This is a genomic window from Parafilimonas sp. (genome assembly GCF_047606085.1).
In the GTDB taxonomy this organism is placed as follows: domain Bacteria; phylum Bacteroidota; class Bacteroidia; order Chitinophagales; family Chitinophagaceae; genus Parafilimonas.
Map to the genome: position 1 here is coordinate 1 of NZ_JASGEX010000229.1, position 57,671 is coordinate 57,671.

Sequence of the window (57,671 nt, forward strand, 5' to 3'; positions counted from 1 at the left end):
CGTCGGGAGGATGACGTCCCGGTGGTTATGTTTTATGCTTGTCTTGCTTAATGTAAAGCCAGCAACAAAAATAGGTTTGCACTTTTATCAATGATTGCACATTTTTATCCAACGAGGAGTATAATATTCAAAGCCTTTCCGCCGCACGCAGCCATCGTTCGGGAATATCATTGTTCAAAGCAGTGGCATAATCTTTTCCGCTGCAGGCTACAAAGCTTCTGTCAGGCAATTGCATCCACCAGCGCTGCGTTTTTTTGCTTTGCAAAAACATGGTTTCAAAATCAGCAAACATCAGTTTAAATTCATTGAAATATTCCCGTTGTTCAAGCGGCGCTTCGTTCTTACCCTTCTGAATGCCATCCATCAAATACCAAAGAATATGGCTTATTTGTTTTGCCGTAAGGTCACTTATGTCCTGCTGAAAATTATAGCCATACATACCAATACTGCCGGCAAGGCTGCTCATGCCGGCATATTGCATCAGCATGCAGGCTTCTTCGCCATTAAACCCGTTAGGCGTTATGCGATTGGCAGGCGCATGGCTGTTCTGGATGGCAGTTATGTCAAATCCAACAATATTGGCATTGCGCACTACAGGTTCCATGGTTTCTATATGCTCTTTTACAATGCCGGCGCGGTAACAGTCAAACCGCAGCTTGTCAATTGTTTCCAGCATTGACGGGTGTACAAAATAGCTTTGAAATCCTATGTGGTTATAATGTTTTAAATAATTAGGCTCTTTGGTAAACATCTGCATAAGAAAATTTTCAGCAGGCATGCGGCTGTCCATATTCATATCCAGGAAAGCATCTATACACACAGCCTCAATAAGCTTTTGCTGCGCGGCAAAAACATTATACTGCGCCATCATAATATCGTGTGAGCCGCCGATGATCACTGCTTTTTTATTAAGCGCCGACAACTCACTTAATATTTGTTGAAGGGCAGCATACGTATCTTCAAGTGTTGCCCCGGATTTTACATTACCTATATCGGCAATTTTTACATCAGTATGCCAGTAGTATAAATTATAAAAATGAGCCCGCACAGCATTAATGCCGTTATCATCCCTTTTGGGCACACCGGCGCCACGGGCCTCGCTGCAGCCAATGATAACGAGATCAGCCGCATCCACGTCAGGAAAACTATTTATATAAATATCCGCAGCGCTGCCTAATTGTTTTGGGTTATAATCTTCATCGTTGTTCAGCAAGCCCGGGTTTACAGGTTCCAGAAAATCAATAATCGTATCTATTGCAGAAAATGGCATATTGTGATTTTACTGCAACAAACATAATTAAAATAGAGCTATGGCAACAAGGCTTCGTTTTTAATTTTAAATTGTTTAACCCGTACTGAACTATTTACAGAATATCTGTATATACTTTTGTTGAATGTTTACGTATGCTAAATATATACTGACCTGCCTGATGATTGCAGGGAGCATACAAACTTCATTTCTTCAGCCTGCATCGCAACATATTCCTTCTTTAATCAACAATAAAACAAGCGGCAATCAAAATGATGATACGGGCATAGAAGCTTTGCTTAAACAAAAAATGCTTGTAAGGGTTTTTACCAACAAGAATAAAGTTTTTATAGGCGAACCACTTATGGCCACTTATAAATTCTATGTAGCCAGCAGTATTAACGACAGGCCTTCTGTAACGAAACAGCCGGAATTTTCGGGTTGCAGTGTGAAAGAATTAAATTTTGACCAGGGCCCTGAATTTGAAGATATCAATAATGAAGCTTATTCGGTTTATACCATCAGAAGAGTGCAGTTAACGCCCTTGCAGGAAGGAAGCCTGTGGCTGGGCAGGGCTTATGTAAATAACTATGTACAGGTATTTAATCCGGATAACGCTTTTACCACCAGGAAATATAATATTACCGTGAGCAACAGTGATGAAGCAGTGGATGTAATAAACCTTCCGGAAAACAATAAGCCAAAGGATTTTTATGGCATTACTGGCACTTTCAGCATAGCGGCATCAGCAGAAAATGATACAATCCCGGTGGGCGAAAACGGGAATTTAATCGTAACCATAAAAGGCGCCGGCAATCTTGATGCTATTGTTCAGCCTGAAATTGAGTGGCCGCAAAATATACAGCATTTTGACGGCAAGGACTCACAGCATGTAAGCCAAAATGATTTTCCGGTAACAGGCGACCGCATTTTTAATATACCGTTTATTGGAAGCAGGGAAGCAAATATTATCATACCGCCGATAAAGTTTAGCTATTTTAATACAGCGTCAAAAAAATATGAAACCGTACAAACAGATAGTATTCCTGTTAGTTTTACCAAAGCGCTTACTAAAAAAGGTGCAACAGGCGAAATTGTAAACTACGATATAAGCAACCGAAAATATTTATGGATTGTACCTGCCATTGCTTTTATTGTTGCCCTGGCCGGACTTATTTCATACAAACGCAGTAAACATTATAAACCGCGGGCCGATACTGCAGTGAATGCAACTATTCCGCCGGCATCTGAAACCACAAAGCCGGCATATACAATAATATACAGAACTGATTTTTCAAGGCATTTTGAAGAGTTGCAAGCCATTACAAATAATAAAGCCTTCTTTGAAAAAGCGAAAAATATCCTTACAAAAGCAGTTGCCGAAAAACTTGATTCCACGCAATATTCCGAACAGGTTTTAATGAAAGAATTAATTCAAAAAACGGGCGATGCTCCGGTTTGCAATAAAGCGGCAGCCTTGTACGAAACCATTAACCTGCATTTGTATGCGCCGTTTGAAACAACGGCTGACCTGGATTTCTGCTTTAAAGAAATAAAAAATGTGGTGGACGAACTGCGGCGGCAGAGCTAATCAACATATTTATAGCCTACACCTCTTACAGAATGAAAATGTTTGGGATTGCGGCTGTCTGTTTCAAAATATTTCCTGAAATTAAGAATGAAATTATCTATCGTTCTTGTATTGGGATAAACTTTATAGCCCCAAACAGACTGCAATATTTTTTCCCTTGTTACAACCTGGTTCTTATTTTCAATAAGCAGCTTCAGCAGCATGGTTTCCTTCTTGCTTAACTCCACTTTGTCTCCATTATTTAAGCTGGCTTCCTGCGCTTTAAAATCTATGGTATTGCCATCGAAACTGTACGTATCAAAAGCAAAATCTTTATCAGATATTTTTTTGTTTTTAATAATAAGCTTATCTATTCTCAATAACAGCTCTTCAAGGTTAAAAGGCTTGGTCAAATAATCATCAGCGCCTTTCTTCAATCCCAAAACCCTGTCGTGCCCTGCGTTTTTTGCGCTTAATATTAAAACCGGCACATCATTATTATCAAGCCTGATATTTTCAGTAACGGTTATGCCATCCATTTCGGGCAGCATAATATCCATTATAATAAGATCGAAATATTCTTCAGAAACTATTTTCATTGCCTGCGTTCCGCTAAAAGCAGATGTAACCGAATACCCTTCCATTTCAAGATTAAGCTTTAATGTTTCATGAAGGTTTTCTTCATCCTCCACCAATAATATATTTGCTTTTTCTTCTTTCATTATACTTTAAATTCAACATTAAAAATACTTCCTGCAGGCTTGTTATCCTGAATAGCTATTTTACCATTATGGTTTTCTGTAATGCGCTTGCAAAGATATAAACCCAGTCCCGTACCTTTTGTATTGCGCACTGCTTCGTCGCCGCTGCGGTAAAATTTGGCAAATACCTTTTTCTTTTCTTCCTCGCTTATGCCGGCGCCTTCATCCATAACGCGCAAAAGAATATTGCCATTATGGTTGCTTAAACTTACCTGAACAGGTTTTTCCTTTGGCGAATATTTTAAAGCATTGCTTATTAAATTATTTACCAGCAATTGCAACAACAAACTTTCCCCATTGATAAAAATATTCTCCCTGATATTTTTTGTGATCGCTCTTGATGGAAAGCGCGAAGCAAAATCGGTAACACATTTGTAAACCAGTTCAGAAAAATTAATGCTTTCTTTATCATTTATATAATTGCCGCTCTCCAGTTGCGATGTTATAAGAATATTCGAAACAAGGTCGTTAAGCCTTTCGGTTTCCTGCAGGCTTGTTTTAATAAAATGCTGTTGCTTGCCTTCATCCAGTTTTCTTTTTAATAAAGTTTCCAGGCTGAGATTTATTACAGCAATCGGCGTTTTTAATTCATGTGTTACGGCCATCATAAAATTCTGTTGTTGCCTGTTCAGCATAAATTGTTTCCGTACAGAGCGGTAAACAAATAAAGCGCCTATCAATGTTACAATTACAAAACTTATTCCTTCACTAATATATTGCGCCGTTTTTCGCCTGTGCTCATCATTAATGAAAAACAGTTTTTGTTCATACGCCGGGTCATCTTTATTTAGTTGCAGCAGTTTATAAAAGCGCATCTGGCTGTTTTGGCTTTCCAGCGAAATAAACCACCAGATCCATGCTGCCACAATAAACAACAACAGGAACCAGTAAACAACAGTTATAAATGCAAGCTTGCGCCGTTTATAAGCGGAAATCATTACTGCAAAATAAAAAGATTATATGTTGCAAAATTGATTGCGATATGCTACACTTGTAAAACGGCTTAGCCATATTTAGCATAAAAGAGGCTGCAACAAGTAAATGATTGCCGGTTTAACTCAAAAAAATTACAATGGAAAACGGCCAGGCAGAATATGATGATATTCAAAACTTTCCTTCAGGGAAAGGAGGCAAAATTTTATGTATAGGCGAAGCGCTGATTGATATGATTTGTACTGATACAGACAAATCGCTTAGTGAAGGCCAGCATTTTCTAAAGAAGCCAGGCGGTGCGCCCACCAACGTTGCCGCTGCTATTGCAGCGCTTGGCGGAAATGTGGAATTAGCCGCCAAAGTGGGCAATGACCCTTTTGGCAAACAACTGATTGAAGTAATGCAAGGCTTTAAAGTCTCCACCAAATGGATGCTGCAGGACAGCCATTATTTTACCACGTTTGCATTTGTTTCTTTAATGGAAGATGGGGAACGTGATTTTGTGTTTAACCGGGGCGCAGACGGCGAATTAAGCAGGGCAGATATAGAAGCTATCAATCTTGATAAGTTTTCCATCGTTCACTTTGGTTCTGCCACCGGCTTTCTGCCCGGCCCTTTGCAATTTGCTTACCAGGGATTAATGCAGAAAGCGCTTCAGCGAAATTTATACATAAGCTTCGACCCCAATTACCGCCACCTGCTTTTTAAAAATAATGTGCAATCGTTTATTGACCAGTGCTGGAATTTTATGGAAAGCTGCAATTTCTTCAAAGTAAGCGATGAAGAAGCCTTGTTAATAACCGGTGCGGCAACAGTGGCTGACGCCATAAAGATTTTCAGGAGAAAAACAACTGCGGTTTTTGCCATAACAGTTGGCAAGGAAGGTACTATGCTTACTGTAAATGATGAAACGGTTACCGTGCCCAGCATTTATGTGAAAGCCGTGGATACTACCGGAGCCGGCGATGCTTTTGTGGGCGCCGTATTGTATCAGCTAAGCAAAATGCAAACCCCATTGGATGAAATATCTTTCGATAACTGGAAAAACATTATTCTTAATGCCAATAAAGCTGGCGCCAGAACCTGCGAATACATGGGCGCTATGGAAGCATTTAAACATTTAAGCAACGATATTTTTAACTAATGCATAAACAAAGCAAGAACCCGCTCTTATTACATCATGCTTAAACATTTCTGCTAAAATGGGTCTTCGCCTTCTCCAAAGGCATCGTCATTCATGCGGCTGCCTTTTTGTATAAAGAGACGGGCATTATTATCATCACCTGCCTGCGGAGGTTGCGGATCAAGCGGCCGCCAGTTACCGCCGGAAGGTAAAGCCGGCCCGCTATCACTGTCCCATTCCTCAAATTTTTGAATATGCAGCATAGCCCGCAGCTTTATTGTTTCCAGCGAACCGTTCCTGTGTTTTGCAATCCGCACGTGTGTTTCTCCCCGGGTGCTTTCGCCATGTTCATTTGTAAAGTTCTCATAATATTCAGGGCGGTAAATAAACATTACCATATCAGCATCCTGTTCAATAGCGCCGGATTCCCGCAGGTCGCTCAATTGCGGCATCTTGCTTTCTTTTCTTGTTTCAACAGCACGGCTTAGCTGGCTTAATGCAATAATAGGAATGTTCAGCTCTTTTGCCAGGGCTTTCAGGTTACGCGAAATAGTGCTTATTTCCTGTTCACGGTTAGTGCCGCGGTCGCTGTTGCCGCTCATCAATTGCAGGTAGTCAATAATGATTAAACCAACTTTATGTTTATTAACCAAGCGGCGCGCCTTTGCCCGAAACTCAAATATATTCAGGGCTGCTGTATCATCAATATAAATAGGCGCCTGTTCCAGGTTTTGAATGCCCTTTACATGAAGTTGTTTATATTCATAATCCTCCAGTTTGCCACGGGCAATTTTCTCCATGGCAATCTCGCTTTCGGCAGAAAGGATACGCTGCACCAATTGCGAAGCGCTCATTTCAAGTGAAAAAAATCCTATGGCTGTTCTTTTTTCTTTGTTTGCATGTAAGGCAGCGTTGCGGGCCAGGTTTAATGCAAATGCCGTTTTACCAACGGCAGGCCTTGCAGCAAGAATAATAAGATCGGTAGGTTGCCATCCGTAGGTTACACGGTCAAGCGTGGGAAAACCGCTGGGCACGCCGGAAATATCTTCTGTTTTGGTTCGCAGTTCATCAATGCGGTTTATGGTTTTGGCCAATGCATTGCCAATATCTTCATAATTATTTTTAAGGTAATTATTGGTAATGCTGAACATTTTTGTTTCACTGTCATCCAGCAAATCAAAAACGTCGGTGCTGTCTTCATAAGCATCGCTGATTATTTCACCGCTTATGCGTATCAGTTCACGCTGAATAAACTTTTGCAGAATAATTCTTGAATGCGCCTCAATATTGGCAGTAGATACTACCGCATTGGTAAGCTTGGTGATATAATACGGGCCGCCTACCGCTTCCAGTTCCTCAGAAGTTTTTAGTTGCTCAACAACCGTAAGCATATCTATGGGCATGCTTTGCTGGGCAAGGTTTTGAAATGCTTTAAATATGCGCTGGTGCACATCGGTATAAAAACATTCCGGTTTTAAAATTTCAACAACGGTGTCAAATGCGCTTTTTTCAAGCATAATAGCGCCAAGCACAGCTTCTTCCAGTTCCCTGGCCTGCGGCGGTAATTTTCCGTAAACAGTGGCGCTAAGATCTATTGCCGGTTTTCTTCTTGTCCTCCTGTCTTTATTTTGATTAATAATATCCATTTTTATGTAAAGAATTTAATCGGTTAGTATTTTAAGCCTGTCTCGTTAAGAAATTGTTACATCCGGGTTTCCTTAATGTTAATAGAAACGGGGCAACGAATTAAGCATTAAAAAAGCCCGCGAAAAAATTTTATTTTATGAAAAGTTATTAAGCCAATATGCACCGCTTACAAACAAAATAACGATGTTATCCCCTATAATCTTGCTACTTTTCAACAGAAATAAAAAGTTTTAAAAGAATTCCGCACAGCTATTCACATACCTTGGTGCAAAAACATTTTTATGAAAAAGGCGCTTATTTTTTTAAAAAAGCCGTATCGCCAGGCCTTAAAATTTCGCTTTCTCCTCTTATTTCAAACTATATTTTTGCATTAATTGATTTTTATGAAGATATCGTACAACTGGCTTAATAAATATTTACCCGAAACAATTGACCCGCAAAAACTATCTGAAATTTTAACTTCCGTGGGCCTGGAAGTAGAAGCGCTTGAACCTTACGAAAATTTTAAAGGTGGTTTAAAAGGACTTGTTACCGGTGAGGTTTTAACCTGTGAACAACACCCAAATGCAGATAAGCTTAAAGTAACAACAGTTGATATAAATAAAAGCGGTGCATTACAAATCGTGTGCGGTGCGCCAAACGTAACCGTGGGCCAAAAAGTGATAGTAGCACCTGTTGGCACCACCATCTATCCTCTGAATGGAGAAGCCATAACCATGAAGGTTGCCAAAATAAGAGGGGTTGAAAGTTTTGGGATGATCTGCGCTGAAGATGAAATTGGCCTGGGCAACAGCCATGAAGGCATTCTTGTTTTGCCTGCAGAAACTGAAACCGGCACACCCGTTGAAAAATTATTCGATGCCTATTCCGACTGGGTATATGAAATAGGCCTGACCCCAAACCGTATGGACGCCATGAGCCATATTGGCGTTGCCAAAGATGTGTGCGCATGGTTAACGCACCATAACCATAAAATGGTAACAGCCAAACTTCCATTCGGCAACCATATTACGGCCAGTAACACAGGCAGTGGATTTGAAGTTGTAATTGAAAATACAGATGCCTGTAAAAGATATTCCGGCATCTTAATAGAAAACATAAAAGTTACACCATCGCCGGCATGGCTTCAGCATTATTTAAAAGCCATTGGCCAGCGGCCAATTAATAATATAGTTGACATTACCAATTTTGTTTTACACGAAACCGGCCAGCCATTGCATGCTTTTGATGCAGATGCATTAAGCAGCAAAAAAGTAGTTGTCAGGAATTTACCCGAAGGCACTTTATTTAAAACGCTTGATGATGTGGAAAGAAAACTGAGCAATAAAGACTTAATGATCTGCAACGGCAATGAGCCCGTTTGCATAGCCGGCGTTTTTGGCGGCATTGGCAGTGGCGTTACAGAAAAAACAGCCAGCATTTTTTTGGAAAGCGCCTGGTTCAATCCGGCATCAATACGAACATCATCATTAAAACATAACCTGAGAACAGAAGCCGCAATCAGGTTTGAAAAAGGCGTTGATATTTCGGGTACAGTCCGTACACTTTTGCGTGCTGTGGATTTAATTAAGCAGGTTGCTGGTGGAGCAATAAACGGTGATGTAATTGATGTGTATGCCATAGCTGCCGAAAAGAAAATAGTAGTTTTAAAATATGACTACCTGAAAAAATTAAGCGGCAAAGCCTATTCATCTGAATCAATAAAAAATATTCTAACCGCCCTGGAATTTGATATCCTGGAAGAAAATGAACAATTTATTAAAGTAGCCGTTCCTTTAAGCAAGGCAGATATTGGTTTGCCTGCAGATATTGTAGAAGAAATTATAAGAATTGATGGCCTGAATAATATTGAGATTCCGGCTACCATTACCATAAACCCCTCCATAGATGATAACAGCATTGCAGAAAGGGTAAAAACAAAGCTGGCTCAGTTACTTGCTGGCTTAGGATTTAATGAAATTATTGCCAACTCTATTACAAACAGCAAAAATTACAGCGAAAACAAATTAAGCGCCGCCGTAAAATTGCTGAATAACCTAAGTGCCGAGCTTGATATTATGCGGCCTTCCATGCTCGAAACGGGCCTGGAAGTTTTAGCGTATAACATCAACAGGAAAAATACCAACCTGCGTATTTTTGAACTGGGCAAAATTTATAAACATGATGAAACCGGTTATGCTGAAACGGAGAAAATATGTTTTTGGATAACCGGCAAAAAACAGGTTTCCGGCTGGAAAAACCAAAATACGGAAGCTGATTTTTTTACAGCCAAGGGCATTGTTGCCTCATTGCTGGAAAATATCAATATCAAAAAAATAACATTTACAGAACCGCAGGTTTCAACGGAAGGCACCTTTCAGTCAATACAGAAAAATAAAACTGCATTGGGCAGCATTGTATTAACAGGCAATGGATTATTACAAAAATTTGGCATTAAGCAACCGGTAATTTTTGCCGAGCTTGACGTGAAAGGCGTGGTAAGCGAAGCTTCTGCTCAATCTATTTTATACAAAGAAATTCCCCAATTGCCACTCGCAGAAAGAGACCTTGCCCTGCTGCTGGATAAAAATGTTAACTATAGCAGCATTGTATCTTCCCTGGAAAAGATGAATGTAAAATATCTTGAAGGTTTTAAGTTGTTTGATATTTATGAAGGAGAAAAGATAAGCGCTGAAAAAAAATCGTTTGCCATTAACTTTAAATTCGTGAATGCAGAGAAAACGCTTACCGATGCGGAAGTAGAAAATGCTATGCAAAAGATCTCTGAAAAACTGATAAAAGAATTTGATGCAGAAATCCGGCATTAATTTGGCCTAATTTTTATTGTATGGAAGATTTGCATACCTCGCTTAAAGATTTGCAGTTTTCGTTGCAAACCTTGTTGAAGAAACTGGTTGATGTAAAAAAGGAAAATGAAGAATTGAAAAAAGAGAATGAAGGGTTGAAAAAGATTGTTTCAGAAAAAGAACGTATAATCAGCTCAAACGAAGAACAGATTTTTACAGCGAACATAAATAATTTATATAGCGATGAACAAAAACAAGCACTACAATCTAAGATTGACGCTTATTTAAAAGACATTGAAAAATGCCTTGCTTTACTCAATGCCTGATAATGGAAGAACTCATACCAGTAAATATTTTAGTAGGCGACAGAAACTACCGCGTTAAAATTAAACCAGCCGATGAAGAAAACCTGCGTAAAACTATAAAGCTTGTTAATACCAAATTAGTAGAATTTAAAACCAATTTTGCGGGCAAAGACATGCAGGATTACATTGCCATGGTTTTAATATGGCTGGCAACGGAACAACCCTCCACTGCGATAGCCAATGAAGATACAAAAGAGATTTCGGTAAAAATAAAAGCGCTTCAGCAACTAATTAAAGAATCCCTGTAAAAGAAAAAGCTCCGTTCAAAAATGAACAGAGCGTATTCTGAAAAAGCCCCGAAAAACAGTGTGCCTATAACAGGCTAATTTCTTTCAATTTTCTCTTAGTTTTCAAAAAAGGTACTTGCGTTCGAAAAATCACAATTCAGTTTGAGTTGCGACCCTTTATACTTTTAAAGTCTCACCATTAGTTAAAAACAGGTAAGTCTTCCAAAGGTTTTTCTTAAAGAACGAATTAAAAACGGGTATGCAGGATATTTTCAAATTAGATGCCAAGAGAAAAAATATAACTAATATGTTGTTTTTCAATAAATTATGATTTAATCTATTTCATAGAATTCCCAAAATGAAACAATACAGTTTCAAAGTGAACCAAAAAGGGTGTATTTCAAATTTTCGCAGGTGGTGGACACCCACCTGTAGAACCCGCTACCGGTCGGTGTCTCACCGACCGGAATGCCGCGTATGAAGCGAAAATTTGAAATACGCCCACCAAAAATCATTTTAAATATTTCTCTTACTGATAGTTAACTTCGCAGCCTGACATTTTATAAAAAATTTATTATTAATTTAATTTTTCATGGATATAACACTAATAATAACAGGAATAATCGCTTTGCTTGCCGGTATAGGATTAGGAAAGGCCTTATTTGCAAAAAATACCAGTAAAAAAATTAAAGAGGTTGAATTACAATCACAACAAATACTTGCAGAAGCACAGTTAAAGGCAGAAACATTAAAAAAAGAAAAAATTCTTGAAGCAAAAGAAAAATTTGTACAGCTTAAAGCCGAATATGACAAAGAGGTTTTGGAGCGCAACCGTAAAATGAATGACGGCGAAAACCGTATCAAGCAAAAAGAGATAAGCATAAACCAAAAAGAGGCTTCATTTGATAAACAAATGAAAGAAAATGAAGCCATTAAGGAGAACCTGAATCGCCAGCTTGAAGTGGTTGCGCAAAAACGGAACCAGCTGGAAAAACACCAGGAAGAGCATATTAAGCGGCTGGAGAAAATAGCAGGCTTAACCGCTGAAGAAGCAAAAAGCCAGCTTATTGAAAGTTTAAAGCAGGAAGCGCAAACCCAGGCTTTGCAGCTTCAGCAGGAAGTGATTGAAGAAGCGAAGCAAAAAGCAAATAAAGAAGCCAGAAAGATTATTATACAATCCATTCAGCGAACTGCCGCAGAACAAACGATTGAAAATACGGTAACAATATTCAACCTGGAAAGCGATGAGATAAAGGGACAGATCATAGGCCGCGAAGGCAGAAACATCCGTACAATAGAAGCCGCCACTGGTGTTGACCTTATTGTTGACGACACACCGGAAGCCATTGTGCTTTCGTCTTTCGATCCGCTGCGCCGCGAAATTGCCCGGTTAAGCCTGCAACGCCTTGTAGCGGATGGAAGAATTCATCCGGCACGCATTGAAGAAGTGGTGGAAAAGACCCGCAAACAACTGGAAGAGCAGGTAATGGAAATAGGCGAAAGAACGGTGATTGAACTGGGCATACATGGCCTGCACAAAGAGCTTGTTCGCATTGTGGGAAAAATGCGCTTCCGTTCTTCTTATGGCCAAAATTTATTAATGCACAGCCGCGAGGTGGCTAATTTATGTGCTACGATGGCGGCAGAACTTGGGCTAAGCCCCAAACTGGCAAAACGTGCCGGCTTATTGCATGATATTGGAAAAGTGCCGGATGAGGAAACAGAGCTAAGCCATGCTTTACTGGGAGCCAAACTTGCAGAAAAATATGGTGAAAACGCCGCTGTAGTGAATGCCATTGGCGCACACCACGATGAAATGGAAATGCAATATATCATCTCTCCTATTGTACAAAGCTGCGATGCTATAAGCGGTGCAAGGCCTGGTGCCAGGAGGGAAATCATGCAGCAGTACCTTCAGCGCATAAAAGATCTTGAAACGCTGGCTATGGGCTATACAGGTGTGGAAAAGGCTTATGCTATACAAGCAGGACGTGAATTGAGGGTTATTGTTGAATCAGAAAAAATTACAGATTCAGACAGCGATAAGCTAAGCTTTGAAATAGCACAGAAAATTCAGAATGAAATGACTTATCCTGGTCAGATTAAAATAACCGTAATAAGGGAGAAAAGAGCGATCAACATGGCACGGTAATCACTTCAAATTATAAAATACCACAACATGTTTGCAAGAATTAGTTTTTTATTATTTGGTATTTCCTGCAGATGCCTTTACCTTTGCAAACCTTTTTAAAATTATTGGTTATGAACTCAGCAACTCAATTTATACATGAACAGCTTACCGCAAAAAAGCAACACCCCAAGTTTAAAGCCGGCGATAATGTTACTGTAAACTATAAAATAATCGAAGGCGGCAAAGAACGCATACAGGGTTTTCGCGGAGATGTTGTAAAAATCCAGGGAACCGGGGCAACTGCCACTTTTACGGTGCGCAAGATTTCTGACGGAGTGGGCGTTGAAAGGGCATTTCCGTTTTTCTCACCTAATGTTGAGTCTATTATTTTGAATAAGGTTGGCAAAGTACGCCGCTCCAAATTATACTACCTGCGCAACCGCAGTGGCAAGAGCGCCAGGATTAAAGAAAAAAGAATGTAGTTTTTATATCTGTGGTAATACAGGGAAAAAGCGAAAGATGTTAAAAATTTTTCGCTTTTTTATTTTTTGCCGTCAGTTCTTTAGGCGGTCTCGTATATTAGTTACTATATTTGTTTTCACTTTAAATTTTTTCAAATGGGAAATCTTGGTTTTCAGGAAATATTACTGATAGCAGTAGTAGTCCTTGTGCTTTTTGGAGGCCGCAAAATACCTGAATTTATGAAGGGCTTGGGCCGTGGCGTCCGTGAATTTAACGATGCAAAAAACAGTGTTAGAAAAGAACTTGAAGAAGGGTTGAATGAAAAAGACAATCAACCGCCGGCCCCATCGACAAACGGTGTTCAGCAATCAGCTTCTACTACAACTCAGTCATAATTTCTTTTCCATACCATTAAAAACTTTGTAGCCTTTGTTTAGCTTTCATTCTATCAAAGACTATCAATCTTTATTATTAAACGGCAAAGCAACATGCGCTGATGCCGTTTCTTATTATATAAAGAATATAGAACAAAACCGGCATCTTAATGCTTTTCTTGAGGTTTACAAAGAAGAAGCATTGGAACGTGCTGCACAGCTTGATGCAAAGCGTAAAGCCGGAGATGCATTGGGCAAACTGCATGGTGTGATTATTGGCCTTAAGGATGTGGTCAGCTACAGGAATCACAAGCTCTCTGCCGGTTCGCGCATACTTGAAAATTTTCAGGCGGTTTATAATGCCACGGCAGTCAACAGGCTGCTGGAAGAAGACGCCGTCATTATCGGCAGGCAAAACTGCGATGAGTTTGCCATGGGCAGCAGTAACGAAAACTCTGCCTACGGTAATGTATTGAACGCCGCAGATAACGCACGGGTTCCGGGAGGATCTTCCGGCGGTTCGGCTGTAGGTGTGCAGGCTAAGCTTTGCATGATAAGCCTGGGAAGCGATACCGGCGGCTCTGTGCGCCAGCCCGCAGATTTTTGCGGCGTTGTTGGTTTAAAACCTTCTTATGGGCGTGTTTCCCGCTATGGGCTTATTGCTTATGCTTCGTCATTTGACCAGATCGGTATTTTCGCAAATTCCGTGGAAGATGCGGGCATAGTGCTTGAAGTTATTTCCGGAAAGGATGAATTTGACAGCACCGCAACAGGCAATGCTTTTCAATTCCATTATTCACCGGTAAAATCAGGTTTTAAAATTGGTTATTTCCCGGTAACATTCAACCACCCCGGCCTTGATCCTGAAATAGCAGCCACGCAAAAAAAATTTATTGCCAGTTTACGGGAAGAAGGACTTGAAGTTTCCCAAATTGAATTTGACCTGCTTGATTATATTGTGCCAGCCTATTACATTTTAACAACGGCTGAAGCTTCGAGCAACCTAGCGAGGTATGATGGTTTAAAATATGGAGCACAACAGCCTGCCACAGATTTGAATGAGCAGATACACCTTACCCGCAGCAGGTTTTTTGGCAAGGAAGTGCAGCGGCGCATCATGCTTGGAACATTTGTTTTAAGCGAAGGTTATTACGAAGCTTATATAATGCAGGCGCAAAAAGTAAGGCGTATTCTCCTGGAAAAAATTAAAAAAATATTTACAGAAGTTGATGCCATTATTCTGCCTGTTTCGCCAACAACAGCTTTCAGGATAGGGGAAAAAAGCAATGATCCCATCGCCATGTTCCTGGCAGATATTTATACGGTCTTTGCTAATTTAACCGGCATTCCGGCTATCTCCATCCCACTGTTTAAACATTCTAACGGTATGCCTTTTGGGTTGCAGGTAATGGCGTCTCATTCAAATGAGTTAGCTTTGCTTTCCATCGCAGAATATCTGATGGAGATTAACAAAACAGCTAACCAACCGGTTAGTGTTTAAAAAATAGTATGAACAGGTTTTTCAGGCATTGTTTTAATTCTTTCCTGCAAACTTTTTCACAAGAAAAAGCGGCCTGCTTCTTTCTTGCCTTAAATGTTACAGCAAGTTTATGTTCTTATGCAAAGAGCACACCGGTTCAACAGCTTAAAGACAACGCTCGCGCAGATTCAATTCCCCAAACAAATACAACTGTATTTATTGCAGACAGCTCTAAAATGTTTGCCAGCCTCCTGGAAAATCCTGCCGGCAGTAATAATCCAATGGATTTTTTAATGAATGCAGAGGCTAAATATTTTGCAGATGGTTATATAAAAAAGCATACGGCTTATTTCAACAATATGAAGGTTTGGGGCAAACCTTATTTTGACCTGTACGACCGCATTTTATCTTCTTATGGCATCCCTGTTCAGTTAAAATATCTTTCTGTTATTGAAAGCAGTTTAAACTGCACGGCAGTTTCATGGGCAGGTGCTGTTGGCCCCTGGCAAATTATGGAAGCCACCGCACGTGAAAACGGTTTAAGAACCGGTTATTTTGACGACAGGGCCGATTATATAAAAAGCACCAATGCTGCCTGCAGGATCTTAAAAGATTTATACAATACTTATGGAGACTGGCTGCTGGTGGTGGCCGCTTATAATACAGGAGCAGGAAATGTGAACCGCGCTATTGCAAAAGCGCACAGCAAAGACTTTTGGAAAATTCAATACTACCTTCCGCTTGAAACCCGTAATCATGTAAAAAAATTTATAGCCACACATTATTTTTTTGAAGGCAACGGAAGCTTTGCAACAGGTAATAATGCAGCTAATGTTTTACAGAATAAGGAGGCCAGTTTAGATGTAGCCGGAAATTCTTCAGCAGTTAGTATTTACGGTAAATATAATTCGGTTGTAATTGCCAATAACCTCATGATGGATTTATCGCTGTTTAACCAGCTTAACCCCGATATTGATAACGTGCTTGCAAAAGGCGATATCTATTCCATGCGCCTGCCTGCAGACAAAGCCCAGCTATTCCAGGATAAAAAAAGCGATATACTTAAACAAAGCGTTGAATGGCTGCTGAATGGTTACAAACCTAATGCAGCAACCGTTGTTGCCGGCAAATAATTTACTGAAGCGCATCAACTATCGCTTTTGCTTTTAACAGGCACTCTTCATATTCCGTCTCCGCATCAGCATAAAAAGTGATGGCGCTGCCCACCAGGTAGTTCAAAAATCTATTTTCTGCATTATAAAAAATACTTCTTATCACTACATTAAAATCAAAATCCCTTCCGGGAGATACATAGCCTACACTGCCTGAAAACAATTGCCTCTTTGTTCTTTCATATTGTTCAATCAATTGCATGGCACGGTGTTTTGGCGCCCCTGTCATGGAGCCCATTGGAAAACTAGCTCTGATAATTTCGGCAAACGTTATATCTTCCTTTATTTCACCTTGTATGGTTGAAATCATTTGATGCACCTGCGGAAAAGAATAAATGCCAAACAATTCTTCGGCTATAACAGAACCTTCTTTACAAATTTTGCTCAGGTCGTTTCTTACGAGGTCAACAATCATTACATTTTCGCTTCGCTCCTTTTTGTTTGCCTGCAATTTTTCTTTTTCCATTTCATCCAGTACGCTATCTGGATTTCTTGGAGATGTGCCCTTTACAGGCTGAGAAAAAATGGCATTGCCTTTTTTTGATAAAAACCGCTCAGGGCTTGCGCACAGGAGATACTTATTTTCAATCTTGTAAAAACATGAAAACGGTGTGGGTGAAATTTCAACCAGCTTTGCATAAGTTGATAACGGGCTTATAGCAACATCTTCTGCAAAAAACTCCTGGCAGTAATTTAATTCATAACAATCGCCCCATAATATGCGCTGCTGAATTGTTTGAATGGTGTCAATATATTCCTGTTTGGTTAAGGAAGATTGAAGCCGGACCTGATTTGACGATGAAATTTCATTAATATTGAAACCTTCAGTTTTTATCTCGTCCAGTATTAACTGCGGCTGCTTGTTAACCGAATGAACAGTAGCAATATTCTTTTCAAGGCTTATTACTATTGATGGTATGAAAAAGAATACATCTTCAAAGCCTGCCTTGTTTATATGGGATGATTGCAACTCCTCAATCTCATTTTTCAGGTCATATCCCAAATGCCCGAAAATCCAGTCGGGGTTTTCATGATAAAACTTATCCAGCCCCGATAAAATATTTTGGGAAGGGGAAAAAACCTTAATGGCATCAACAGCAATAAGGCAATCGTAATTATGGTATTTATCAATATAATGATGGCTATCCATAAAACAACAAATGCCAAACCGGCTGGCCCAGTTCAGCATTTGCTTTTTAAACAACAGAATATCATCAATAGGAAAAGATGCAATTACCCTCTTCACTATATGAATTTAGAAATCATCATCGTCATCACCAAAGTCGTCAGAATCGTTAAAGAGGTCAAACTCTTTTAAATCATCATCAAATTTAAAATCATCCTCTTCATCGCCTTTTTTACTGGTGCCGGATGATTTTTTACCTTTCGATTTTGGAATATCAAATTCGTCAAAATCGGGATCCCATTCTTCTTCCTCCTCTGGTTTATCCCAATCATCTACAATATCTTCTTCATCGTCATCATCATCGTCGTCTTCATCGGCCTGCTTTTTAGTTTTAGGGCCCGATTTTGCAGCTTTTGAAGGCTTCACATCTTCATCATCTTCAAAATCATCGTCCAATGCTTCATCATCTTCCCCTTGTTTTTTTGCTTTGGAAGCACTTGCTTTACCAGCTTTATCTCCGGACGATTTCGGAGTAGTTTTTTTTATTTTGTCAGATTTAGATGCCATACAGTTTGGATTAGCCGTTGTAAAATTTCAACGAGTTTTTTAATCGGCAAAAAAAATTTTCAATTTAATATTTTAATTATTTGTTCGCGTTGCGGGCCATTGGATACATGGCTTACCGGCGCACCAATATATTGATTGATAAAAGAAATATAACGCTGCATCGCATCCGGCAAATTATCTCCCGTTTTTAAGCAGGTGGAATCACAATCCCATCCTTCAAATGTTTGATATTCAGGTTTAATCTCTGCATGCGTTAACTGAAAAGGCACCTGCCCGCTCTTATTGCCATTTATTAAATATTCCGTGCACACATTAAGCGCTTTAAACGAATCCAGTACATCAGCCTTTGTCATTACCACATTTGTTACGCCATTCAGCATGCAGGTATATTTCAAAGCCACCAGGTCAATCCAGCCGCAGCGGCGCGGCCTGCCGGTTGTTGCCCCAAATTCATTGCCAATTTTGCGCAGTTCCTCTCCTGTTTCGTCATATAGCTCGGTTGGAAAAGGCCCGCTGCCCACCCTGGTACAGTAAGCCTTGGTAACGCCAAATACCTTATTTATTTTTTGCGGCGCTATGCCAAGCCCCGTACACACGCCGGCAGAAATGGTATTGGATGATGTTACAAAAGGAAATGTTCCAAAGTCAACATCGAGCATAGAGCCCTGCGCGCCTTCTGCCAGTACTTTTTGGCCACTGCTTATTTTGTCATTAATAAAATATTCACCGTTTACAATATTTAATGTGCGCAGGAATTCAACAGCTTCAAAAAACTCTTCCTCCCATACAGAAATATCCTCGGTAAAGTGGAAATTATCAAGCAGGCGCTGGTGTTTTAAACGAAGCTTTATGTATTGCGTAATGAATGATTTATCCGTTATATCGCCCACACGCAAAGCATTGCGGCCGGTTTTGTCCATATACGAAGGGCCGATGCCTTTAAGCGTAGAGCCGATCTTGCTTTCGCCTTTTGATATTTCGGAAGCTGTATCCAAAGCCCTGTGCGTGGGCACAATAAGATTGGTGCGCTGGGATATGAATAAATTCTTTTTTACATCAATGCCAAACGCGGCAACAGTATCGCATTCTCTTTTTAAAGTAACCGGGTCGAGCACAACACCGTTACCGATAATATTTGTTGTGTTTTGATGAAATATGCCTGAAGGTATTTGATGCAGTACTATTTTTTTATCGCCCACATATAAAGTATGCCCTGCATTAGGGCCGCCCTGAAACCGTGCTATTATATCATATTTAGGTGCAAAATAATCCACTATTTTTCCCTTGCCTTCATCGCCCCACTGCAAACCAAGAATTACATCAACCATTAGATTTTATTTGTTTGTTCGCGCAAAAATAAAGGTTAGTATATCGCGGTTAAAAGTTTATACAGGAAATTTTTCAACCATGTTTTGTTAATATTCATAACCAGCCGGCTTATTAAAAATTGCTGTTCAGCGTTCGCAATGCACGTTATTATTTATGGTGAATTTTAATGATTAATTTTACGCCAACAGGTAAATTATGAGCGGGAAAACAGCATCGGCATTTATAGCAAAAAGTACCATAAAAGCAGGCAGCCTCGACCATCGCAGAAAAATTAATTTCAACATCAGCAAATACAATGCTGCCGTGCCATTGGGCAAGGCGCAGTTTAATAATTTAATCGCGGCCCGCGAACATGCAAAAAACATAAAATGGCGCGCTATTGAAAACCTGGATGTAATGTTAGAAACATTTGAAAAAAACATTTCGGCACGCGGCGCTACAGTTATCTGGGCCGAAACGGCCGGGGACGCTTTAAAAGAAATCGGGAAAATTTGCAAAGAAAAAAACTGCAGAACCATTGTAAAAAGCAAGAGCATGGTAACCGAAGAGATACACCTGAACAAATATCTTGCAAAACAGGGCATAGAAAGCATAGAAACAGATCTGGGTGAATATATACAGCAGTTGGACGATGAACCGCCTTACCATATTGTAACGCCCGCCATGCATAAAAGCAAAGAAGATATTGCCAGGTTATTTGCTCAAAAATTACAGGTGCAGGAAGGGTTATCGCCGCAGCAGCTTACATTGGTTGCCCGCGAAAAACTCCGGAAAAAATATGTGGAGGCAGAAATAGGCATTACCGGCGCTAATTTTTTAATTGCCGACACGGGCTCCATTTCGGTTACAGAAAATGAAGGTAATGGCAGGCTAAGCAGCGCTTTTCCCAAAACGCATATTGTAATCACCGGCATTGAAAAAGTATTGCCCTCTATCAATCATCTCGCCTTGTTTTTACCATTGCTTGCAACGTTCGGCACAGGACAAAGGGTAACAGTATATAATACCATTATCTCCGGCCCACGCCAAAAGAATGAAATTGACGGCCCGGAAGAAATGTATGTGATCTTGCTGGATAACGGCAGGACCAATTTGCTTGCCAACGATAGAACACGCAAAGCTTTATATTGTATTCGCTGCGGCGCCTGTTTAAACGCCTGTCCCGTTTATAAAAACATTGGCGGCCACAGTTACAATACCACTTACAGCGGGCCCATAGGCAGTGTGATTACACCGCATTTAAAGAATTTAAAAGAATGGAAGCATTTGAGCTATGCTTCGTCGCTCTGTGGCAATTGCACAGAAGTTTGCCCGGTACGCATAAACCTGCACGAACTGCTGTTGGAAAACCGCCATGAATCTGTTGCTGAAGGCGATAGCCCCTTGTCAGAACGGGTTGCCTGGAAGATGTGGAAGATTGCCAGCTTAAACCGCAGCATGATGAATATGGCAAATGGCGGGCTTAAAAATAAAGTGGTGAACACCCTGTTTAAAACATGGACGAAACACCGCGCTGATCTTAACTTCAGCCAGAAAACATTTAATGAAATGTGGAAGCAGGAACAGGGTGAGCAATAGGAATTGGGTATTTTACAATAATTGTAAAATACTCCTGTAAATTATTATTGTTTTTTGCCAGGAGGAAACCTTTGAAATTTTTCATGCCTACTTTGTGTAATTTTGGCCTGAAAAATTTCACGTCGGTTTGAAAAAAATGTTTTATGAAGCTGGTTGAGAAACATAGAAAATTTGCGAATGAAGAAGAATACTTTCTTTATGAAGAAGGGAGTGAATTAAAGCACGAGCTAATTAATGGAAACCTCTATGAAATAAGCGGCTCATCAACATATCACAATAAACTTGAAAGGCATATTGCCAATCTTATTGAAAGCCTCTTAAAACAAAATAAGTTTGAAGTTTTAATTGAAGGCTTTAAAGTAAAGGCGCTGCATAATAATTTCTTTTATCCTGATGTGATAGTTTGCACCAATAGCTTCAACCGCTATTTTACAACTGAACCGGTTTTGCTTGTTGAAATCTTATCCGAAACCACACGAAGGTTTGACTTAACTGATAAATTCATTCAATATCAGAAAATACCAACGCTGCAATATTATCTATGCGTAGAACCGGAGCAGCAGGTTATCATTTTTTATTTCAAAACGGAAAGCGGGGAATGGATGACGGAAACCTTTACAAAAGATGAAAGCATTATAAACCTGCCGGCGCTTGATATTTCTTTTATGGTAAAAGATGTATATAAAAATATACGGCTGCATTAAATATCTTTTGAGCCAAGTGTCCGTTTTAAATATTCTTATATCTGCCCACAGAGTATCAGGAGCAAAGTTTACAATTTTATGTAATGATTTTTACAATGGTAGTTTGGGGCATATTAAAACCTTCAGCTTTTGCTTATCCCTTTAAATAATCCTGCCAGTAATGTAACGGCATTTTTTATCACCGCTTCATTTTCCACGGGTATTTGCAGATAAGTCTGACCAGTGCTTTCATCTTTTCTTGTAAGGGATTGAACCAGGTTCGCTGTTGCTGAAGCATCGCCCAATACATTGGTAAGTTGTGTAATGAAAGAAGAAGTTACACTGAGCAGGCTGGAAGCCGGCGTTATCGTTGCCAGCGCTTCTTTTTCAACAGATTCCTGAGTTGTTTGTTTAATATCATCATCGCTGTCAAAAGGCAGCGTGGCTTGTTTTTCAACAACAGTAGTTTCCATTGTTTCATTGATCGCCGCATCTGCTGGCTGCACTGTTGCAACAGCCGCATCATCTGCCACCAGTTCTTCCACGCTTTTCATAAATACATTAAACTTACTGTCGCCGATGAAGATATTGGCCTCGCCATTATCCAATATGCCTTCGCTTAATGCTGTCTTAAATTTCAGCTTGCCCAGCATGCCGTGCTCAATGGTATGCTGCGCTATAAAGTTGATGATATTTACATTGTTCTTTTGCCCATGTCGGTATATGCGGGCAATGCGCTGTTCCAGCACCGCAGGGTTCCAGGGCAGGTCCATATTAAAAAGATAAGAGCCTGCCTGCAGGTTCAGCCCTACGCCGCCCGCATCGGTGGAAAGAAAAATGCGGCAACCGGCATCATTATTAAAACGGTCGAACAATGCTTTGCGTTTATGGCCGGGCACTGTGCCGTTCAGGTTGGCATAGCCTATGTTAAGGCTGTCAAGTTCCTGTGCAATCAATCTTGTAAAACGTTCCCATTGGCTGAAGATGACAATTTTTTCATCGCTGGTTTGCAATATTTCTTCCAGCACGCTAAACAGCTCATCCAGTTTTGTCTGGTAATTGGTTTCCTGGTCAAGTATATACGTGCTGTTGCACACCATGCGCATCATGTTCAGGTGCAGCAGTAAACGCTGGCGGTCTTCTTCACTTAAAAATCCTGTTTTCTGCCAACGGTTTACAAGGCGCGTTACCACTTCTCCATAATCATTATGCAGCGCTTTTTGCTCCTGCGTTATTTCTACAAATAAGTTTTTATCAATGCGGGCAGGCAACTGTTGCAGCACTTGTTTTTTGGTGCGGCGCAGCAAAATATCTTTCAGCTTTTCTTTTATCTTATCCAGGTCTTTATAGCCCACTACCTGGCCTGTTTCGCTTAGCTGCTCATGCTGTGAAGTGAAATTATACAAAGAGCCAAGCAATAAAGGATTTATAAATTGTACCAGCGAATACAGTTCCTGCAATTTATTTTCCAAAGGCGTGCCGGTAAGCACCAGCGCATATTTGCTTTGCAGCTTTTTTATGCTCTGGCTTACTTTTGTCTGCCAGTTTTTAATGCGCTGCGCTTCATCTAAAATAATCAGGTCGGGCTGATACGCATTGATGAGCTCAAGGTCATTTACCGCCATGTGATAGCTGGCAATCTTATATAAGTGCCCATCTTCTTTATACAGTTGCCTTCTGTTTAAATAATTTCCTTCGATCACTTTTACAGAAGCCGTTGTGAATTTTTCTATTTCGCTTTGCCATTGATATTTTAAAGAAGTAGGGCAGATAACCAGCACTTTCTGCACCTGGAAATATTCGTGCATTAACTGCACCATGCTGATGGCCTGTATGGTTTTGCCGAGGCCCATATCATCTGCCAGGATGCTTCTGCCCGCAGCGACGCAGAATAATATACCTTCTGCCTGGTATGGAAAAGGGTTTACTTTCAGGCTTTTTATACCGGGTAATTTATTCGATTGTATAAAAGGCGTCAGCGTTTGCCGCCGTTGCTTGTTTTCCCGCCACTGGATAATATGCGCCAGCGCATCTTCATAACACCTAAAGGATGCATTGATCTGAAAAGCCTTCTGTAAAACTTTATCAATGTTATCATACCCTTTTTCTGAAAGGCTGTAATCTGCATGCACAAAGGGCTTCAATAACTTTTTGTATGCTTCTGTATTATCCGTTCCAATGCGAAAAACTATTTTTCTTTCCCCTCTGTATTCCATGTACATGGAACTGTATGCAGCTTCGTAAGGCTGTTTCAGCGCCCTGCGCAGCGCAGGCTTTTTATTTATGTGCAGCAATACGGCTTCAATATGCTTGCAGGTGCCCAGCTGGTTGGTTTTAAAATCGTAGCAGGAACAAAAATTCTGGCTGTTATCGCTGCTGCGCAATGCAACTTTATACGTATTCTTAGTGCTGTTATTGTACACATTATAATCGCTGTACGCAAGTCCGTTGCCGGTGTTGGTAATTGTAAACGGCGTATGTTCTGCAATTTGTTTCCGCAATGCAGCCTGCCATTCGCTTACAGACATATCGGCCGGTTTCCTGGTATTGGATAAAAGCGGTTTTGATTTATATTTTCCTTTAACTGATTTTCCTGTGCGTTTTTTCTTTGAAGCGCCCTTTGCTTTTGCGGTTGCAGCCATAATATATTATTGAGACGCAAATGTAAAAATGTGGCGTAAGGAAGGAAGATGAAATTATCAACAATTAATAAAGGAAATCCTGGCGGGAAAAACGGCGCCGGCGGGTACTTATAATTTATTATCTTGGATAAATAATTTTAAAATTATGGACGACCTTAACCAAATGAGCGATGATGAAAAGCTCAGGGCGGAAAATGATTTTCTGAAAATGAAGCTCATGCTGGAGCACGGCGCACAGTTCCGCAACATTGAAAACGATAAAAATGATTTGCCGCCTGAAATTGAAAACCAGTTTTTGAATAATGTAATGGCTTTTGAAAACCAGTTTGCCGAAGAATATAAAACGATTAAAGTGTTCGATAAAATCGGCAGGCCGCAACATTTTAAGCCTGTTGCGGAAATAACTGATGAAGATATGGAACAGACATGGGAAGCGTTAAGAAACTATTTGAATAAGCACGATATAGACCTTGATGTATGCAGCCCGAATATTCCGGCAAGGGAATTATACCGGTTTGCAACTGAAGAATTATTTGAGCATGAAATGGATGACATGAGTTTGTCCGGATGGTCAACCAATTTTATTTATGATGAATTTCATCCGGACCCGATTTATGATAACTCAAGGATGGTTAAAGATGATCTGATAGGCGATATATTTTGTAAGGAAGAATTATTTTGGGATATACATTACGCAAAAGATGGCTTTTCATTTAACGCAGTTTTGTATAATGAATTTAAAGATTACAGCGAAAAATTAAACCGCTTCAAATCATTATTCAATGAAATTGAGCTGAAGGAATGTACCATTAACGGCTGCACCGTAAATGAAAGTGATTGTTATGTAACCGGCAATTATAAAGCTCTTGCACAGTCAGCAAACAATAAAACTGTTTTCTCAGGTAATCTTAGGGTGAAGCTTTTGCAGGATGATTTGGGCTATTGGAATATAAAAGAAATAGAGATTAAAGGATTTGATATTGAATAAAAGTTTTTTCACCGGCTGAAGGAGCATCAGATAGTTTATATTACAAATGTTATCTCTGCAACTGTGGCTGTTATTTTTACCTGTAATAAGGCCATGCTCATAAATGCGCCTGTTTTTCTATAATATGCAAGCCGTTTTCACCTGCTATAACAGCTTTATGCGCCATGTTATAAAACAAAGACGATTCTATCACGCCTGTAATATTTTTCAGGATAGGATTAAGGGCAGCAGTTCAGGAAATTCATCAAACCAAATATCAACCAACAAATTTGTATAACGGGTTTTGCCTTCACGCACTTGCGTTTTACCGGAAGGGAACATCTTATGCAACTGTGCTTGTGCAAAATGTACAGCATCAGGAATTACTTCAATAACAACCGGGTATTTTGTTTGAAGTGTATCAATATATTTTGATTCATCGCCCACTAAAACAAACTGGCTGGCCATTGAAGCCAATAATTTTTCTGTGGTATGAATGCCTGAACCGCTCTTAAGGGCATTCAGGTTTCTATCAAACTGATCACATCCGTCAAAATAAATATCCAAAGCACTTACAGTTGATATATCATTCACTGCAAAACAAGCAGCTTCCAATAATTTTTTTTGTGGAGAAAGAAGACGTAAACAACGCAAGAGAGTTGTATTGATTTGCCCTTAAACCATCAACCATATAATTCATTGTTGAGCCATCGCCCAGGCCAATGACTGTATTGCTTCCAATAAGGCTGATGGCTGCTTCGGCAGCTGTTTTTTTAAAATTCATTTGCATGTTTTGCAGCAGGCGGCTATACAAAAAATTGTTAGCGGCTTATACGCCACCGATTGTAACGCCTAATAATTTGAAAAACGCTTTTAATATGGCAGGATGCCCGGGCCATGCCGGAGACGTTGTGAGATTACCTTCGGTAATAGCTTCATTAACCGGTATATCTTTCCAGTTGCCACCTGCGCGAACAATGTCAGGGCCCACGGCAGGATAGGCGGTAAGCGTTCTGCCCTTAACCACATCGGCTGCGGTTAATATTTGTATGCCATGGCAAATGGCAGCCACCGGTTTGTTCGCTTCAAAAAAATGCTTTGTGTATTCAATAACTTTTGGGTCGAGCCTGATGTATTCCGGCGCTCTTCCGCCACAGATATAAAGGCCGTCATAGCCGGAAGGATTTACCTGGTCAAAGCTGGCCGTTAGTATAAAATTATGCCCTCTCAGCTCGGCATACGTTTGAAATCCAATAAAATCATGCACGGCAGTTGCCACAGTTTCACCGGCTTTTTTTCCGGGACAAACAGCATGCACGTCAAAGCCTACAGCCAGTAATGCCTGGAATGGCACCATTACTTCATAATCTTCCACAAAATCGCCTGCTAACATTAGAATCTTCTTTGCCATAAGAATATTTTTAAGATGAATAAAGCTAAAAATTTCTCCTGATAAACAATTGGGCTGATAAAGAAATAAAATTATGCTAAGCGATATTCAATGGCGCCCGTTCTGAACACCCTCCCGTAACCCGGCGCTTATTTAGTTATATGGAATGATGAATTCACCATCTGTACAGTTACTGTGCTTTCGCTACCGAAAATTTAATACACCATTAAAACCGCGTTTCCTGCCTAATTACACCAGCATGTTATGCGCTATTGATTTTGCCGTAACTTTAAAGAGTAATTTTCATTCGTACAAGTTTGATTTTTCAATGGCCTCATGGAACCTCGCTATGTACATTCCCCTGTGTGAGAAAAATTATCATGCTCGGTTTCATTCATTTTAAAGCTTACCTTATGACACTATCATCTCTACGCATTGGCAATTTTTTCAGGGTGCGGTCTTTGTATGAAGAGGACGAGGACTGTGCCCGAAGGATAACCGAAATACGTAAGACACAGGTTCAGGCAGACGGCAAATGGGTTAAGACCGACCATCTTATTCCGGTTAGCATTACGAAACAGATCTTGTTGCATGCAGGGTTCACACAGTTTAGCTGGATAACCGATGCCGCCGTTTTTGAATGTGATTATTTTAAGTGCACGCTGGATGATAACGGAGTTAGCCTGTTTTGTGATAACCTGAAAAGCCTGAGGCCGGTTAAGCATTTGCATGAATTGCAAAACCTCTATTTCGATTTAACAGGCGGGGGAACTGCTTACCAATTTTAATGCAATTAGATCACCTTTTGAAAAAGAACATGCATGAAGTAAAAACGACACTTACAAAAATAGCTGGCTACAACCAGCTATTTTTTATTATGATCATTTACAGGTGTGATAAAGAAGAAATGGGAACGCCTTTATGTATGAAATGTATAGCTTTAACGCTTTAACATATAGCCTATGCCTGTAAAGAACCTGCGTACATGTAAACCCTGCTTATTATTGCTGCTTGTCACAATATCCTGCATCCATATTACAAATGCGCAAACGGCAGGCAATAAACCAAACATTATTATCATACTCACTGATGATATGGGCTTTAGCGATATTGGTTGCTTTCGCGGTGGTTTTGTGCCCACACCAAATATTGACAGGATTGCCCGGCATGGCTTGAAACTAACGAGCTATTACAGCGCTGCACCAATATGCTCTCCCTCCCGCGCAGGCTTGTTAACAGGCCAGTATCCTGCGCGGTGGAATTTCTCTACTTACCTCGACAACAAACAACATAACCGCGATGCCCAGCAGGCAGATTATCTTGACGTAACTGCACCCGGCATGGCAAAATTTTTTAAAGGCGCCGGTTATGCAACAGGTCATTTTGGCAAATGGCACCTCGGCGGCGGCAGGGATGTAACGGATGCACCGGGTTTTGAATATTATGGTTTTGATGAACATGCAAGCACGTATGAAAGCCCCGACCCGGATCCGTTAATTACGGCAACCAACTGGATATGGTCGTATAAAGACAGTATTAAAAGATGGGACAGAACGAGGTATTTTGTTGATAAAACACTCAGCTTTATGAAGCGCCATAAAGGGCAGCCTTGTTTTGTAAACCTCTGGCCCGACGATGTGCATACGCCATGGGTGCCCCGTTATGGCATAGAATTTAACGGCCGGTTCCCGATGAACCCGGAGGAAGAACAGGCTTTTAAGCTGGTGCTTGAAGAATATGATAAACAAATAGGAAGGTTGCTGGATGGCCTGAAAGAGCTTGGGTCAGATAAAAACACCATTATCATTTTCACCAGTGATAACGGGCCGTTGCCAAGTTTCAGGGGCAGCAGGGCTGCCGGCTTAAGAGGCTCAAAGCTTTCTTTGTATGAAGGCGGTACAAGAATGCCTTTCCTTATTAGCTGGGCCAATCATTTTCCAGAGGCAAAAACAGACAGCAATTCTGTGGTGGATGCGGTTGACCTGCTGCCTTCGCTGGCAGCGCTTGCTGGTATCAAATTGCCATCAGTTTATACAGGCGATGGTATAGACAGAAGCAGCGTGTTTTACGGGCAACCTTCTGCCAGGAATAAAGATATGTATTGGGAGTACGGAAGAAATGACATCGCCTTCAAATATCCTGCAGGCAGGGATAAAAGCCCTAACCTTGCCATTCGTTCGGGCGACTGGAAACTGCTGATGAACCACGATGGAAGCGATGTACAGTTGTATAACATTACACTGGACCGCAATGAAGCGAATAATGTTGCGGCTGCCAATGCAGCAGTGGCAGATGAATTAAAAAAGAAACTTGCTGCGTGGTGGGCGCAGATGCCAAAGCTGTATGATACAACGGGCCGGCGGCAATAGCATGGCTTTAGCCAAAATTTTGTTCAATGAATGTGGGCTTCGGCTAAAGCCGGCCAGGTACATGCTTGGGGGATTCCCCAGGCTTAAAAGCCTGGCAATTCTGTTATCCCAAAATCACGTTAATACAATATTCTTACCCTGATTGTCTCCTTTACATTCTTCAATAATTCCAACGCCTGTTTTGAAAGGCGTTTATCAACATCCAATACCACATAACCAATCTCATCGTTAGTCTTTAAATATTGGCCCACAATGTTAATGTTGTGATTGGAAAGCTGCGTATTGATGGCGCTTAAAACGCCCGGAACATTGTTATGTATATGCAAAATGCGATGAGCGCCTTCAACCGGCGGCAGGCTTATGGCCGGCACTGTATGCGAACCATTGGTGATGCCTTTTTCAAGATAGTTGAACAGTTTGGCGCTTACGTCTTCGCCAATATTCTGTTGGGCCTCTTCTGTTGAACCGCCAATATGCGGCGTAAGGATCACATTTGGCAGGCCCTGTAATGGCGTAGTGAATTTATCGCCGTTTTTTTCAGGCTCAACAGGAAAAACATCTATAGCTGCACCGCCCAGCAAACCTTCCTGTAAGGCCCTGGCCAATGCAGGTATTTCCACCACAGTTCCCCTTGCATAGTTTATAAGTATAGCGCCTTTCTTAAAATGCTTCAGGGTATTTTTATTAATGATATTCTTTGTTTGTTCTTCTTCGGGCACATGCAGGGAAACAATATCTGCCTGGTTAAGTAACTCCTTCAGGCTTTTGGCGGCATGCGCATTGCCCAGAGGAAGTTTTGTTTCCACATCGTAAAATATAACCTTCATTCCAAACGCTTCGGCCAGTATGCTTACCTGCGAACCAATATTTCCGTACCCAATAATGCCCAGCGTTTTTCCACGCAATTCAAAACTTCCTTTTGCTTCTTTCATCCAAATGCCTTCATGGGCAGCCAGGTTTTTGTCGGATATGCGGCGAATAAGCATAATGCTCAGTCCTATTACCAGTTCGGCCACGCTGCGGGTATTGCTGTAAGGCGCATTAAAAACCGTAACCCCATGCTTTGTAGCAGCACTTAAATCAACCTGGTTTGTGCCAATACAAAAACAGCCTATTGCCTGTAATTTCCTGGCAGCATGTAGCACCTTTTCGCTTATGTGTGTTTTAGACCGGATGCCCAGCAAATGCACATCTGCAATCTGCTTTATCAATTCATCTTCAGATAAAGCGCCGCCCAGTTTTTTTACGTTAACATATCCATTTCTTTTAAAAAGGTCAATAGCCTTATCACTGATATTTTCAAGAAAAAGAATATTGATTTTTTCTTTTGGGTAAGAAGTAACCTTGCTCATAATGTTTGCTCTTTGCAAAGAAATAATGCCTGTGAAAAATGTTTTATTGGGAGAAGAAGTGTTATTAACAAAAATCCCCCCGTTTTGCCGGAGGGATTTTGAATTTCGTTATTTTTTCTTTTCGTAACGTTTGCGGAATTTATCAATACGCCCGGCGGTATCTACCAATACATTTTTACCTGTATAGAAGGGATGCGAGGTATTCGAAATTTCAAGCTTGATAAGCGGGTATTCATTACCATCTTCCCATTTAACGGTTTCCTTGGAAGAAGCTGTTGAACGGCTTAAAAAAGCATATCCATTACTCATGTCTTTAAACACAACCAGCTTGTATGTTTTTGGATGAAGATCTTTTTTCATAACTGTTATTTTCTACGGATTTTGCCGTATTTTAAATTTAAAAGGAGCGCAAAGATAAGCGGGATTGGTTTTATATCCAAATAGAATTGCCTCCTGTTTCAACCTTCTTGTTTTATTTATGCAGCGGGCATAATGGCGAGGCTTGTTTTTTCAGCTCTCTTTCCGGCCATATCTTTATTGAGATAATATTTCATTGCGGGCCCTGCTATCAAAATGCCTGATACCGTCATTACGATCAATGCCACAAAAATAGGCTCATCAATAATTTTTGCCTGCAGTGCAGGTGCGCCAGGCACAATTTTCTGCGAACCGCGGGCATTCAGAAATTTAACTTTATTAAACGCCGCCGATAGTTTTTTCCGTCCATCCTACAATGGCAATATTTCGGGGATGGATATCTGCAACAGCTTTGTCATCTAATCTTTCCTGACGATGGAGGTAATATTTCATTAACGGGCCGGCTATGAGGATGGTAACTACAGTCATAACTACCAGGCCAACAAAAATAGGCTCATCAATTATTTTAGCCTGGAGCGCAAGCGTGCCAAGCACGATTTCCTGTGAACCGCGGGCGTTCATGCCAAAAGCAACAGCATAAGATTCATTCTTCGTCATGCCACTCAGGCGGCTGCCAATAACGGCGCCAATAATTTTTGCAAAACATGCAATGAACAGGATGATGGCAACCACTTCAAAATTAAAATTGGTAACAAAATTCACCCTTAACCCAATTGACGCAAAGAATAAAGGGGCAATGATATTTACTACGAACTGGTGAAGAATATTTTGTAATCTTTCGGGAAAGTACTTTGAATCGCCTATGGCTACTCCCATCAGGAAGGCGCCAAATATGCCGCGAACACCAAGGTATTCCGTTAATACCGCGCTCAGAAGACAAAGGCTTACAGATACAGTTATTAAGCCGCCTGTTGATAAAAACTTATCAGCTACCATTAAAATCTTGTCAACAATCCACCTGCCGATAGTTAAAATAAAAACTGTAAAGCAAAGTACTATTGCTACAGAAGTAAATGAGCTCTCTCCTGTTTTACCCATCATCTGGATAATGATAGAAAACAATATCCATCCTAAAAAGTCATCAATCATGGCTGCCGTAAGTACAAGGCTCCCGATTTTGGAACGCAGAATATTAAGATCAATCAATATTTTGGCAATTACGGATAGCGCAGTTATTGATAACGCAGTACCAAAGAACATAGCCGGAATAATAAGATTGGTATGGGTTGTATCTGAAAAAATCCTGTCATAGAACATCCATACTGTTAAAAAGCCAAGCGCAAAGGGAAATATAAATCCCATAAGACTGATTGAAGCTGCTTTTTTGCCCTGGAGCCGTATTTGTTTCAGATCCACTTCAAAACCGGCAATAAACATAAGCAATATGATGCCAATCTGCGCCAGGCCGTCAAAGGCTTTATAAGGCACACCGTTTTGGCTGGTAAATAAATGATGAAAAACATCAGGGGCAACCGTGCCAAGAAGGGATGGGCCTAATAAAATCCCAGCAAGTATTTCCCCTATTACTGCCGGCTGCTTAAACTTCCTGAGTATTTCCCCTAACACCCGGGCCACGATAAGGATAATACTCACAATAATAAGAAAGCTAAGCACTTCATCAGAACTAAGTTTTGAAACCATAAAGACATGTTTGTAATAAAAATGCAGGTTTTCAATTTCAAAAATAAAGGATTAAATTCCAATATTCCTATATTCCTATAAATCTGATAGGGATTGAATGAAGATCAGCGATAAGGAAACTTCTTGTGAATTACACCCTTTAATATCCCCTTACATCTTTTTTAGCTATATAATTCAGAAATGCCTTATTTACCACGCGGTTGCCTCCGGGTGTAGGGTAGTTTCCGGTAAAATACCAGTCGCCGGTATTGGTAGGGCAGCATTCATGCAGGTCTTCTATGGTTTGATAAATAACCTGCACCGGCATGGTTAAATCTTTTGGTGTGATTAGCTGTGCAATCTTATCTGAAATTTCCTGGGTTGTAAATGGCTTATATATCTGGCGCACTATATTTTCTTCAGTAAGCCTGTTGCAGCGTTCCAGTTCCAGTATTTTTTGATGCACATCTTCAATAATGCATTCCCTGCCATTCTCTTTCAGTAATTCAATTGCGGCGCGAAAAGCAATGAAATCGCCCAGCTTGCTCATATCAATCCCATAGCAATCGGGATAACGTATTTGCGGCGCCGAGGAAACCACAATTATTTTTTTGGGCTGAAGCCTGGCCAGCATGCGCACAATACTTTCTTTAAGGGTTGTGCCGCGAACGATGGAATCGTCTATCACAACCAGCGTATCTTCATTTTTGCGAACGGTGCCGTAAGTTATATCATACACATGCTGCACCATTTCGTTCCTGCCGCTGTCTTCGGTAATAAATGTGCGCAGCTTCACGTCTTTGATCGCTATCTTTTCCTGACGGATCTTACGGTTAATGATGGATTGCAGTTTTTCTTCCGTAACATCATTGCCCCAGCTTAAAATTCTCTCAACCTTGGTTTGGTTAAGATAATCTTCCATGCCTTTGCACAAACCAAAATAAGCCACTTCCGCCGTATTGGGGATGTAGGAAAAAATGGTATTCTTTAAATCGTAATTAACGGCATCTAACACAGCTTTGCTTAAATGATAGCCAAGTGCAATGCGCTCCCGGTAAATTTTTTCATCGCTGCCGCGGCTGAAATAAATGCGCTCAAAGCTGCAAGCCTTTCTTTCCTTCGGCTCAAGCACCTGCTCGATGGTATAATTCCCATCAGCGTCAATTATCAATGCTTTACCGGGCATTAACTCCAGCACCTCATTTTCGCCCACATTAAATGAAGTACGGATGGCTGCACGCTCACTTGCCGCCACAATCACTTCCTTGCCTATATAATAATAAGCCGGCCGAATGCCATGGGCATCCCTTAAAACAAAAGAAGCGCCGCTTCCTGTAAGGCCGCCAACGGTAAAGCCGCCATCAAACAGCGCGGCTGCCTTTTTCAAGGCATTGGCAATGCAGGCTTTTCCAGGGTTTTTGTCTTCGTCAATAACAAGAAAATGATGTATTACCTCCATCATGGCAGCCAGGTCGCTTTGCTGCTGGAAAGGGCCGGGATTGATATTGATGAGATCGAACAGTTCATCTTTGTTCACCAGATTAAAATTGCCTGCCAGGGCAAGGTTCTTGCCCGGCATCAGATCCCTTTTTATAAAAGGATGGCAAAACTCAACATTGTTTTTCCCCTGTGTCCCATACCGCAAATGGCCGAGCAATAATTCACCTATCAACGGCACATGGCCTTTCATTAATTCAGGATGCTTTTTAATATCCGGCTGATATTTTTCTAATTCATTTATCTCTGTTCCAAGCTTAAAAAACAAATCTGCAATAGGCTGCTGGGCGTTACTGCGCACCCGATGCAGGAAAGGCGCCCCGTTTGCCGTATTTAATTTCACGGCAGCAATACCGGCGCCATCCTGTCCGCGGTTATGCTGCTTTTCCATCAAAAGATAGAGCTTGTTAAGCCCGTACATTACCGTTCCATGCTGCTGGAGATAATAAGAGAAACTTTTTCTCAAACGAATGAGGGCGAGGCCGCATTCATGTTTTATTGCATCGCTCATTGGGGAATTGAAGGCGCAAATTTATAGTTAAACGCTGATATTAATCCAGGCTTCGTTGTTAATAAGTTTTTGAGCCTGCAGTTATATGCCCGGCCAGCCATAAGAACTCTGCAACAAATACATCAATATTCTTTTGAAAAGAGGCATCGAGCAGGTTGCCTTCTTCATCAAACTTTTTATCTACAAAGGGTGTTACAAGCATGTGCGGGGAGCCAACGCCAAACAATGCATATATTAACAATTGTACCTGCAGGCCGGCGCGTATGCCACCTAATGCGCCCGGAGATGCAGTAACAATGCCAAATGGTTTTCTCGACTGTTTGGGGAAATGATCGAAAAGGTTTTTTACTGCCGGCGTATAACTTCCATTGTATTCGGGCGTAACAATTATAAAAGCATCCGCATCAAACATGCGTTGGGCAAGCGGCTTAAATTCAACCGGCGCCGTGTCAACACTTTTAAAAATCTCCTGCTGCAGCACATTCAGTTCCCAATCCCTTACATCAATCACGTTTACATGATGCGGGGCAATTGCCGGCAAATGTTTCTTCAGGTGTAAAACCAACCGGTGGGTTACGCTGTTTAAGCGCGGACTGCCCGATACTATTTCTATGTTCATTTTTTATCCTTAATCTGGATGAAATCCTTTTTTGATTTTCTTAAGCCTGCTTCACCATTTCAATATTTATTGCCAAACGCACATCGTCGCCCACCACAGCGCCGCCGGCTTCGGTAAGTGCATTCCATTTCAAGCCAAATTCCTTACGGCTTATTTTGCCAGCCAGTTCAAAGCCCTCCCGGCTATGCCCCCAGGGGTCAATTATGCCGCCGCCATGTTCAACATGTAAAGTAATATTTTTTGTTACATCGCGAATAGTCAGGTCGCCATGCAGCACGTATTCATTATCGCCTTCCTTTTCAATTGAAGTGGAGCTAAAGGTTATTTTCGGATATTTTTCTGCGTCAAAGAAATCAGCGCCTTTTAAGTGCCCATCCCTTTGCTCGTTGTTGGTGGAAATACTGTTCACATCTGCTTCAAAACTTATTGAAGCATCGGTGAAATCCGCTTGCCCGGCTTCCATTGTTGCATCAAATTTTGAAAAGCCGCCGCTAACGGTGCTAATAACCAGGTGTTTAATTTTAAACCCTATTTCGCTGTGTGCAGCGTCAATTTTGTAAGTTGCCATAATTGTTTTTATTGAATAAAAGTAAATTATTTATGTATATACATATATTAGGGAAAATTTTTTTATTGCTCGTTTTTCCTTATTTCTTCCAGGATGCTGTTCAGGTCTTTGGCCTTTATTTCATCAAGGAGAATTACCTTCTCCATCAGTTTATCTATTCTCTCCGTACTGTGCTTAAGAATATTAATTCCCGCCAGTGTTAATACAATAACGGTTTCACGCCGGTCTGCATCTGACGATGTGCGCTTAACCAGCTTTTTTGTTTCCAGCCTGTCTATAATCCTTGGCACGTTTGAACTTTTTTCAATCATCCTGCAGGTTATTTCCCTTATACAAATATGTTCAGGATGTTTTCCTTTCAGTATCCGCAACACATTGTATTGCTCATGCGTTAACCCATATTCTTTCAATTCCTTGCTCATGATGGTTTTAAGCCACCACGAAGTGTACAGAATATTTAAAGCCGCTTTGTGCACCTCGTTTTTAAACTTATTGCTTTTTATTGCATCTTCCAGTTTCACGGCACAAATGTATGTACATACATATAATTTATCAAATAAAAACCCCGTCTTTAACAGGGGTTTTTATTTTATTTAGATGCGGTTGATTCGGAATTGAACCAAAAGTCAAGGCTTTTGCATGTATGATATTCCGGATCAATGTCAATATAAAAGTCTGAAATATGTTGCTTAAACCAGGCATCAAGCGCCTTTTGTTTTTTCTCATTCAAAGCCTGCTGCGCCACACGGTCGTAATCGTCTTTTAAATTCATGCGGTGCGGCTGGGTTTCATGCACCAGGTAAACCAGGCGTACCGCCTGCTTGCCGCGGTCATCCGTATACGTAAGCGGCTGGGAAATATCGCCGGCTTTCATAGACTTTAAATTGGCTACTATACCCTTGTCCAGTTGGTCAATGGTTAAACGCACAGAGCCATCTACCTGAGAAATAATGCGCCCGGCATTGTAACGTGTGGCATCGTCTTCGCTGTACTTATTCACTGCTTCATTAAAATTTAATGTGCCGGCCACAATCCTTGAACGCACGCTGTCTAATTTTTGTTTGGCATCATTTATTTCCGTTGCGGTTACAGACGGAATGATTAAAATATGCCTTATCACGGCGTCATCACCGGCACGGCTTACCATTTGAATAATGTGCAGGCCGAATTTACTTTTAATAACAGGCGACACCTGCCCTTCCTTTAATTTGAATGCTGCGGAAAGAAAGGTGGGGTCCCATACTTTATCTGTACGGTTTATGCTGTACTGGCCGCCATTGTCTTTACTGCCAGGGTCCTGGGAATAAATTTTGGCCAGGTCTGAAAATTTCTTCTGGCCGCTTTCCACCTGCTTTTTCAGGTCGTTCAACTGGGTGGTTATGTAATCTTCAATGTCTTTATTCGATTTGGGATACAATACAATCTGCGCCACTTCAAGCTCGCTTTCAAAAAAAGGCAGGCTGTCGTTAGGTATCTTATCATAAAACGTCTTTACCTCTGTAGGTGTTATCTTAACATTCTCCAAGATTTTTGCCTGCATTTTATCTGCAAGCTGGCGTTCAATAAATGGCTGACGCAGATCTTCTTTTATCTGGTAAACCGTTTTACCGGCAATCTGCTCCATCATATCTTTAGAACCGTATTGGCTTATAAAATAGCGGATCCTATTATCCAATTGCGCATCAATTTCATCATCACTAATAGTTAATGAATCTTTATTCGCCTGCAGTACCAGCACTTTCTGTATTAACTGGCCTTCCAGGAAGGCACATTCCGGGTCAGGCGGCAACTGCATGTTCTGGCCCTGCCTTTTATAGTCTGATATCGCATTGTCAATATCAGATTTAAGAATGATCTTATCTCCCACTTTGGCTATGATCTGGTCTGCAACAACCCGCTGCGTTTGAGCAGAAGCTGCAAAAGACGTAACCATTGTAAAAAGCAAGAGGTGTGAAAAGATTTTTTTCATGCTAATATGTTAATCAACCCAAAAGTAAATGATTACAAAAGCAGGCTCCGCGCCTGCTTTTGTTTTAACAAAGAATTTGTGCGTTTATAATGTACGTTTTACTTCTTCTTTTTCGTAAGCCACGATTGTGTCGGCAGGGTTTATGTCGGAGAAGTTTTTAATCGTTAACCCGCACTCGTAGCCGGACGCCACTTCTTTCACGTCGTCTTTAAAACGTTTTAAGCTGCCCAGTTCGGCAAAAGCGCCTTCCGTTCTTGGATAGATAAGAATGCCATCCCGGAAAAGGCGCACCTTGCTGTCGCGCTTAACCTTGCCTTCCTGTACGTAGCAACCGGCAACGGTGGCCTTATCAAATTTATATACTTCCCTTATTTCAACGGTGGCCACTTCTTTTTCTTCCACTTTAGGCTCAAGCATGCCTTCCATGGCGCTCTTAACTTCCTCAATAGCGTTATAAATGATAGAATAGGTCTTTATTTCAACGCCTTCACTCTGTGCCAGCCTGCTTGCCTGGCTTGACGGGCGTACATTAAAGCCAATGATGATGGCGTCTGATGCGGTAGCGAGCAGCACATCGCTTTCTGATATCTGGCCCACCGCTTTATGCACTACGTTCACCACAATTTCTTCGGTAGAAAGTTTCTGCAAAGAATCGCTTAACGCTTCCACTGAACCATCCACGTCGCCTTTAATAATGATCTGCAGCTCTTTGAAGTTACCGAGCGCAAGGCGGCGGCCAATTTCATCCAGCGTAATATGCTTGCGGGTTCTTAAGCCCTGTTCCCGGATGATCTGCGAACGCCTTGTGGCTACATCTTTTGCTTCCGATTCATCGGCATATATTTTGAATTTTTCGCCGGCCTGCGGCGCACCGTTCAAGCCCAGTATCTGCACCGGCGCAGAGGGCGGCGCTTCTGTTACACGCTGGTTACGCTCATTGGTCAATGCCTTCAATCTTCCGAAATACTGGCCTGAAACCATGAGGTCGCTCTGTTTCAGCGTTCCGTTCTGCACCAGCACAGTGGCCACATAACCCCGGCCTTTATCCAACGAAGCTTCGATAATAGTTCCGGAAGCCTCTCTGTTTGGGTTGGCTCTCAGATTGAGCAGATCGGCCTCCAGCAATATTTTCTCCAGCAAAAGATCAACATTCAATCCCTTTTTGGCTGATATTTCCTGGCTTTGATATTTGCCACCCCATTCTTCAACCAAAATATTCATCTGCGATAATTGCTCGTATATTTTTGTGGGATTGGCGCCTTCCTTGTCTATCTTGTTAATGGCAAAGATCATGGGCAGGTTGGCAGCCTGCGCATGGCTGATAGCTTCTTTTGTTTGCGGCATCACGGCATCATCGGCTGCAATTACAATAACAGCCACATCCGCCGCTTTGGCGCCGCGGGCACGCATAGCCGTAAACGCTTCGTGGCCGGGCGTATCGAGGAAGGTGATCTTTTTATCTCCGTCAATCGTAACCTGATAGGCGCCGATATGCTGGGTAATGCCTCCGGCTTCTCCGGCAACCACATTGGCGCTGCGTATATAGTCAAGCAAAGAAGTTTTACCATGGTCCACATGGCCCATTATGGTTACAATGGGAGCGCGTGGCAGGAGGTCTTCCTCTTCATCCTCTATCTCCTCATCCTCTTCTTCGGCGTCATCGAGACCTATAAATTCCACTTCGTAGTTAAATTCGCCTGCTACCAACTCAATAACCTCTGCGTCAAGGCGCTGGTTGATCGAAACCATTATACCCAGGCTCATACACTTGCTGATGATGTCGGCAAAGCTTACATCCATCAGGTTTGCCAGGTCGCTTACTGTTACAAATTCTGTAACCTGCAGTTTATTTGTTTCGCTTTCCGCGGCGCTTTCCGCGGCTTCATTTCTTTTTTCCCTGCGATATTTTGCTTTTGATTTGCCTTTACCGGCAGAGCCGGAAAGGATAGCCTGTGTTTCCTGTATCTTTCTTTTTATTTCGTTCGGATCAATTTCCCTGTCGTGCTGCACAGGCGGCCTTCTGTTATCCCGGTTGCCGCCACTACGTTGCGGATGATGACCGCGGTTGCCGCCGCCATCCCTGCGGAAACGGTTATCACCGCCGCCGCCATGAGGGGGTCTGGGCTGCTGCTGGCCGTCGGGCCTTCTGTCACCAGAAGGCTGGTTGCCACCCACACCTTTTTTATCAATGGGAATACGCTTGCGCTTGCGTTTTTCTTCACGCTGGGGTATTGCGGGTCCAGGCTTGGGCCTGGTATCATTTTCCACAGGCAAACTTATTTTGCCCAATACTTTAGGGCCTTCAATTCTTTCTGCCCTGATGTTTTGTATCACCACCAGCTCGTCTTCTGTGGCAGCCGGGCTTTCCTCTTCCTGTGGCAATACTTCCGGCTGATCTTCCACCACTGTTTTTTCCGGTATGTCTTCTGCCGGAGGCTGTGCTTCCTCCACCGGCGGGGATTGTTTTTCTATTTTTTTAGGCTTGCCCACAGCAGAGAGGTCTATCTTATCAATGATCTTCGGGCCCTCAATTTCAGGCGCTTCAATTTTTATCACTTCAGGCTCGCTGTCAACAACTTCAGGCTCTTCAGCTTTTTCTTCACTCATTACCGGCTCAGCAAGCTCCGGAAGCCCGGCACTAACTTCAGGCACAGCAACCTCAGCAGGTTTGGGTGCAGCCTCAGGCGTTGCCTGTTTAGGTTCATCTTTCCTGAATGTAATTTCTTCATCTTCTTTTCTTTTTCTTTCAGCCTGCACACTTTTGGGTATCTCAATCTGGTCTGCCTTCGACTTTGCATTTTTATCGCCCTGAAAGTTATGCTGCAAAGCTTCATACATTTCAGGTGTAAGCTTGGCCGTAGGCTTTAATTCGTCCCGGTCAAAACCCTTGCCTACCAAAAATTCAATCAGTGTGTCCTGGCCTATATTGAACTCTTTGGCAGCGCCTAATAATCTTGGTAACTTAATTTCAGCCATTCAATTTTTTTTGTTTTGTGCAGGCTTCAGTCCTGAAGTTTATACAAATCAGTGCACACTGTTTTTATTGAGCGCACTAATTTCAATCAATTTCTATACCTGCAATATTATTCTTTTTCGAATTCTGCTTTTAACACTTTTTTTACATCTTCTATTGTTTCACGTTCCAGATCTGTACGGCGTTCCAGTTCGTCAACGTTCAGGTCCATTACGCTGCGGGCCGTATCGCAACCTACACGCTTCAATTCATCTATTACCCACGTATCAATTTCATCGCTGAATTCATCCAGGTCAATATCAAAGTCTTCCTGTTCGCCTTCGTTTTCGCGGAATACGTCAATATCATAATCGGTGAGCTCACAGGCGAGCTTAATGTTAACCCCTCTTCTGCCTATTGCAAGAGAAATCTGGTCGGCCTTCAAATACACATCGGCATGCTTATTTTCATTGTCAAGATCCATGTAGCTTATTTTGGCCGGCGTAAGGGAACGCTGAATGAGCAATTGTATGTTGTTCGTCCAGTTAATTACATCTATATTTTCATTTTTCAGCTCGCGGACAATGCCATGAATACGGCTGCCCTTCATACCAACACAGGCGCCAACGGGGTCAATCCTGTCGTCAAAACTCTCCACGGCCACTTTTGCACGCTCGCCGGGCTCCCTTACTATTTTTCTTATGGTGATGAGGCCGTCAAATATTTCGGGTACTTCAATTTCCAATAATTTAGCCAGAAAATCAGAGCTGGTACGGCTTAAGATGATGACCGGCGTACTATTCTTCATATCAACGCGGGCAACCACGGCGCGGATATTTTCACCCTTTTTAAAATAATCCTGCGGTATCTGTTCGCTTTTAGGCAATATAAGCTCATTGCCTTCTTCATCCATTAATAAAACCTCTTTTTTCCAAACCTGATATACTTCTGCATTAATGATCTCCCCTATCCTGTCGCCATATTTTTTTACGAGCACATTCTTTTTTAAATCGCTGATGCGGCTTGCGAGGGTTTGCTTTGCAGCCAGAATGGCACGGCGGCCAAAATCGAGCATATCCACTTCCTCGTATAATTCTTCGCCCACTTCAAAATCGGGCTCAATTTTTATGGCGTCGCTGTAAGCAACCTCTGCCAGCGGATCCTGCACCTCGCCGTCTTCCACTATCATACGACGCCGGAAGATTTCCAGGTCGCCTTTTTCGGCATTTACTATCACATCAAAGTTTTCATCACTGCCATATTTTTTTCTAAGCAATGTTTTAAACACATCTTCCACTACTTTCATCATAGTAGGCCTGTCAATATTTTCGGCTTCCTTAAATTCCTGGAAGGCTTCAATTAGGTTTATACTTGCCATACGATTTATGATTTACGAAGTACGATTGATGAACCGCACGATTTAAAACTCAATTTGAACTGTTGTTGTTTTTATGTTTGAAAAAGGAATTACCAATTGTGTTGTTTCTGCCTTCTTTCCTTTGCCTGTTGTTTGCTCGACCATAATATCATCGTTTGAAACCTGCAACAGGCGGCCGCTTACGGAACTGCCGTCGTTAAAGCTTACTTCTATATTCCTGCCCACATTCTTCACATACTGCCTTTGCAGCTTTAAAGGCTTATCAATACCGGGAGATGAAACCTCAAGCGAAAAATCGCCAGACGGGAAAAGATCATGGCTTTCAATCATCTTGTAAAGCTGCCTGTTGAACTGAACACATTTATCAATGGAAATACCGTTATCTCCATCAATAAAAATCTTTACATTGTTGGTTGGCTTTATCTTTATTTCAACCAGGAAATAACCGGGCTCGTTTTCAAGAAAACTGCTTACTATCTGCGTTATGCTATTCAAAACAGAATCTGAATTCATATATGGTAAAAAGAGAAGGGAACGACTGCGTTCCCTTCCATGAATGATTTCCGGCGGCAAATGTATAACGTATTCCATTATCAGCCAAATATTGCGCTGGTTAACCAGTTGTGAAATTATGAACAGCGGTAAGGCCGATAAATGAAATACTGCTAATTTTACAACATGATACTTGAATGGCTTTTTACATTTTTGGTTTTCTATATCTTGTATAAACTCATTTTTAATTTTATCTTACCTGTTTCAAGGGCTACTTCACAGGTGCGCAATAAGATAAATGAAATGAACCGCCAGCAGGAGGCTGCCCATACGTATTCAAACAGCAATACTGCCAAAAGAAATCCTTCCTCAAAACCTGCACCACCGGCTGGAGATTACATAGATTTTGAAGAGATAAAATAAAACTCATCTTCTCTTTTCAATACATTTCACAGTTATTACAAAAGACCTTTCCGGCTGTATTACAGAAGCTGTTTAAGCACAAATTTTTCATTAAAAACTTAAAATTTTCCTGGCTGCCTGCCTTATGTTTCGGCCCAGGCACTAAACTCCACCCTGATATTATCCCGCCATGTACGGCTATTTAATACAATCATTTCCTCTTATAACAACCACGCCATAATTATAATCTATCAAATAATAAAATTAATTGATTGTGATTATTGGCTCATTGTCATAAGTTTGTCATCCCGGAATTTAAACAAGTAAATTTTCACTCAATAAAACTTATACAAAATGGGAGACAGTTCTAACGACATCAGTAAATGCCCTTTTCACAATGGCAGCCTGAAGCACAGCGTTGCAGGCGGCGGCACGCAAAACACCGATTGGTGGCCCGACAAATTAAATGTGGGCATCCTGCGCCAGCATGCTTCTCTATCCGATCCAATGGATAAAGGCTTCAGTTATAAAGAAGCTTTCAACAGCCTAGACCTGGAAGCAGTGAAAAAAGATTTGCATGCGCTTATGACCGATTCACAGCCCTGGTGGCCTGCCGACTTTGGCCATTATGGTGGCTTGTTCATCCGCATGGCGTGGCACAGCGCAGGCACCTACCGTGTGCATGACGGCCGCGGCGGCGGCGGACAAGGTCAGCAACGTTTTGCCCCGCTTAATAGCTGGCCTGATAATGTAAGCCTGGATAAAGCCCGCAGGCTGCTCTGGCCCATCAAACAGAAATATGGCAAGAAAATATCCTGGGCCGATTTAATGATACTGGCCGGTAACGTAGCCCTTGAGTCTATGGGCTTTAAAACCTTTGGTTTTGCCGGCGGCCGCGAAGATGTATGGGAAGCCAATGAAGATGTGTATTGGGGCTCTGAAACCACCTGGCTGGGCAACAACGACCGTTATGCAAAAGGCTCAATCGGCGTGGTGGAAAATCATGGCGCGGTGCCTACCGACGAAAATCCCGGCCGTAATATCCACTCCCGCAAGCTGGAAGAACCGCTTGCCGCTGCACACATGGGCCTGATCTATGTGAACCCCGAAGGGCCGGATGGCAATCCCGACCCGGTGGCTGCAGCAAAAGACATCCGCGACACCTTTGGCCGCATGGCAATGAACGATGAAGAGACCGTTGCCCTTATAGCAGGCGGCCACAGCTTTGGTAAAACGCACGGGGCAGCGCCGGCAGATAATGTGGGCAAAGAACCGGAAGCAGCAGGCATAGAAGCGCAGGGCCTTGGCTGGAGCAACAGTTATGGAAGCGGTAAGGGCGCAGATACCATTACCAGCGGCCTGGAGGTGATATGGACAAAAACGCCCACCCAATGGAGCAATAACTTTTTTGAGAACCTGTTTGGCTTTGAATGGGAACTCACCAAAAGCCCGGCAGGCGCCCACCAGTGGGTGGCAAAAGATGCGGAGGAGATTATCCCTGATGCTTATGACAGTAATAAAAAACATAAGCCCGCCATGCTTACCACCGATCTTTCTTTAAGGATGGATCCCGGTTTTGAAAAAATCTCCAGGCATTTTCTGGAAAATCCTGATGCCTTTGCAGATGCCTTTGCCCGCGCCTGGTTTAAGTTAACGCACCGTGATATGGGCCCCCGTGCCCGCTACCTTGGCCCCGATGTGCCGGAAGAAATATTGATATGGCAGGATCCCATCCCTGAAGTGGATCATCCATTGGTTGATGGCAATGATATTACTGCTTTAAAAGCCGGCATTCTGGCTTCAGGCTTAAGCATTGCCGAACTGGTTTCTGCAGCCTGGGCTTCGGCTTCTACCTTTCGCGGTGGCGACAAACGCGGCGGCGCCAACGGCGCCCGCGTACGCCTGGCCCCGCAAAAAGACTGGAAAGTAAATAATCCGGTACAATTGAAAAAAGTATTGGATACACTGCAAGGCATTCAGCAGGAATTCAATGCTGCACAAACAGGCGGAAAGAAGATTTCATTGGCCGATTTGATTGTGCTGGCGGGCGCTGCCGCTGTGGAAAAAGCAGCAAAAGATGCCGGCGCTGATATCACTGTTCCTTTCACGCCCGGCCGTATGGATGCTTCGCAGGAAGAAACCGATGTGGAATCATTCGGTTACCTGGAACCCTTTGCCGACGGTTTCCGCAACTACCGTAAGCTTAGTTTCCCGGCATCTACCGAAGCCTTGCTGATTGATAAAGCGCAACAGCTTACCCTTACGGTACCTGAATTAACGGTTTTGGTGGGCGGCCTGCGTGTGCTGGATGCCAATTATGACGGCTCCAAGCATGGCGTATTCACCCAAACGCCCGGCAGGCTCACCAACGATTTCTTTGTAAACCTGCTCAACATGAACACTGCATGGAAAGCCACAGACGATACAAAAGAATTGTATTTGGGCAGCGACCGCGCCACCGGCCAGCCTAAATGGACCGCCACCCGCGCCGACCTGGTATTTGGCTCTAACGCAGAACTGCGTGCTGTGGCAGAAGTTTACGGCAGCGCCGACGGGCAGGAAAAATTTGTAAAGGATTTTATAGCCGCCTGGAATAAGGTAATGAACTTAGACAGGTTTGATTTGCAGTAATTTTTCTTTTATGCATTTTTAAAAGGTTGCCTGAAAACGGGCAGCCTTTTTTGTTTGGCTAAAGCGAAGCATTAGGAGCTGTTTAATTTTTTCGCACAGAGCAAAGGAGTTAACAGAGCAACGAAGCGCCTCTGTTGGCTTTGTGCCCTCCGTGCGGAAAATCGCTTAAAATCCTGTAAAGAATTAAATTTTTAAACAGCTTTTTATGGGGGGACAGTCAGTGGTATTTTATGGCGGCACGGTTGCGTCGCATCACTTCGGTTGTGGAACGGAGGAGCGGCTTTTTCAGGCTTTCAAAATTTTCATCATAAATATTCTATTTAACCATTCTAAATTTTCCCTATCGGCCGGTTTCCACGCCAATCTAAACATAATGCCCAACTTGTAGTATGAATATTTTTCATAAATGGCGGGTCAGACCAGCGCCAATTCCCCGCCTGCTTGCCGGTGATGCATTAAAGGAAACCATAATTCATCGCTTCCATATCTGATAAGCTCCTATGCTGCAATTAAGCAACATAATATGTTTCGCAGACCGCTTTTAAAGGATTAACCCGATTGCCGGCAAAAGAAGGTCTTGCAAAGGGGCCGTATTATTCAAGCAGTATTATCCTTTATAAAAAATAATCAACCCACCTGCATTGCTATTAATTTTTTAATTAATTTACCCACGGGCAAGCACACATCTTTTCATCAAATCAAAAGCAATGAGAAAAACAATTTTTTTAACTGCCGCAGCTATGGGCTGCTATCTTCTTTCATCAGCACAAAAAACAAAAACAACAGACCCCAATGAGAAAATAAAAGCCGCCGCCATTACAGACCTGCAATCGCAAACAGATACCTATAAAAACATAGCCCTGCAAATATGGGGCTTTGCAGAAACAGGGTTTAAAGAAACCCAAAGCTCATCCCTTCTTCAAAAAACTTTAAAAGAAAATGGCTTTACCGTTGAAGCCGGTGTGGCAGGCATGCCTACTGCCTTTGTGGCTTCGTATGGCAGCGGCAAACCGGTTATTGGCATTCTCGCGGAGTTTGATGCTTTGCCGGGCTTGTCGCAGGATTCTGTTCCCGTAAAAACATCACTGAACAAAGAGGCGGGCCATGCATGCGGTCATCATTTGTTTGGCACGGCCTCCGTTGCCTCGGCCATTCAGCTTAAAAAGATAATAGAACAAAACCATTGGGGGGGCACGATAAAGCTGTTTGGCACGCCGGCTGAAGAAGGCGGCAGTGGCAAAGTATATATGGTGCGCGACGGCTTATTTAAAGATGTGGATGTGGTAATGCACTGGCATCCCGCCGACGCCAATGCGGTTAGCTATGGAACAACTATGGCGATTATTGGTGTTAAGTTCAGGTTTCATGGCATATCATCGCATGCCGCTTTTGCGCCAGACAAAGGGAGATCGGCGCTGGATGGCGTTGAAGCCATGGATAATATGATAAATATGATGCGGGAACATATTCCTTCTGATGCCCGCATTCACTATATAATCACCAATGGCGGCAAAGCGCCAAACGTAGTGCCCGATTTTGCAGAGTCGTTTTATTATGTGAGGCATTATGATGTAACTGTTGTAAAGCAGTTATTTGACCGGGTTGTAAAAGCCGCGCAGGGCGCTGCCCTGGGCACCGGCACTACGATGGATTATGAAATAGAAGGCGGGGATTACAGTATTTTACCAAATAAGATATTATCTGTTTATATGCAGCAAAACCTCGATAAGGTGGGCGGGGTTACTTATACGCCGGAAGAAACAGCCTTTGCAGAAAAAATACAGGCTTCTTTTGCTTATAAAGCGCCGCCTGTTTCGTCTGTAACCAAGGTGATGCCCCTGTCTGCCGAACCGGAAAAAGGGCCGGCATCGTCTGATGTGGGCGATGTAAGCTGGGCCGTGCCCACTGTGGGCCTTGTCGCTGCTACCTGGGTGGCCGGTACGCCGCCGCATAGCTGGCAGGCGGTTGCCTGTGGCGGCATAAACATCGGCATAAAAGGCATGATGATAGCTGCTAAAACGCTTACTTTAACAGGCATTGACCTGCTTACAAACAAGCAACTGGTTGAAGATGCCAAAGCGGAATTTATTAAAAACAAGGATGGAGTGGAATACCAGTCGCTCATTGGCGACAGAAAGCCTGCGCTTGACTACAGGAATTAACAGCAGTCTTTACTTTTCATAAACGGCATTATTGAACAGATTTCTTCGGCCTTAAAGTAAGCTGTTGGTGTATTTTTTCACTGCAATAATTAATGCATGCTTAAGATCGTTCCATTGAACGTTATTAATTGTATCAGGGTCAGGTTCCATATCTGCATTTTCAAAATTGATAAGGCTGTGAATAATGAACCCTATATCAACCTGTGGGAATTTGGAAGAAAAAATATTCAGCATTTTTTCAAGCGGGTAATTCCTGAGCAAAGTGGCAATATCCCAATAATCCTTTTTTGCATTACGATTACTTACAGCCTGCAGCTTCATTGGTATTATATCCTGTACACTTATCAGTCTTATACTTTCAATTATATCAAATAGCTGCAGCCAGGGAAACGGGTATAAAACAAAATCAACTTTCACATTGTTGATCATGAACATGATTGTTTGGTTTTGTTCAAATAATAATTCTGCTGAGGGAAATGTCTGGGTGATTATACTGAAAACCATTGCCGTATCGTACCGGCTGTTGGTAAAAAAATCAAGGTCAATTGAAATTCTGTGGCCTGTTCTTAAAGCAAGGTTTGTTCCACCGCCTAATCCAAATAATTTTAATTCATCCAGGCTGCAAATCCTTTTCAATAATTCCAGGGTAGCGGGTGGTGTTGCATTTTGTTGAAGCATTTAAAATCAGTTTTTTGCAATTGCAGCAAAGCGCATAAAAAAACAAGCACAGGGCTTCGCAAAAAAGAAGCATTCACTATTTCTTTTTTTATCCGTTCTAAACCATAGAACCGCATTATAGCTACCTGGTCTTTCCATGGCCCATAGTTAAAAACCTTTTCCATTACGTACAATGCCTGTTTTTCAAAATCAATATCGGAAAAACGTACATCCCAGAAAGCTGCATTTGAAACAGAAGGCTTTGTCATGTTTCAAAGCTACTCAGAAAATCAAACAAATAACATCTCCTCATGCAGCACGGCAAATATTTTTCCGGAAATGCAGGATACTCCCGCTTAAAACCATTGTTGTCCGGCTAAAATATTTCTCTTGGGCTAAAGCCCTTTATGGGCCTGCTTTTTACTAACCCCAGGCTTAAGCCTGGGGTTATATATCTGAAATCCTTGCACAATGGGCTTTAGCCCAAGTTACCCGGACAACAATGGTTTAAAACATGTTTTTTCTTACGGTGCATTTCCTGCCTGCGTTGCGCATCATTTCCGTTTATTCCAGAACACGACAAAGTTGGGAAACCGGTCAACATTCCGGCCTACCAGTTTTGTCATTTCGCTGATGTTGTAAATAAATGAGCCGATAACAATATCATCATCCCCGTCCTTATCTATGTCAGCCACTTCCATCGTCAGCCATTTTCCATTAGCAGCGTCCGGGGAGCTGAAGGCAGAAAAATGCATATTTCCATCATTTTTAAGCAGCAGGAACCCATCCTCCGTTTTATTAAGGTCATTGGAAAAAGAGATGGCCGCAATATCAGGGTCGCCATCCAGGTCAAAATCCCTGGCCACAGCCTTCTCCGCACCATAAGATGGATAAAAGAATGACTCTTTGAAATTATTTTGCCCGTCATTCATCAGTATCCTGATGCCATGATAGTACTTTTTTATGGGAGACAGATCCCAGTTATCGCCATTGGTTACCAGTATATCGGGATGCCCATCCTTATTAAAGTCGGCAAGCTCAAAATAGCTAACGCCATATACGCTGGGGAACTGGTATAAAATTTTCTGCTCAAATTGCCCCTTCCCTTTGTTTACGAATAAAACAAGCTCCTCCCGGGCCTGTGCCATGAGCGCTACTATGTCGGGCAATCCATCCTTGTTCATATCAACGATTTCGGCCCTCCGGGCTCCCGGCTGTTCCAGCAATACATGCTCCTTACGCTGGTCATACGACTCGAACCAGCTTAGCCTGCCGGTGTAATTGCCAAATGAACAAATAAGCACATCCGGTTTTTTGTCGCCATCCAGGTCGCCGCTGGCCACGCTTACCGGCCGCGCCAGCGAATCAAACCGTATAGCGGTTGCCGCCGGGTTTCCGGAAGGGTCGAACGTGAAGAAATTGCCGGTTCGCTGCTGTGTAGGCGCTATGCTGCCTATACAAAGCAGCCGGGGAAGGCCGTTGCCCGAAAAATCAACGTCCACCGGCGGCGAGGGCATAAACCAGTTAGAAGCCAGCGAAAGGTCTTTATTGAAAATATACAATGCTTTGCTGCCATCGCCCACATAAAGTTTCCCCTGGCGGCTGTTATATTTCAGCAGGCTGGTGTTGGGCAGCTGGTTTTCCCCGATATAAACAGGTTGTGCCTGGAACTGCGGCAGGCCGGACCGGATGGGCGCAACAGGTGGCTGCGCAAGTGGCTCTTCAGGCGCCTGTGCGGTATAGTAATCAGTAATTTGCTGCCAGTCTGCCCGGGAAATAAGGGGTTTTTCAGGATATACATTCAGCGAGCGCATCATGCGCGCTTCTGTTGTATCTATTCCTTCATACGGATCCTTGCCTGGCATTCTCAGCCCAAGCCGCATGGCCATATTAGGCAGTACCCCGTTTTGCCAGGTCTTCTTATCAAGCAACTGCGGATCGGGAAATAAATGACAGCCTGCACAATACTGTTTTGCCAGCGCCTCTCCGTGCCCTGCAGCCGTTGCATTTTCCTGCGGGCTAAAATTTCTCATTATCAGCCAGGCCGCCAGCGCCAAAACCAATATCAACGCGCTTATTGCCCATGGAGATACCTTACACTTCCTCATAAACACCCAAAAGTAAGTAGTTTAAGGGCAGGTTATTTCGAATTACTATGCACCGGAATGCCGAAGCAGCTGCAATGTTGCCAGGCCGCCTTCCTTACCGGCCTAATCCAGCCTTGCTTCGTCTGATGATTCAACCCAGCGCACTGACAAATCCGGGTTGGGTATATTTTTATCCACCGGGCACATCGGCCTTTCTATCCTTTTATAGGGCAACCGCGCAAGGTCCTGGTCAACGCCGCCGGGCGTAAGCGCCAGCAGCCAGTCAGCTTTCATATTGTACAGTTCAGGTTCCAGGTAACCAATCTTCACCACCACTATATCTGCTTTGCGGGGCTGCAGGTTAAGCCTGGTAAAATCGGCTTCCTTATGATAAGGTTTTCTTTTTTGCGTAACAATTACATATACTGACCCTGTTTGTATAACCGCTTCCACACCGGCATCGGGATCGCCTTTGTACATTGAATAAACAGTGCCGTCTATCAATAACGGCGGGGCGTAACGGCTATCTACTGCTGCGCCAACAAAGCCTTTTACTTTTGCGCCCACACCTGCCTGCAGCGCTTTTTCTATCATATCCGGGCCGGGAATAGAAGCGTAGATCAATACCGGGCCTTTATTGGTATTAAATTCTTTCCGGCTTAATATATACTGCAGCGACCAGGTAACATCCCCGGCGCCTCCGGCCGTGGGGTTATCTCCCGAATCGCTTATAAAAAAGGGATGTTTCTGGCTGCTTACCGCCGTATCAAGGCATTGCTCCAGGCTACCGGTTGGCGCCACAAAGTGAAACTGGCTTCTTACACTCCAGAAATGGCTGGCCAGTTTTTCTGCTGCTGCAGCCACGGCAGATTTTTCATCGCCTGTAACCATCACCACGCCATGGTTGCGCGGCTCATCGGCCCAGGGGTAGCCCATCCACACGGCAGCTTCAATTACACCGGGTGTTTTGGCAACTGTTCTTACCTCTTCATATAAACCTTTTGCAGGCTCAATACGGGTGCTGGTTTGTTCGCCCGGCAATAAAATGGGCACAGGCACCCAGGCCTTGTACTTCGGCTTGCCTTTTCCTGATTCCAGCCTTTGCAGCAACTGTTCTACAGAGCGTTGCTTGGTTTCCAGCGCATCTTCGTGCGGGGCCATCCTGTAACAGGTGATTAAATCGGATTGTTCTGCCAGCCGCATAGATACATTGCCATGCAGGTCCATGGAAGTGGAGATGATGGTTTTGGAGCCTACCACTTTGCGCACCCTCGTTATCAGATCGCCTTCGGGGTCATCCAGCCCCACCACACTCATGGCGCCGTGAATGTCAAAAAACAAGCCGTCGTAGGGAAGGTTTTTTCGCAGGGAATCAAGTATATAGCCCACCATGGTTTCATAAGCCTCCCTCGTAACAGCGCCGCCAGGCAAAGAACGCGCTGTTACTGCGGGCAGCCATACCGCCCTGCTCCTGTAAGGCGACCCGCTTTGCAGGAATGTGGGATAGGAAGTGAATATTTCCGCTCCCCGTTTTATGGTAAAAGAAGCTACCGTGCTAAGCGCCGGGGAAAATGTGCTGGATTCAATGCCAATGCCTGCAATAGCAATGCGTGGCAAAGGGGGATTGCCTGCAAATGATGACAGCGCGGCAAAAAAAGCTGTGCAGGCGTACATGGTGCGTTTGAACATAATGGATTTTTATTGATGGGGCTAATATAGCGAATAGGGATTTGTAAAACTGTGCCCTGGCTGATTTGATTGGGATAATTTTTTCTCATGAAGCGCAAAAGCATGCCGGGCGCTTTTGGCGCAGACCCAAACAGCTTAATTTTGCAGGCATGCACATAGCGCCGGGCAATATGCTCATCAGCTCACCATCAATGGACGACCCGAACTTTTACAGTTCGGTTGTTTTTATTGCCGAATGCAACGAAAACGGGGCGCTGGGCTTTGTGGTAAATAAAATTTTTGAACGCCCTCTGAATGAACTGGCCGAATTCAGCAGCAGCCCCGCTTTTCCTTTATACAAGGGCGGCCCGGTGGACAATGATCACCTTTATTTCATTCACCGGCGGAACGACCTTATTCCCGGCGGCGATTTAATAGCAGGCGACCTGTATTTTGGCGGCGATTTTAAACAGGCCATCAAGCACATCAACCATAAAAACTTAACCACAGCCCATATTAAAATATTTATTGGCTATTGCGGCTGGGATGCCCATGAGCTGGAAGCAGAAATGACAGCAGGCAGCTGGCAGGTAACGGAATTTGCTGACGGGCTCGTTTTTTCATAAATTTCCTGCACCGTTTTTTAAATTAACCGGCAATGATGTAGGGAGCATTGTTTTGATACAGCGCTTGTTTATCTTTTTTTATATCCTAACTTTAATACCCTAACCATTTTCTTCATTATTAAAAACAAACACCATGAGTACCAATCGTATTTCCCAAGCCATTCCTGACGATGTGCTTGCACAGGTAACAACTGCGCTAAACCAGGTTAAAACATTGCTTCAGCCTTACCTGCAAAGCCTTACTATGGAAGAAAGGCACGACCTGCCAAAAATGAGCGACAAATCATTAAGCTTTGTTTCCAAGGTAAACGATTACAGCGTTGCCAACGCCGAGTTTTGCCCCGCTTATATGAGCGCAGCAGAACTTAACAGCGATTTTAATATTGTGGCCCGGCTAAAGCCTGTAAATGATGTATGTGAGCAGATTTGCAGCAACATTAACGATACCATGTTACTGGCTGGCAGCGAGGCTTACAGCGCAGCGCTTTTATATTATGCTGGCGTGCAAATGGCGGCCAAAACAGGGCAGGCGAATGCCAAGCCTGTTTTTGAAGACCTGCGCCAACGCTTTGCAGGAATGGGCAAAAAGTTGAAAACCGCGACGACGGCTTAAAAAAGTGCTGTAAGTAACCCCTGGCATAAAACACCCGGGGGTTTTTGTTTATTATAGAGGGAAGTCAACTACGCTTTTTGGGGAGTTGACTCCGCTTTGAGGGAAGTCAACTACGCTTTTTGGGAAGCTGACTATGCTTTGAGAGAAGTCAACTACGCTTTTTGGGGAGCTGACTATGCTTTGAGGGAAGCCAACTACGCTTTTTGGGGAGTTGACTATGCTTTGAGGGAAGCCAACTACGCTTTTTAGGGAGTTGACTATGCTTTGAGGGAAGCCAACTACGCTTTTTGGGAAGTTGAAGCCTTTTGGCAGCGTTTCAGCAGGTAGTTATTATTCCTGTAACCAGAAGAGACAAAATATTTTGTACTGATGCAGGCCTTCCCTATCTTCAAAACTCAAATATTTTAAAATCAACATTTAATATCAGCGCGCATGAAAACAATTCTTTTCTCATTGCTCAGCATTTGCATGTTTGTTTTAAAGGCTGCTGCACAAGACAGCACAGCAACCCAATTAACAGACAGCATTCCTGCATTTTCCATTGCCGACAGCTCAACTTTTACAGGTAAATACAAGTATGAAGGCCTGCCTTTTGAATACATGGTAGTGAGCGTAAAAGACAGCAGCCTTTATTATTCAGGCGGCGAATATAGCGGCCCGCTTGCTCCTATAGCCGGCAAAAAAGACAGCTTTGACGCCAGCGGGCAGGCTCTGTTCACTTTTTTAAGAGATGCAGGCAATAAGGTTACAGACCTGCAAATTGATTACCAGGGGCAAACTTTTACCGGCAGGAAGGAGTAAACCGCTACTGCACTTTTCCACTGCTGTTACGGGAAATAACACTGCCGGAGGCTGTTAATTCTTTGAAGCCATTGCCGGCTTCGTCAATCCTGCAAGCTTTAGTATCGGATGCAATTTTGGGTTTCAGCAATTCCCTATCCTTCTGCTGGCTTTTCACATTGCTTAAAGCTATGCGGTAATTTTTTGAATCATCAACACAAAAAATGTATAAGCATTTACATGTTTTAATCTTAATGACAGCAGGTTCATTTATTTTAAATACAAGCCTGCAGGCGCAGGCAAAGGCGGTTGATTCTGGTTATTTTAAATCGTTCGACCATACAAAAATCTATTATGAAGTGCGTGGCAATGGTTTTCCTGTTTTATTAATACATGGTTTTATTGTAAACAGCAATTCGTGGCGGCAGGCAGCCTTATACGACAGCCTTGTGGCGGCAGGCAATAAAGTGATATTGGTTGACCTGCGCGGAAACGGCAGGTCTGACAAGCCCCATACAGACGCTGCATACCATAACGACGCGGAGGCAAAAGATTTAATGCTGCTGTTAAAACACCTTCACATAAAAGAATATGACGCTGTGGGTTATTCAAGGGGCTCTATTATAACAGCGAGATTGCTCGCATTGGATAAAAATGTGCATAAGGCGGTAATAGGCGGCATGGGCTCAGACTTTACCAACCCCAACTGGCCACGCCGCATACAGTTTTATCATGCGCTGGCATTTGACACAGTAGCTTCTCTGCATGCAATGGTTCAAAATGTACAGAAAGCGGGATTAGACCAGCAGGCGCTTGCGCTGCTTCAAAAATACCAGCCATCTACATCCAAAGAAATTTTATCAAAGATTAAAACACCGGTGCTGGTTATTCATGGCGACAGCGATATTGATAGTGGCAATGCAGATGAACTGGCTTCTTTCTTTCCCAATGCCGCAACAGCTGTTACGCCCGGCGATCATAACCATGCGGCCTCCACGCCTGAGTTTGCTGCAGCCGTAATGGCTTTTTTGAAAAAGGGAGAGTGATTGGATGCCCAACCCGCATTTATGCACCTGCATGTTTGTCAAATTTCCTGATCGCTTCCGGTGTAACAGGCGTAAAGAAATTAACAAGATTTCCGTCAGGATCACGAAACAAAAACGACCTGTTTCCCCAGGGCATTGTTGTTGGTTTTTGCACAATGCGGCCCTGTAGAAAATCTGCCAGCTTACTGTAATTGGCATCTACATCTTCCGTAATAAACTCTATTATTGCAGTATGGTTTTGGGCAGCCTTTGCCACTTCATCGCCACCAAAAAATTGTAACGTTCCTGTGCTGCCGATTGCCAATGTTGCCGATTTGGTTTGCAACTCGGCAAAATCATCGGTGTATTGTATTGCTGATAGTCCTGTTATATGTTCATAAAATTTTACCAGCTTCCTTACATCAACGGTAATAATCCTTATTGAAACCAGATTCATATCCTGTTTTTTGTTGTTAATAATTACTGGTTTACGTAAAGATAAAACTGGCTTATGACAACAGTATGTCAGCAGCGGTAAAGTTTTTAAAGGGTTTTACAAAAGAATCAGGGAATTAGGCAGTTTGTCAGGCAAGCTGCAGTTTTTGGTTTTCTATTGAAACATTAAAATGAATGTCTGCTTTTAACGCTTTAAAGACTTTTAAAACAGTATCAATTGTGGCACTGTTACTGCTACTTTCTAATTTTGAAATTTGCGCTTTTTGTACGCCAACAAGCTTACCTAATTGCTCTTGCGTCAAATTGCGTTCCTGTCTTGCCGCTTTAATCATCCGCCCCAAAAGATCCATGCGAAGCTCATGCTCGTATTCATCTCTGCCGGGCGTGCCAACTTTACCGATATATTTATCTTTCATGTCAGCAAGTGTGTACGATTTCATTTTTGCCTTTGCCATGATGCTACTTTTTATTTTTAAGTTCAAAATATTTTTTCCTGATTCTTGCTGCCCTCTCAATTTCACCGGTACGGGCTTTTTGCTCTTTTTTAATAAAACCATGTGTTGCAAAAACAAGTGTTTGCGTTGATTCAGTCTTATCCCAAAAGGCAAGTAACCTTATTTGAAACCCGGCATATACGACCCGGAATTCCCAAATTTCATTTTGGAGTTTTTTAAAAAGCCTTGGGTCATTCGTTTGCTCAGCAATATCAATATTATAAAACACTTTTTTAGCAGCCTTTGGGTCAAGTTTCGATATGAACTTATCTGCTTCTTCCAAAAACCGTGTTTCAAAATATTTCACTGATAAGATTTATACAAAGATAAAAGTTAGTTTCCAAAATTAGAAACATTATTTACCTGCATGGCTTAGATAACAACCATGCAAAAGGCTTTCACCTTCCGTTCACCATGTGCACATGCGCAATGCCATCTTCCAGGTAAATATCGCTTATCACTTTAAAGCCAAGCGAAGCATAAAATTTCAAAAGGTAATATTGTGCGCCGATCTTAATGGGGCCATTGCCAAAATATTGCCTGCACAATTCAATGGAGCGCTGCATTAATTCTTTCCCCAAACCTTTGCTGCGGTGCCGGGGCGATGTTACCACGCGGCCAATTGATATTTCTGTATAAATATATCCCGGCGGCGCCAGCCTTGCGTATGCAGCCAGGCCGCCATTAATAAAGCCCACACAGTGCAGGCTGCCTTCATCTTTATTATCCATATCTAAAAAAATGCAATTTTGTTCCACCACAAAAACCTCGCTGCGCAACTGCAGTATTTTATACAGTTCAAGCGGCGACAGATCATTAAAAGCTTTACAATGCCAGTTCATATTCAGGTAATAATATCCGCAATATAATTTTGTTGGTGAACTGTTAAGATAAATATTGCTTATTTGCATAATAATAATTTGAAATAGAATTGCAGATATGAATTTTCCTGAAAAACTGCGTTGGTTAATTATGTTGTGCCTGTTTGCAACTGCGGCAGGTGCGCAATCGCAAAGCATAACCATCAATAGTGTTCAAAACAGCCTGGAAACTTTAGCGGCAAATTTTCCGCAGGAAAAAATTTATATCCAGTTTGATAAGCCTTCGTATGCGCCCGGCGACACGATATGGTTTAAATCGTATATAATGACGGGCACCAACCCCTCGCAGATAAGCAAAACAGTTTATATTGATTTTGTGAATACAGACGGCAGGGTGCTTAAACATTGTATATCGCCGGTATTACAGGCAGGCGGCAGCGGCGATTACGGCATTCCCCTCGATTTTAAAGAAGAAGTGGTGTATGTAAAAGCCTATACAAAATGGATGCTGAATTTCGATTCATCTTTTCTATACAGGAAAACCCTGCAGGTAATACAACCAAAACCCACCGGCACAAGGCCGGTACCGGCCATAAAAACAAACCTGCAGTTTTTGCCCGAAGGCGGCAACATTGTAGAAAATATAGAAACCAATATTGCCTTTAAAGCCCTGCATTTTGATGGCACGCCGGCGCCTGTGAGCGGGGCCGTTTTTAATAACAGCAATACAAAGGTGGCTGATATAAAAACCGTGCACGATGGCATGGGCTCATTCCTGCTTACAGCTAAAAACGGCGAAACATACACGGCCAGATGGAAAGACGACCTTGGCAATGATTATGAAACCGGGCTGCCTGCTGCGCAGGCTGCCGGCGTGGTGCTGAAAGTATTGCCGCAGGCTGATGCAAGGCCGTTTACCATACAACGATCAGAAAATGCACCGCCCGGCCTTCAGAAACTTTATATACTGGCCACCATGCA

At 42.5% G+C, this 57,671-nt stretch carries 54 protein-coding genes (1 of these 54 running past the window's edge); 23 read left to right on the forward strand and 31 right to left on the reverse strand.

The window, feature by feature from the left end:
• Window positions 1-127: 127 nt before the first annotated feature.
• Window positions 128-1,270, reverse strand: a complete 1,143-nt coding sequence (locus QM629_RS20260; protein ID WP_415161730.1) for a formimidoylglutamase — start codon at window positions 1,268-1,270, stop codon at window positions 128-130.
• A 124-nt stretch (window positions 1,271-1,394) separates the two neighbouring features.
• Here QM629_RS20260 and QM629_RS20265 point away from each other — a divergent pair, with 124 nt between their 5' ends.
• Window positions 1,395-2,840, forward strand: a complete 1,446-nt coding sequence (locus tag QM629_RS20265) for a BatD family protein (RefSeq protein ID WP_415161731.1) — start codon at window positions 1,395-1,397, stop codon at window positions 2,838-2,840.
• On the opposite strand, the gene QM629_RS20270 is transcribed toward QM629_RS20265, so the two are convergent.
• Window positions 2,837-3,541 carry a response regulator transcription factor gene (locus QM629_RS20270; protein ID WP_415161732.1) on the reverse strand — a complete coding sequence of 235 codons (705 nt, stop codon included), beginning with the start codon at window positions 3,539-3,541 and terminating at the stop codon, window positions 2,837-2,839. The genes QM629_RS20265 and QM629_RS20270 overlap by 4 nt on opposite strands.
• Window positions 3,541-4,518: a sensor histidine kinase gene (locus QM629_RS20275; protein WP_415161733.1), complete on the reverse strand. Its 978-nt coding sequence runs from the start codon at window positions 4,516-4,518 to the stop codon at window positions 3,541-3,543. Before QM629_RS20275 ends, QM629_RS20270 begins: the two co-directional genes overlap by 1 nt.
• 134 nt (window positions 4,519-4,652) lie before the next feature.
• Here QM629_RS20275 and QM629_RS20280 point away from each other — a divergent pair, with 134 nt between their 5' ends.
• Entirely contained in the window at window positions 4,653-5,657 is a 1,005-nt protein-coding gene (locus QM629_RS20280; protein ID WP_415161734.1) for a carbohydrate kinase family protein, read from the forward strand.
• 53 nt (window positions 5,658-5,710) lie between these two features.
• Here QM629_RS20280 and dnaB read toward each other — a convergent pair whose 3' ends face one another.
• Window positions 5,711-7,282, reverse strand: a complete 1,572-nt coding sequence (gene dnaB / locus QM629_RS20285; protein WP_415161735.1) for a replicative DNA helicase — start codon at window positions 7,280-7,282, stop codon at window positions 5,711-5,713.
• Window positions 7,283-7,666: 384 nt separating this feature from the next.
• Between dnaB and pheT the strand changes: the two genes are divergently transcribed.
• The 8 genes from pheT to QM629_RS20325 all read left to right on the forward strand — a co-directional run bounded on the left by pheT (window position 7,667) and on the right by QM629_RS20325 (window position 16,241).
• Window positions 7,667-10,090 (forward strand): phenylalanine--tRNA ligase subunit beta, encoded by a 2,424-nt coding sequence (gene pheT / locus QM629_RS20290; RefSeq protein WP_415161736.1) that lies wholly within the window; start codon window positions 7,667-7,669, stop codon window positions 10,088-10,090.
• A gap of 20 nt (window positions 10,091-10,110) precedes the next feature.
• Entirely contained in the window at window positions 10,111-10,395 is a 285-nt protein-coding gene (locus tag QM629_RS20295) for a hypothetical protein (RefSeq protein ID WP_415161737.1), read from the forward strand.
• A 2-nt stretch (window positions 10,396-10,397) separates the two neighbouring features.
• A complete protein-coding gene (locus QM629_RS20300) occupies window positions 10,398-10,682 on the forward strand; it encodes a cell division protein ZapA (protein WP_415161738.1) in 285 nt (94 codons plus the stop codon).
• A 571-nt stretch (window positions 10,683-11,253) separates the two neighbouring features.
• Window positions 11,254-12,813 carry a ribonuclease Y gene (gene rny, locus QM629_RS20305; protein WP_415161739.1) on the forward strand — a complete coding sequence of 520 codons (1,560 nt, stop codon included), beginning with the start codon at window positions 11,254-11,256 and terminating at the stop codon, window positions 12,811-12,813.
• 110 nt (window positions 12,814-12,923) lie between these two features.
• Entirely contained in the window at window positions 12,924-13,274 is a 351-nt protein-coding gene (gene rplS / locus QM629_RS20310) for a 50S ribosomal protein L19 (RefSeq protein WP_415161740.1), read from the forward strand.
• Window positions 13,275-13,409: 135 nt separating this feature from the next.
• Window positions 13,410-13,649: a twin-arginine translocase TatA/TatE family subunit gene (locus QM629_RS20315; protein WP_415161741.1), complete on the forward strand. Its 240-nt coding sequence runs from the start codon at window positions 13,410-13,412 to the stop codon at window positions 13,647-13,649.
• A 34-nt stretch (window positions 13,650-13,683) separates the two neighbouring features.
• Entirely contained in the window at window positions 13,684-15,129 is a 1,446-nt protein-coding gene (gatA, locus tag QM629_RS20320) for an Asp-tRNA(Asn)/Glu-tRNA(Gln) amidotransferase subunit GatA (RefSeq protein WP_415161742.1), read from the forward strand.
• A gap of 8 nt (window positions 15,130-15,137) precedes the next feature.
• On the forward strand, window positions 15,138-16,241 hold the full coding sequence (locus QM629_RS20325) for a lytic transglycosylase domain-containing protein (RefSeq protein ID WP_415161743.1): 1,104 nt from the start codon (window positions 15,138-15,140) through the stop codon (window positions 16,239-16,241).
• A gap of 1 nt (window position 16,242) precedes the next feature.
• Here the strand turns inward: QM629_RS20325 and QM629_RS20330 are convergent, their stop codons facing one another.
• Genes QM629_RS20330 through QM629_RS20340 form a run of 3 tightly spaced genes read right to left on the reverse strand, consistent with a single transcriptional unit; the run spans window position 16,243 to window position 19,301 of the window.
• Complete coding sequence (locus QM629_RS20330) at window positions 16,243-17,526, reverse strand: anthranilate synthase component I family protein (RefSeq protein WP_415161744.1); 1,284 nt, start codon at window positions 17,524-17,526, stop codon at window positions 16,243-16,245.
• A 9-nt stretch (window positions 17,527-17,535) separates the two neighbouring features.
• Window positions 17,536-17,973: a hypothetical protein gene (locus QM629_RS20335; RefSeq protein ID WP_415161745.1), complete on the reverse strand. Its 438-nt coding sequence runs from the start codon at window positions 17,971-17,973 to the stop codon at window positions 17,536-17,538.
• Window positions 17,974-18,032: 59 nt separating this feature from the next.
• Window positions 18,033-19,301: an adenylosuccinate synthase gene (locus tag QM629_RS20340; RefSeq protein WP_415161746.1), complete on the reverse strand. Its 1,269-nt coding sequence runs from the start codon at window positions 19,299-19,301 to the stop codon at window positions 18,033-18,035.
• A gap of 196 nt (window positions 19,302-19,497) precedes the next feature.
• Between QM629_RS20340 and QM629_RS20345 the strand changes: the two genes are divergently transcribed.
• Together QM629_RS20345 and QM629_RS20350 are read left to right on the forward strand one after the other, a co-directional pair.
• Entirely contained in the window at window positions 19,498-20,880 is a 1,383-nt protein-coding gene (locus QM629_RS20345; protein ID WP_415161747.1) for a LutB/LldF family L-lactate oxidation iron-sulfur protein, read from the forward strand.
• Window positions 20,881-21,023: 143 nt separating this feature from the next.
• Window positions 21,024-21,584, forward strand: coding sequence for a Uma2 family endonuclease (locus QM629_RS20350; protein ID WP_415161748.1), 561 nt, complete (start codon window positions 21,024-21,026; stop codon window positions 21,582-21,584).
• A 122-nt stretch (window positions 21,585-21,706) separates the two neighbouring features.
• Here QM629_RS20350 and QM629_RS20355 read toward each other — a convergent pair whose 3' ends face one another.
• Window positions 21,707-24,205, reverse strand: coding sequence for a DEAD/DEAH box helicase (locus QM629_RS20355; protein WP_415161749.1), 2,499 nt, complete (start codon window positions 24,203-24,205; stop codon window positions 21,707-21,709).
• A gap of 145 nt (window positions 24,206-24,350) precedes the next feature.
• On the opposite strand from QM629_RS20355, the gene QM629_RS20360 reads away from it, so the two are divergent.
• Window positions 24,351-25,193 carry a hypothetical protein gene (locus QM629_RS20360; RefSeq protein WP_415161750.1) on the forward strand — a complete coding sequence of 281 codons (843 nt, stop codon included), beginning with the start codon at window positions 24,351-24,353 and terminating at the stop codon, window positions 25,191-25,193.
• Window positions 25,194-25,400: 207 nt separating this feature from the next.
• Here QM629_RS20360 and QM629_RS20365 read toward each other — a convergent pair whose 3' ends face one another.
• From QM629_RS20365 to QM629_RS20375, 3 genes are read right to left on the reverse strand one after another with little or no spacing between them, the layout of a single operon-like run.
• Window positions 25,401-25,766 (reverse strand): ribose-5-phosphate isomerase A, encoded by a 366-nt coding sequence (locus tag QM629_RS20365; protein ID WP_415161751.1) that lies wholly within the window; start codon window positions 25,764-25,766, stop codon window positions 25,401-25,403.
• Window positions 25,759-25,956, reverse strand: coding sequence for a hypothetical protein (locus QM629_RS20370; RefSeq protein WP_415161752.1), 198 nt, complete (start codon window positions 25,954-25,956; stop codon window positions 25,759-25,761). The genes QM629_RS20365 and QM629_RS20370 overlap by 8 nt, the downstream gene beginning before the upstream one ends.
• A gap of 45 nt (window positions 25,957-26,001) precedes the next feature.
• The gene (locus QM629_RS20375; protein ID WP_415161753.1) at window positions 26,002-26,583 is read right to left on the reverse strand and encodes a DJ-1/PfpI family protein; all 582 of its coding nucleotides are present in this window, start codon (window positions 26,581-26,583) and stop codon (window positions 26,002-26,004) included.
• Window positions 26,584-26,975: 392 nt separating this feature from the next.
• Here QM629_RS20375 and QM629_RS20380 point away from each other — a divergent pair, with 392 nt between their 5' ends.
• Together QM629_RS20380 and QM629_RS20385 are read left to right on the forward strand one after the other, a co-directional pair.
• Window positions 26,976-27,350 carry a hypothetical protein gene (locus QM629_RS20380; RefSeq protein ID WP_415161754.1) on the forward strand — a complete coding sequence of 125 codons (375 nt, stop codon included), beginning with the start codon at window positions 26,976-26,978 and terminating at the stop codon, window positions 27,348-27,350.
• Window positions 27,351-27,524: 174 nt separating this feature from the next.
• Window positions 27,525-28,931, forward strand: a complete 1,407-nt coding sequence (locus QM629_RS20385) for a sulfatase-like hydrolase/transferase (RefSeq protein WP_415161755.1) — start codon at window positions 27,525-27,527, stop codon at window positions 28,929-28,931.
• A gap of 119 nt (window positions 28,932-29,050) precedes the next feature.
• Here the strand turns inward: QM629_RS20385 and serA are convergent, their stop codons facing one another.
• From serA to rimP, 12 genes are all read right to left on the reverse strand, one after another.
• Window positions 29,051-30,283: a phosphoglycerate dehydrogenase gene (serA, locus tag QM629_RS20390; RefSeq protein WP_415161756.1), complete on the reverse strand. Its 1,233-nt coding sequence runs from the start codon at window positions 30,281-30,283 to the stop codon at window positions 29,051-29,053.
• Window positions 30,284-30,391: 108 nt separating this feature from the next.
• Window positions 30,392-30,643, reverse strand: a complete 252-nt coding sequence (locus QM629_RS20395) for a type B 50S ribosomal protein L31 (RefSeq protein ID WP_415161757.1) — start codon at window positions 30,641-30,643, stop codon at window positions 30,392-30,394.
• A gap of 116 nt (window positions 30,644-30,759) precedes the next feature.
• Window positions 30,760-30,939 carry a hypothetical protein gene (locus QM629_RS20400; RefSeq protein WP_415161758.1) on the reverse strand — a complete coding sequence of 60 codons (180 nt, stop codon included), beginning with the start codon at window positions 30,937-30,939 and terminating at the stop codon, window positions 30,760-30,762.
• A 40-nt stretch (window positions 30,940-30,979) separates the two neighbouring features.
• Window positions 30,980-32,302: a cation:proton antiporter gene (locus QM629_RS20405; protein ID WP_415161759.1), complete on the reverse strand. Its 1,323-nt coding sequence runs from the start codon at window positions 32,300-32,302 to the stop codon at window positions 30,980-30,982.
• 139 nt (window positions 32,303-32,441) lie between these two features.
• Window positions 32,442-34,289 (reverse strand): amidophosphoribosyltransferase, encoded by a 1,848-nt coding sequence (locus tag QM629_RS20410; RefSeq protein WP_415161760.1) that lies wholly within the window; start codon window positions 34,287-34,289, stop codon window positions 32,442-32,444.
• A 58-nt stretch (window positions 34,290-34,347) separates the two neighbouring features.
• Window positions 34,348-34,908, reverse strand: coding sequence for an NADPH-dependent FMN reductase (locus tag QM629_RS20415; protein WP_415161761.1), 561 nt, complete (start codon window positions 34,906-34,908; stop codon window positions 34,348-34,350).
• A 40-nt stretch (window positions 34,909-34,948) separates the two neighbouring features.
• Complete coding sequence (locus tag QM629_RS20420; RefSeq protein WP_415161762.1) at window positions 34,949-35,476, reverse strand: YceI family protein; 528 nt, start codon at window positions 35,474-35,476, stop codon at window positions 34,949-34,951.
• Between the two features lie 62 nt (window positions 35,477-35,538).
• Window positions 35,539-35,997 (reverse strand): MarR family winged helix-turn-helix transcriptional regulator, encoded by a 459-nt coding sequence (locus QM629_RS20425; protein WP_415161763.1) that lies wholly within the window; start codon window positions 35,995-35,997, stop codon window positions 35,539-35,541.
• Window positions 35,998-36,065: 68 nt separating this feature from the next.
• Complete coding sequence (locus QM629_RS20430; RefSeq protein WP_415161764.1) at window positions 36,066-37,445, reverse strand: peptidylprolyl isomerase; 1,380 nt, start codon at window positions 37,443-37,445, stop codon at window positions 36,066-36,068.
• 84 nt (window positions 37,446-37,529) lie between these two features.
• Complete coding sequence (infB, locus tag QM629_RS20435) at window positions 37,530-40,421, reverse strand: translation initiation factor IF-2 (RefSeq protein ID WP_415161765.1); 2,892 nt, start codon at window positions 40,419-40,421, stop codon at window positions 37,530-37,532.
• A gap of 107 nt (window positions 40,422-40,528) precedes the next feature.
• The gene (gene nusA, locus QM629_RS20440) at window positions 40,529-41,776 is read right to left on the reverse strand and encodes a transcription termination factor NusA (protein WP_415161766.1); all 1,248 of its coding nucleotides are present in this window, start codon (window positions 41,774-41,776) and stop codon (window positions 40,529-40,531) included.
• A 42-nt stretch (window positions 41,777-41,818) separates the two neighbouring features.
• Window positions 41,819-42,367 (reverse strand): ribosome maturation factor RimP, encoded by a 549-nt coding sequence (gene rimP, locus QM629_RS20445; protein ID WP_415161767.1) that lies wholly within the window; start codon window positions 42,365-42,367, stop codon window positions 41,819-41,821.
• 87 nt (window positions 42,368-42,454) lie between these two features.
• Here rimP and QM629_RS20450 point away from each other — a divergent pair, with 87 nt between their 5' ends.
• From QM629_RS20450 to QM629_RS20460, 3 genes are all read left to right on the forward strand, one after another.
• Window positions 42,455-42,691: a hypothetical protein gene (locus QM629_RS20450; RefSeq protein ID WP_415161768.1), complete on the forward strand. Its 237-nt coding sequence runs from the start codon at window positions 42,455-42,457 to the stop codon at window positions 42,689-42,691.
• Between the two features lie 333 nt (window positions 42,692-43,024).
• Window positions 43,025-45,301 (forward strand): catalase/peroxidase HPI, encoded by a 2,277-nt coding sequence (gene katG / locus QM629_RS20455; RefSeq protein WP_415161769.1) that lies wholly within the window; start codon window positions 43,025-43,027, stop codon window positions 45,299-45,301.
• Between the two features lie 707 nt (window positions 45,302-46,008).
• Complete coding sequence (locus QM629_RS20460; protein ID WP_415161770.1) at window positions 46,009-47,463, forward strand: amidohydrolase; 1,455 nt, start codon at window positions 46,009-46,011, stop codon at window positions 47,461-47,463.
• 51 nt (window positions 47,464-47,514) lie between these two features.
• Here the strand turns inward: QM629_RS20460 and QM629_RS20465 are convergent, their stop codons facing one another.
• The 4 genes from QM629_RS20465 to QM629_RS20480 all read right to left on the reverse strand — a co-directional run bounded on the left by QM629_RS20465 (window position 47,515) and on the right by QM629_RS20480 (window position 51,896).
• On the reverse strand, window positions 47,515-48,141 hold the full coding sequence (locus tag QM629_RS20465; RefSeq protein WP_415161771.1) for a nucleotidyl transferase AbiEii/AbiGii toxin family protein: 627 nt from the start codon (window positions 48,139-48,141) through the stop codon (window positions 47,515-47,517).
• Window positions 48,096-48,389 carry a DUF6922 domain-containing protein gene (locus QM629_RS20470; protein WP_415161772.1) on the reverse strand — a complete coding sequence of 98 codons (294 nt, stop codon included), beginning with the start codon at window positions 48,387-48,389 and terminating at the stop codon, window positions 48,096-48,098. Before QM629_RS20470 ends, QM629_RS20465 begins: the two co-directional genes overlap by 46 nt.
• Before the next feature lie 285 nt (window positions 48,390-48,674).
• Window positions 48,675-50,228 carry an FG-GAP repeat domain-containing protein gene (locus QM629_RS20475; protein ID WP_415161773.1) on the reverse strand — a complete coding sequence of 518 codons (1,554 nt, stop codon included), beginning with the start codon at window positions 50,226-50,228 and terminating at the stop codon, window positions 48,675-48,677.
• A gap of 102 nt (window positions 50,229-50,330) precedes the next feature.
• Window positions 50,331-51,896 carry a M81 family metallopeptidase gene (locus QM629_RS20480; protein WP_415161774.1) on the reverse strand — a complete coding sequence of 522 codons (1,566 nt, stop codon included), beginning with the start codon at window positions 51,894-51,896 and terminating at the stop codon, window positions 50,331-50,333.
• Between the two features lie 65 nt (window positions 51,897-51,961).
• Between QM629_RS20480 and QM629_RS20485 the strand changes: the two genes are divergently transcribed.
• The 4 genes from QM629_RS20485 (at window position 51,962) to QM629_RS20500 (ending at window position 54,940) form a co-directional block, all read left to right on the forward strand.
• Window positions 51,962-52,501, forward strand: a complete 540-nt coding sequence (locus QM629_RS20485) for a YqgE/AlgH family protein (RefSeq protein ID WP_415161775.1) — start codon at window positions 51,962-51,964, stop codon at window positions 52,499-52,501.
• Between the two features lie 133 nt (window positions 52,502-52,634).
• A complete protein-coding gene (locus QM629_RS20490; RefSeq protein WP_415161776.1) occupies window positions 52,635-53,114 on the forward strand; it encodes a hypothetical protein in 480 nt (159 codons plus the stop codon).
• Window positions 53,115-53,546: 432 nt separating this feature from the next.
• Entirely contained in the window at window positions 53,547-53,915 is a 369-nt protein-coding gene (locus QM629_RS20495) for a hypothetical protein (protein WP_415161777.1), read from the forward strand.
• A 203-nt stretch (window positions 53,916-54,118) separates the two neighbouring features.
• A complete protein-coding gene (locus tag QM629_RS20500; RefSeq protein ID WP_415161778.1) occupies window positions 54,119-54,940 on the forward strand; it encodes an alpha/beta fold hydrolase in 822 nt (273 codons plus the stop codon).
• 19 nt (window positions 54,941-54,959) lie between these two features.
• Here QM629_RS20500 and QM629_RS20505 read toward each other — a convergent pair whose 3' ends face one another.
• The 4 genes from QM629_RS20505 to QM629_RS20520 form a co-directional block, all read right to left on the reverse strand.
• Window positions 54,960-55,376, reverse strand: a complete 417-nt coding sequence (locus QM629_RS20505) for a VOC family protein (protein ID WP_415161779.1) — start codon at window positions 55,374-55,376, stop codon at window positions 54,960-54,962.
• Between the two features lie 127 nt (window positions 55,377-55,503).
• Window positions 55,504-55,830: a helix-turn-helix domain-containing protein gene (locus QM629_RS20510; protein WP_415161780.1), complete on the reverse strand. Its 327-nt coding sequence runs from the start codon at window positions 55,828-55,830 to the stop codon at window positions 55,504-55,506.
• Between the two features lie 4 nt (window positions 55,831-55,834).
• On the reverse strand, window positions 55,835-56,176 hold the full coding sequence (locus QM629_RS20515) for a type II toxin-antitoxin system RelE/ParE family toxin (RefSeq protein WP_415161781.1): 342 nt from the start codon (window positions 56,174-56,176) through the stop codon (window positions 55,835-55,837).
• 91 nt (window positions 56,177-56,267) lie between these two features.
• Window positions 56,268-56,780 (reverse strand): GNAT family N-acetyltransferase, encoded by a 513-nt coding sequence (locus tag QM629_RS20520; protein ID WP_415161782.1) that lies wholly within the window; start codon window positions 56,778-56,780, stop codon window positions 56,268-56,270.
• A 28-nt stretch (window positions 56,781-56,808) separates the two neighbouring features.
• Here QM629_RS20520 and QM629_RS20525 point away from each other — a divergent pair, with 28 nt between their 5' ends.
• Window positions 56,809-57,671, forward strand: partial view of a hypothetical protein gene (locus QM629_RS20525; RefSeq protein WP_415161783.1) — the start only. The gene runs 1,552 nt beyond the window's last position; 863 of the gene's 2,415 nt are visible here — the first part of the coding sequence; its start codon is at window positions 56,809-56,811; the stop codon falls past the right edge of the window.

Bases quoted from the DNA above. Each gene is read 5' to 3' on its own strand.
- nusA (WP_415161766.1), bottom strand. From the start codon at position 41,776: ATGGCAAGTATAAACCTAATTGAAGCCTTCCAGGAATTTAAGGAAGCC.
- QM629_RS20450 (WP_415161768.1), top strand. From the start codon at position 42,455: ATGATACTTGAATGGCTTTTTACATTTTTGGTTTTCTATATCTTGTAT.
- pheT (WP_415161736.1), top strand. From the start codon at position 7,667: ATGAAGATATCGTACAACTGGCTTAATAAATATTTACCCGAAACAATT.
- QM629_RS20335 (WP_415161745.1), bottom strand. From the start codon at position 17,973: ATGGCATCTAAATCTGACAAAATAAAAAAAACTACTCCGAAATCGTCC.
- katG (WP_415161769.1), top strand. From the start codon at position 43,025: ATGGGAGACAGTTCTAACGACATCAGTAAATGCCCTTTTCACAATGGC.
- dnaB (WP_415161735.1), bottom strand. From the start codon at position 7,282: ATGGATATTATTAATCAAAATAAAGACAGGAGGACAAGAAGAAAACCG.
- QM629_RS20490 (WP_415161776.1), top strand. From the start codon at position 52,635: ATGAGTACCAATCGTATTTCCCAAGCCATTCCTGACGATGTGCTTGCA.
- rny (WP_415161739.1), top strand. From the start codon at position 11,254: ATGGATATAACACTAATAATAACAGGAATAATCGCTTTGCTTGCCGGT.
- QM629_RS20355 (WP_415161749.1), bottom strand. From the start codon at position 24,205: ATGGCTGCAACCGCAAAAGCAAAGGGCGCTTCAAAGAAAAAACGCACA.
- rplS (WP_415161740.1), top strand. From the start codon at position 12,924: ATGAACTCAGCAACTCAATTTATACATGAACAGCTTACCGCAAAAAAG.
- QM629_RS20325 (WP_415161743.1), top strand. From the start codon at position 15,138: ATGAACAGGTTTTTCAGGCATTGTTTTAATTCTTTCCTGCAAACTTTT.
- QM629_RS20430 (WP_415161764.1), bottom strand. From the start codon at position 37,445: ATGAAAAAAATCTTTTCACACCTCTTGCTTTTTACAATGGTTACGTCT.
- QM629_RS20500 (WP_415161778.1), top strand. From the start codon at position 54,119: ATGTATAAGCATTTACATGTTTTAATCTTAATGACAGCAGGTTCATTT.
- QM629_RS20480 (WP_415161774.1), bottom strand. From the start codon at position 51,896: ATGTTCAAACGCACCATGTACGCCTGCACAGCTTTTTTTGCCGCGCTG.
- QM629_RS20370 (WP_415161752.1), bottom strand. From the start codon at position 25,956: ATGAATTTTAAAAAAACAGCTGCCGAAGCAGCCATCAGCCTTATTGGA.
- QM629_RS20350 (WP_415161748.1), top strand. From the start codon at position 21,024: ATGAAGCTGGTTGAGAAACATAGAAAATTTGCGAATGAAGAAGAATAC.
- QM629_RS20280 (WP_415161734.1), top strand. From the start codon at position 4,653: ATGGAAAACGGCCAGGCAGAATATGATGATATTCAAAACTTTCCTTCA.
- QM629_RS20405 (WP_415161759.1), bottom strand. From the start codon at position 32,302: ATGGTTTCAAAACTTAGTTCTGATGAAGTGCTTAGCTTTCTTATTATT.
- QM629_RS20265 (WP_415161731.1), top strand. From the start codon at position 1,395: ATGTTTACGTATGCTAAATATATACTGACCTGCCTGATGATTGCAGGG.
- QM629_RS20315 (WP_415161741.1), top strand. From the start codon at position 13,410: ATGGGAAATCTTGGTTTTCAGGAAATATTACTGATAGCAGTAGTAGTC.
- QM629_RS20395 (WP_415161757.1), bottom strand. From the start codon at position 30,643: ATGAAAAAAGATCTTCATCCAAAAACATACAAGCTGGTTGTGTTTAAA.
- QM629_RS20410 (WP_415161760.1), bottom strand. From the start codon at position 34,289: ATGAGCGATGCAATAAAACATGAATGCGGCCTCGCCCTCATTCGTTTG.
- QM629_RS20470 (WP_415161772.1), bottom strand. From the start codon at position 48,389: ATGACAAAGCCTTCTGTTTCAAATGCAGCTTTCTGGGATGTACGTTTT.
- QM629_RS20375 (WP_415161753.1), bottom strand. From the start codon at position 26,583: ATGGCAAAGAAGATTCTAATGTTAGCAGGCGATTTTGTGGAAGATTAT.
- QM629_RS20270 (WP_415161732.1), bottom strand. From the start codon at position 3,541: ATGAAAGAAGAAAAAGCAAATATATTATTGGTGGAGGATGAAGAAAAC.
- QM629_RS20385 (WP_415161755.1), top strand. From the start codon at position 27,525: ATGCCTGTAAAGAACCTGCGTACATGTAAACCCTGCTTATTATTGCTG.
- QM629_RS20460 (WP_415161770.1), top strand. From the start codon at position 46,009: ATGAGAAAAACAATTTTTTTAACTGCCGCAGCTATGGGCTGCTATCTT.
- QM629_RS20475 (WP_415161773.1), bottom strand. From the start codon at position 50,228: ATGAGGAAGTGTAAGGTATCTCCATGGGCAATAAGCGCGTTGATATTG.
- QM629_RS20340 (WP_415161746.1), bottom strand. From the start codon at position 19,301: ATGGTTGATGTAATTCTTGGTTTGCAGTGGGGCGATGAAGGCAAGGGA.
- QM629_RS20415 (WP_415161761.1), bottom strand. From the start codon at position 34,908: ATGAACATAGAAATAGTATCGGGCAGTCCGCGCTTAAACAGCGTAACC.
- QM629_RS20380 (WP_415161754.1), top strand. From the start codon at position 26,976: ATGACACTATCATCTCTACGCATTGGCAATTTTTTCAGGGTGCGGTCT.
- QM629_RS20510 (WP_415161780.1), bottom strand. From the start codon at position 55,830: ATGGCAAAGGCAAAAATGAAATCGTACACACTTGCTGACATGAAAGAT.
- rimP (WP_415161767.1), bottom strand. From the start codon at position 42,367: ATGGAATACGTTATACATTTGCCGCCGGAAATCATTCATGGAAGGGAA.
- QM629_RS20420 (WP_415161762.1), bottom strand. From the start codon at position 35,476: ATGGCAACTTACAAAATTGACGCTGCACACAGCGAAATAGGGTTTAAA.
- infB (WP_415161765.1), bottom strand. From the start codon at position 40,421: ATGGCTGAAATTAAGTTACCAAGATTATTAGGCGCTGCCAAAGAGTTC.
- QM629_RS20295 (WP_415161737.1), top strand. From the start codon at position 10,111: ATGGAAGATTTGCATACCTCGCTTAAAGATTTGCAGTTTTCGTTGCAA.
- serA (WP_415161756.1), bottom strand. From the start codon at position 30,283: ATGAGCAAGGTTACTTCTTACCCAAAAGAAAAAATCAATATTCTTTTT.
- QM629_RS20275 (WP_415161733.1), bottom strand. From the start codon at position 4,518: ATGATTTCCGCTTATAAACGGCGCAAGCTTGCATTTATAACTGTTGTT.
- QM629_RS20260 (WP_415161730.1), bottom strand. From the start codon at position 1,270: ATGCCATTTTCTGCAATAGATACGATTATTGATTTTCTGGAACCTGTA.
- QM629_RS20520 (WP_415161782.1), bottom strand. From the start codon at position 56,780: ATGCAAATAAGCAATATTTATCTTAACAGTTCACCAACAAAATTATAT.
- QM629_RS20345 (WP_415161747.1), top strand. From the start codon at position 19,498: ATGAGCGGGAAAACAGCATCGGCATTTATAGCAAAAAGTACCATAAAA.
- QM629_RS20505 (WP_415161779.1), bottom strand. From the start codon at position 55,376: ATGAATCTGGTTTCAATAAGGATTATTACCGTTGATGTAAGGAAGCTG.
- QM629_RS20360 (WP_415161750.1), top strand. From the start codon at position 24,351: ATGGACGACCTTAACCAAATGAGCGATGATGAAAAGCTCAGGGCGGAA.
- QM629_RS20300 (WP_415161738.1), top strand. From the start codon at position 10,398: ATGGAAGAACTCATACCAGTAAATATTTTAGTAGGCGACAGAAACTAC.
- QM629_RS20465 (WP_415161771.1), bottom strand. From the start codon at position 48,141: ATGCTTCAACAAAATGCAACACCACCCGCTACCCTGGAATTATTGAAA.
- QM629_RS20495 (WP_415161777.1), top strand. From the start codon at position 53,547: ATGAAAACAATTCTTTTCTCATTGCTCAGCATTTGCATGTTTGTTTTA.